The sequence below is a fragment of the Microvirga sp. CF3016 genome, assembly GCF_036314085.1.
GTDB lineage: Bacteria > Pseudomonadota > Alphaproteobacteria > Rhizobiales > Beijerinckiaceae > Microvirga.
This window is the reverse complement of record NZ_JAYGGM010000015.1, coordinates 1-57671: the sequence shown is the minus strand read 5'-3', so window position 1 is coordinate 57671 and position 57671 is coordinate 1. Positions and strand designations below refer to the sequence as shown.

45 protein-coding genes (1 of these 45 running past the window's edge) are annotated in these 57671 nt (G+C 61.8%); 16 read left to right on the top strand and 29 right to left on the bottom strand.

All coding sequences use genetic code 11. The features are described from left to right. The 7 genes from VB672_RS20110 to glgA (VB672_RS20080) form a co-directional block, all read right to left on the bottom strand. On the bottom strand, positions 1-33 hold the start of the coding sequence (locus VB672_RS20110) for an urease accessory protein UreD (protein WP_329785992.1). Its footprint begins 681 nt before the window's first position; only the first 33 of its 714 coding nucleotides appear in the window; the start codon lies at positions 31-33; its stop codon lies off the left edge, out of view. Between the two features lie 115 nt (positions 34-148). Further along, positions 149-844, bottom strand: coding sequence for an urea ABC transporter ATP-binding subunit UrtE (gene urtE, locus VB672_RS20105; RefSeq protein ID WP_329785991.1), 696 nt, complete (start codon positions 842-844; stop codon positions 149-151). A gap of 2 nt (positions 845-846) precedes the next feature. After that, complete coding sequence (gene urtD / locus VB672_RS20100; protein WP_329785990.1) at positions 847-1599, bottom strand: urea ABC transporter ATP-binding protein UrtD; 753 nt, start codon at positions 1597-1599, stop codon at positions 847-849. A gap of 3 nt (positions 1600-1602) precedes the next feature. Then, complete coding sequence (urtC, locus tag VB672_RS20095; RefSeq protein WP_329785989.1) at positions 1603-2739, bottom strand: urea ABC transporter permease subunit UrtC; 1137 nt, start codon at positions 2737-2739, stop codon at positions 1603-1605. Continuing rightward, positions 2736-4325 (bottom strand): urea ABC transporter permease subunit UrtB, encoded by a 1590-nt coding sequence (gene urtB / locus VB672_RS20090; protein ID WP_329785988.1) that lies wholly within the window; start codon positions 4323-4325, stop codon positions 2736-2738. The genes urtC and urtB overlap by 4 nt, the downstream gene beginning before the upstream one ends. Positions 4326-4391: 66 nt before the next feature. Beyond that, a complete protein-coding gene (gene urtA / locus VB672_RS20085; RefSeq protein WP_329786056.1) occupies positions 4392-5648 on the bottom strand; it encodes an urea ABC transporter substrate-binding protein in 1257 nt (418 codons plus the stop codon). Between the two features lie 311 nt (positions 5649-5959). Beyond that, positions 5960-7486 (bottom strand): glycogen synthase GlgA, encoded by a 1527-nt coding sequence (glgA, locus tag VB672_RS20080; protein WP_329785987.1) that lies wholly within the window; start codon positions 7484-7486, stop codon positions 5960-5962. Between the two features lie 254 nt (positions 7487-7740). On the opposite strand from glgA (VB672_RS20080), the gene treZ reads away from it, so the two are divergent. From treZ to glgX, 4 genes are all read left to right on the top strand, one after another. Continuing rightward, positions 7741-9561, top strand: coding sequence for a malto-oligosyltrehalose trehalohydrolase (treZ, locus tag VB672_RS20075; protein WP_329785986.1), 1821 nt, complete (start codon positions 7741-7743; stop codon positions 9559-9561). Then, on the top strand, positions 9558-14423 hold the full coding sequence (locus VB672_RS20070; RefSeq protein ID WP_329785985.1) for a malto-oligosyltrehalose synthase: 4866 nt from the start codon (positions 9558-9560) through the stop codon (positions 14421-14423). Before treZ ends, VB672_RS20070 begins: the two co-directional genes overlap by 4 nt. Before the next feature lie 146 nt (positions 14424-14569). After that, positions 14570-16816: a 1,4-alpha-glucan branching protein GlgB gene (gene glgB / locus VB672_RS20065; protein ID WP_329785984.1), complete on the top strand. Its 2247-nt coding sequence runs from the start codon at positions 14570-14572 to the stop codon at positions 16814-16816. Between the two features lie 106 nt (positions 16817-16922). Continuing rightward, positions 16923-19103, top strand: coding sequence for a glycogen debranching protein GlgX (gene glgX / locus VB672_RS20060; protein ID WP_329786055.1), 2181 nt, complete (start codon positions 16923-16925; stop codon positions 19101-19103). Positions 19104-19120: 17 nt separating this feature from the next. Here the strand turns inward: glgX and glgA (VB672_RS20055) are convergent, their stop codons facing one another. The 4 genes from glgA (VB672_RS20055) to VB672_RS20040 all read right to left on the bottom strand — a co-directional run bounded on the left by glgA (VB672_RS20055) (position 19121) and on the right by VB672_RS20040 (position 23157). Beyond that, the gene (gene glgA / locus VB672_RS20055) at positions 19121-20572 is read right to left on the bottom strand and encodes a glycogen synthase GlgA (protein ID WP_329785983.1); all 1452 of its coding nucleotides are present in this window, start codon (positions 20570-20572) and stop codon (positions 19121-19123) included. Continuing rightward, positions 20569-21852, bottom strand: coding sequence for a glucose-1-phosphate adenylyltransferase (gene glgC, locus VB672_RS20050; protein WP_329785982.1), 1284 nt, complete (start codon positions 21850-21852; stop codon positions 20569-20571). The genes glgA (VB672_RS20055) and glgC overlap by 4 nt, the downstream gene beginning before the upstream one ends. A gap of 152 nt (positions 21853-22004) precedes the next feature. Further along, the gene (locus VB672_RS20045) at positions 22005-22343 is read right to left on the bottom strand and encodes a DUF2934 domain-containing protein (protein WP_329785981.1); all 339 of its coding nucleotides are present in this window, start codon (positions 22341-22343) and stop codon (positions 22005-22007) included. A 208-nt stretch (positions 22344-22551) separates the two neighbouring features. Beyond that, positions 22552-23157, bottom strand: a complete 606-nt coding sequence (locus VB672_RS20040; RefSeq protein ID WP_329785980.1) for a DedA family protein — start codon at positions 23155-23157, stop codon at positions 22552-22554. 163 nt (positions 23158-23320) lie between these two features. Between VB672_RS20040 and VB672_RS20035 the strand changes: the two genes are divergently transcribed. Further along, a complete protein-coding gene (locus tag VB672_RS20035; protein WP_329785979.1) occupies positions 23321-24817 on the top strand; it encodes a phospholipase D-like domain-containing protein in 1497 nt (498 codons plus the stop codon). Positions 24818-24820: 3 nt separating this feature from the next. Here the strand turns inward: VB672_RS20035 and VB672_RS20030 are convergent, their stop codons facing one another. The 3 genes from VB672_RS20030 to VB672_RS20020 all read right to left on the bottom strand — a co-directional run bounded on the left by VB672_RS20030 (position 24821) and on the right by VB672_RS20020 (position 27816). Beyond that, positions 24821-25765: a UPF0104 family protein gene (locus VB672_RS20030; RefSeq protein ID WP_329785978.1), complete on the bottom strand. Its 945-nt coding sequence runs from the start codon at positions 25763-25765 to the stop codon at positions 24821-24823. Between the two features lie 107 nt (positions 25766-25872). After that, a complete protein-coding gene (locus VB672_RS20025; protein ID WP_329785977.1) occupies positions 25873-26640 on the bottom strand; it encodes an endonuclease/exonuclease/phosphatase family protein in 768 nt (255 codons plus the stop codon). A 201-nt stretch (positions 26641-26841) separates the two neighbouring features. Beyond that, positions 26842-27816, bottom strand: a complete 975-nt coding sequence (locus VB672_RS20020; protein ID WP_329785976.1) for an O-antigen ligase family protein — start codon at positions 27814-27816, stop codon at positions 26842-26844. Between the two features lie 865 nt (positions 27817-28681). Between VB672_RS20020 and serA the strand changes: the two genes are divergently transcribed. The 3 genes from serA to VB672_RS20005 all read left to right on the top strand — a co-directional run bounded on the left by serA (position 28682) and on the right by VB672_RS20005 (position 31429). Next, complete coding sequence (gene serA / locus VB672_RS20015) at positions 28682-29929, top strand: phosphoglycerate dehydrogenase (RefSeq protein ID WP_329785975.1); 1248 nt, start codon at positions 28682-28684, stop codon at positions 29927-29929. Between the two features lie 114 nt (positions 29930-30043). Then, positions 30044-30622, top strand: coding sequence for a hypothetical protein (locus VB672_RS20010; protein ID WP_329785974.1), 579 nt, complete (start codon positions 30044-30046; stop codon positions 30620-30622). Positions 30623-30823: 201 nt separating this feature from the next. Next, on the top strand, positions 30824-31429 hold the full coding sequence (locus VB672_RS20005) for a hypothetical protein (protein ID WP_329785973.1): 606 nt from the start codon (positions 30824-30826) through the stop codon (positions 31427-31429). Positions 31430-31444: 15 nt separating this feature from the next. Here VB672_RS20005 and VB672_RS20000 read toward each other — a convergent pair whose 3' ends face one another. The 3 genes from VB672_RS20000 to VB672_RS19990 are packed head-to-tail and all read right to left on the bottom strand — an operon-like array spanning position 31445 to position 34543. Next, positions 31445-32404, bottom strand: coding sequence for an ornithine cyclodeaminase family protein (locus VB672_RS20000; RefSeq protein WP_329785972.1), 960 nt, complete (start codon positions 32402-32404; stop codon positions 31445-31447). A gap of 13 nt (positions 32405-32417) precedes the next feature. Then, complete coding sequence (locus tag VB672_RS19995; protein WP_329785971.1) at positions 32418-33380, bottom strand: pyridoxal-phosphate dependent enzyme; 963 nt, start codon at positions 33378-33380, stop codon at positions 32418-32420. Further along, complete coding sequence (locus VB672_RS19990; RefSeq protein WP_329785970.1) at positions 33377-34543, bottom strand: M20/M25/M40 family metallo-hydrolase; 1167 nt, start codon at positions 34541-34543, stop codon at positions 33377-33379. The genes VB672_RS19995 and VB672_RS19990 overlap by 4 nt, the downstream gene beginning before the upstream one ends. Positions 34544-34549: 6 nt before the next feature. Here VB672_RS19990 and VB672_RS19985 point away from each other — a divergent pair, with 6 nt between their 5' ends. Further along, positions 34550-34816: a hypothetical protein gene (locus VB672_RS19985; RefSeq protein ID WP_329785969.1), complete on the top strand. Its 267-nt coding sequence runs from the start codon at positions 34550-34552 to the stop codon at positions 34814-34816. On the opposite strand, the gene VB672_RS19980 is transcribed toward VB672_RS19985, so the two are convergent. Further along, positions 34787-35899, bottom strand: a complete 1113-nt coding sequence (locus tag VB672_RS19980; RefSeq protein ID WP_329785968.1) for an aminotransferase class I/II-fold pyridoxal phosphate-dependent enzyme — start codon at positions 35897-35899, stop codon at positions 34787-34789. The genes VB672_RS19985 and VB672_RS19980 overlap by 30 nt on opposite strands. Positions 35900-36077: 178 nt before the next feature. Between VB672_RS19980 and VB672_RS19975 the strand changes: the two genes are divergently transcribed. Together VB672_RS19975 and VB672_RS19970 are read left to right on the top strand one after the other, a co-directional pair. Continuing rightward, positions 36078-37193, top strand: a complete 1116-nt coding sequence (locus VB672_RS19975) for an aminotransferase class I/II-fold pyridoxal phosphate-dependent enzyme (RefSeq protein ID WP_329785967.1) — start codon at positions 36078-36080, stop codon at positions 37191-37193. Further along, the gene (locus VB672_RS19970) at positions 37190-37831 is read left to right on the top strand and encodes a helix-turn-helix transcriptional regulator (RefSeq protein WP_329785966.1); all 642 of its coding nucleotides are present in this window, start codon (positions 37190-37192) and stop codon (positions 37829-37831) included. The genes VB672_RS19975 and VB672_RS19970 overlap by 4 nt, the downstream gene beginning before the upstream one ends. Here VB672_RS19970 and VB672_RS19965 read toward each other — a convergent pair. From VB672_RS19965 to VB672_RS19945, 5 genes are all read right to left on the bottom strand, one after another. Next, a complete protein-coding gene (locus VB672_RS19965; RefSeq protein ID WP_329785965.1) occupies positions 37822-38655 on the bottom strand; it encodes an inositol monophosphatase family protein in 834 nt (277 codons plus the stop codon). The genes VB672_RS19970 and VB672_RS19965 overlap by 10 nt on opposite strands. Before the next feature lie 33 nt (positions 38656-38688). Next, the gene (locus VB672_RS19960) at positions 38689-39525 is read right to left on the bottom strand and encodes an aldo/keto reductase (protein WP_329785964.1); all 837 of its coding nucleotides are present in this window, start codon (positions 39523-39525) and stop codon (positions 38689-38691) included. 98 nt (positions 39526-39623) lie between these two features. Continuing rightward, positions 39624-40604, bottom strand: a complete 981-nt coding sequence (locus VB672_RS19955) for a S1C family serine protease (protein WP_329785963.1) — start codon at positions 40602-40604, stop codon at positions 39624-39626. A 196-nt stretch (positions 40605-40800) separates the two neighbouring features. After that, the gene (locus VB672_RS19950) at positions 40801-41013 is read right to left on the bottom strand and encodes a hypothetical protein (RefSeq protein WP_329785962.1); all 213 of its coding nucleotides are present in this window, start codon (positions 41011-41013) and stop codon (positions 40801-40803) included. 202 nt (positions 41014-41215) lie between these two features. Then, complete coding sequence (locus VB672_RS19945; protein ID WP_329785961.1) at positions 41216-42727, bottom strand: globin-coupled sensor protein; 1512 nt, start codon at positions 42725-42727, stop codon at positions 41216-41218. Here VB672_RS19945 and VB672_RS19940 point away from each other — a divergent pair. Next, a complete protein-coding gene (locus VB672_RS19940) occupies positions 42714-42998 on the top strand; it encodes a hypothetical protein (RefSeq protein WP_329785960.1) in 285 nt (94 codons plus the stop codon). The two genes, VB672_RS19945 and VB672_RS19940, sit on opposite strands and share 14 nt — an antisense overlap. A 171-nt stretch (positions 42999-43169) precedes the next feature. Beyond that, the gene (locus VB672_RS19935; RefSeq protein ID WP_329785959.1) at positions 43170-43496 is read left to right on the top strand and encodes a hypothetical protein; all 327 of its coding nucleotides are present in this window, start codon (positions 43170-43172) and stop codon (positions 43494-43496) included. 45 nt (positions 43497-43541) lie between these two features. On the opposite strand, the gene denD is transcribed toward VB672_RS19935, so the two are convergent. The 4 genes from denD to VB672_RS19915 all read right to left on the bottom strand — a co-directional run bounded on the left by denD (position 43542) and on the right by VB672_RS19915 (position 47513). Further along, complete coding sequence (gene denD, locus VB672_RS19930; RefSeq protein WP_329785958.1) at positions 43542-44522, bottom strand: D-erythronate dehydrogenase; 981 nt, start codon at positions 44520-44522, stop codon at positions 43542-43544. Positions 44523-44647: 125 nt separating this feature from the next. Continuing rightward, positions 44648-45658 (bottom strand): TRAP transporter substrate-binding protein, encoded by a 1011-nt coding sequence (locus VB672_RS19925; protein WP_329785957.1) that lies wholly within the window; start codon positions 45656-45658, stop codon positions 44648-44650. 32 nt (positions 45659-45690) lie between these two features. Then, complete coding sequence (locus VB672_RS19920) at positions 45691-46974, bottom strand: TRAP transporter large permease subunit (protein WP_329785956.1); 1284 nt, start codon at positions 46972-46974, stop codon at positions 45691-45693. Beyond that, positions 46971-47513: a TRAP transporter small permease gene (locus VB672_RS19915; RefSeq protein ID WP_329785955.1), complete on the bottom strand. Its 543-nt coding sequence runs from the start codon at positions 47511-47513 to the stop codon at positions 46971-46973. The genes VB672_RS19920 and VB672_RS19915 overlap by 4 nt, the downstream gene beginning before the upstream one ends. 443 nt (positions 47514-47956) lie before the next feature. Here VB672_RS19915 and VB672_RS19910 point away from each other — a divergent pair, with 443 nt between their 5' ends. The 3 genes from VB672_RS19910 to VB672_RS19900 are packed head-to-tail and all read left to right on the top strand — an operon-like array spanning position 47957 to position 51352. After that, positions 47957-49156, top strand: a complete 1200-nt coding sequence (locus tag VB672_RS19910; RefSeq protein ID WP_329785954.1) for a mandelate racemase/muconate lactonizing enzyme family protein — start codon at positions 47957-47959, stop codon at positions 49154-49156. Between the two features lie 12 nt (positions 49157-49168). Next, entirely contained in the window at positions 49169-50557 is a 1389-nt protein-coding gene (locus tag VB672_RS19905) for an FAD-binding oxidoreductase (protein ID WP_329785953.1), read from the top strand. 18 nt (positions 50558-50575) lie between these two features. Further along, positions 50576-51352, top strand: coding sequence for an SDR family oxidoreductase (locus VB672_RS19900; RefSeq protein WP_329785952.1), 777 nt, complete (start codon positions 50576-50578; stop codon positions 51350-51352). Between the two features lie 483 nt (positions 51353-51835). Here VB672_RS19900 and VB672_RS19895 read toward each other — a convergent pair whose 3' ends face one another. Together VB672_RS19895 and VB672_RS19890 are read right to left on the bottom strand one after the other, a co-directional pair. Beyond that, entirely contained in the window at positions 51836-53944 is a 2109-nt protein-coding gene (locus VB672_RS19895; protein ID WP_329785951.1) for a response regulator, read from the bottom strand. Then, positions 53941-57671, bottom strand: a 3731-nt coding sequence (locus tag VB672_RS19890) for a hybrid sensor histidine kinase/response regulator (RefSeq protein ID WP_329785950.1), incomplete at its 5' end; no start/stop codon positions are given. The genes VB672_RS19890 and VB672_RS19895, both read right to left, overlap by 4 nt.

Here is a 57671-nt window from a genome sequence, read left to right as displayed (position 1 = left end):
GCTCCCCTCCCCCTTCGGGAGTCTGATCCGCATCGATCCGCTCTCCTCGATCTGCATAGGTCGCGTACGGCCGCTCAGGCTCGCTGCGCTGAACGCAACGCGCCCGACGGCACGCTGGCGCTGTTGAGGGGCTGGCTGGGAGACACCATCAAATGGCCAAGCGCTGACGTACATCGTCTCCCTCAAGCGCCGAGCGGTTGCCATGCTGCACGATCTCGCCACGCTCCATCACCACGAACCGGTCGGCCAGGTCGCGGGCGAAGTCGAAATATTGCTCGACCAGGAGGATGGCCATATCCTTCCGTTCGCGTAAGTAGGCAATTGCCCGGCCGATATCCTTGATGATGGACGGCTGGATGCCTTCCGTCGGCTCGTCGAGAACAAGCAAGCGCGGACGGGTCACCAGCGCCCGCCCGATGGCCAATTGCTGCTGCTGCCCGCCGGACAGATCGCCGCCGCGCCGGCCGAGCATGGATTTCAGGACCGGGAACAGCTCGAAGACCTCGTTGGGAATTGTCTTCTCGCCTCGCTTGAGAGGCGCAAAGCCGGTCTCCAGATTCTCCTTGACGGTGAGAAGCGGGAATATCTCCCGGCCTTGCGGCACGTAGGCGATCCCAAGAGCGGCCCGCTCGAAGGGCTTAAGGCGCGCGATGTCCCGGCCCTCGAAATGGATCGTCCCGCCAGCGATTGGCCGGTGTCCGGCAATTGCGCGCAGGAGCGATGTCTTGCCGACGCCATTGCGGCCGAGCACGCAGGTGACCTCGCCGGCGGAAGCGGCAACGGATACCCCGCGCAGCGCCTGAGCGGCACCGTAATAAAGGGAGAGATTGTCGACCGACAGCATCGTCATCGTCCCAGATAAACCTCGACCACGCGCTCGTTCGCGCTCACCGCATCGAGCGTGCCCTCGGCGAGCACCGAGCCCTCGTGCAGGCACGTAACCTTCACGCCGAGGTCGCGCACGAAAGTCATGTCATGCTCCACCACGATGACGGCCTGGGTCTTGGCGATGTCGCGCAGGAGATCGGCCGTGTCAGCGGTCTCCTGATCGGTCATGCCGGCGGCGGGCTCATCGATCAGCAGGAGCTTGGGCTGCTGCGCCAGCAGCATGCCGATCTCGAGCCATTGCTTCTGGCCATGCGACAATTCCCCTGCCTTGCGGTAACGCTGGGCCGTCAGGCGCACCCGCTCCAGAAGCGCATCGATCCGCTCGCGCTCCTGAACCGTGCGCCGCGACAGCAGGGTCGCGAAGGGAGAGCGGTTTTCCTTGAGCGCCAGCAGGATATTGTCTTCGACGCTGTGCATCTCGAACACGGTCGGCGTCTGGAACTTGCGGCCGATCCCGAGTTCCGCGATCGCAGCTTCGTCGAGTGCCGTCAGGTCGTGGGAGCCCTCGAAGAGCGCCGTGCCCTCGTTCGGGCGGGTTTTGCCGGTGATCACGTCCATCATCGTGGTCTTACCCGCGCCGTTGGGACCGATGATGGCGCGCATCTCCGCGTGATCGACGGCGAGCGACAGAGAATTCAAAGCTCGGAAACCGTCGAAGGATACGGAGACGTTGTCGAGATAGAGAAGCGTCGGGGTGACAGGTGCGCTCATGACTCACTCCGCCGCCTGCGAGACCGGCTCAGGCATGGGGCTCGGCTTCAGCCGCTGCCCGGTGCGTGTCCACAGATCCTTGGCCGCCCCGAGAATGCCGCGCGGCATCAGGAGCGTCACGAAGACAAACAGGCCGCCGAGCGCGAAGAGCCAGAACTCGGGCAGCACGCCCGTGAACCAGGTCTTGCCCGCATTGACCAGGAGAGCGCCGAGAATCGGGCCCGCCAGAGTTCCACGCCCGCCAACGGCCACCCAGATCACAACTTCAATGGAGTTGGCCGGCGCGAACTCGCTCGGGTTGATGATGCCGACCTGAGGCACGTAGAGCGCGCCGGCGAGGCCTGCCAGCATGGCCGAGAGCGTGAAGACGGCAAGCTTGTAGTGCTCGACACGATAGCCGAGGAAGCGCGTGCGGCTCTCCGCATCGCGCACCGCCACGATCACTTTGCCGAATTTCGAATTTACCACCCAGCGGCAGAGCAGATAGCCGCCGGCAAGTGCGGCGACGGACAGGACGAACAGGACGATCCGCGTCGAAGCGGCTTGGATCGGGAAGCCCAAGATGTCCTTGAAGTCGGTGAGGCCGTTATTGCCGCCAAAGCCCATGTCATTGCGGAAGAAGGCGAGCATCAGGGCGAAGGTCATGGCCTGCGTGATGATGGAGAGGTAGACGCCCGTCACCCGCGAGCGGAAGGCGAACCAGCCGAACACGAAGGCGAGGAGGCCCGGCACGAGCAGCACCGTGAGAGCCGCGAACGGGAACCAGTCGAAGCCGTGCCAGAACCAGGGCAATTCCTTCCAGTTCAGGAACACCATGAAATCGAGCAGGACCGGATCGGCATAGACGCCGCGTGGTCCGATCTGACGCATGAGATACATGCCCATGGCATAGCCGCCGAGGGCGAAGAAGGCACCGTGGCCCAGAGAGAGGATGCCGCAGAAGCCCCAGATCAGATCGACCGACAGCGCGAGCAGGGCGAAGCAGATGTACTTGCCGAGGAGCGGCACCAGATGATCCGACAGGTGGAACGGGGATCCCGGATCCACCGCCACGTTCAGGACCGGCACCAGGATGGCAGCGGCTGCCAGCAGAAGGAGGACAATGATGCTCTGGCGATCGAGCGTAGATTGCCTTGTCATGCTTCGACCGCCCTGCCTTTGAGCGCGAAGAGCCCGCGCGGACGCCTTTGGATGAACATAATGATCGCGACGAGCAGCACGATCTTACCGAGCACGGCGCCCGCATAAGGCTCGAGCAGCTTGTTGGCGACGCCGAGCGTCATAGCGCCCACCAGCGTGCCCCAGAGGTTTCCGACGCCGCCGAACACCACCACCATGAAGCTGTCGATGATGTAGCCCTGCCCGAGATTGGGGCTGACGTTGTCGATCTGCGAGAGCGCCACGCCGGCAACGCCGGCAACGCCCGACCCCAGGCCGAAGGCCAGCGCGTCGATGCGGTTCGTCCGGATGCCCATGGAGCCGGCCATGCGCCGGTTCTGCGTGACGGCGCGGACATACAGACCCAGCGACGTATGGCGCAGCACGAGAAGCAGGGTGGAGAAGACCGCGAAGGCGAAGACCACGATGGCGACGCGGTTGTAGGTGAGGCTCAAGCCGCCGATCTCCAGGGCGCCGCTCATCCAGGCGGGTGTGCCGACCTCCCGGTTGGTGGGACCGAAGATCGTGCGCACGCCCTGCTGCAGGATGAGGGAGATGCCCCAGGTGGCGAGCAGCGTCTCGAGCGGCCGTCCGTAGAGAAAGCGGATCACGGTGCGTTCGATGAGAATGCCGATGAGGCCCGCCACGAGGAAGGCAAGCGGCAGCGCCATGAACAGGGAGGCACCAAAGAGGCCAGGCGCGTGGGTGCGGATCACCTCCTGCACCAGGAAGGTCGTGTAGGCGCCGATCATGACCATCTCGCCATGGGCCATGTTGATGATGCCCATGGTGCCGAAGGTGATGGACAGGCCGATGGCGGCGAGCAGCAGGACGGACCCGAGGGAGATTCCGTACCAGACGTTCTGAACGGCATTCCAGAGCGCCAGCCGGGAACGGATACCATCTGCGGCTTTGGTTGCAGCCTCAGACACCTCCCGGGGCGTTCCAGGCGACAATGACGAGAGAAGCGCCAGCGCATCCTGATCGCCGCGGCCATGCAGGATTTCGACGGCGGACAGTTTCTCGGATGAAGACGCATCGGATTTGTTCAGGAGAACCGCAGCACGGGCGCTTTCGAGAGCACCTTTCACCTTGCTGTCGCTCTCCTGCGCGATGGCCATGTCGAGAGCCGGCAGCGCGGCGGCGTCCCGCGAGCGAAAGACTGCGCGCGCCGCGTCGAGGCGTGTGCCGGCATCCGGGCTGAGCAGCGTCATCCCGCCGAGCGCGGCTTCGACGGCGCGGCGCACGCGGTTGTTGACCCGCACGGGCTTGGCGCCGGCCGGAGCCTCGACAACCTGCCCGGTGGCCGCATCCACGAATTGGCCCGCAGCGCCACGGAGGTAGACCTGACCATTGGCGACCATCAATCGCCCTTCGCGCAGGGCTTCGACGAGGCTCAACGCTTGCTGATGCCCGCTCGCCGCCACCGCGCCGATGGCAGCCTCGGTATCGGAATAGCTGTCGGCTGCAAACTTCGGCAGCGCGTCTTCATACGGCCCGGCCATGGCGGCGGACGCCATGCCGATCAGGAGAAGGAAAGCCTGCAGGATGCTGCGCAAGCGGATCATGCCATCAACTTTGAACAGAGGGTCGAGCGAGGACGGCCGTGACGGCCGCCCTCCAGTGTCAGACGATCAGGCGCCGCACTTCTTCGTGACGGTGTTGTAGTTGCCGCACTTGAGATCCTTCCAGTCGGCAATCAGATCCTTCGAGCCCTCAAGGTACTTGGACCAGGCATCGCCCGGCACGAGCGCATCGGTCTGCGACACGGTCTCGAACTGCCCGTCCTCCTTGATCTCGCCGATGAGCACCGGCTTGGTGATGTGGTGGTTCGGGAGCATCTTCGAGGTGCCGCCCGTCAGGTTCGGCACCTCGACGCCGACGATGGCGTCGATCACCTTGTCCGGATCGGTGCTGCCGGCCTTTTCCACCGCCTTCACCCACATGTTGAAGCCGATCACATGCGCTTCCATCGGGTCGTTGGTGACGCGCTTGTCGTTCTTGGTGAAGGCCTTCCACTTGTCGATGAAGGCCTTGTTCTCGGGCGTCTCGACGGACTGGAAGTAGTTCCAGGCGGCTAGGTGACCGACGAGCGGCTTCGTGTCGATGCCGGCCAGTTCCTCCTCACCGACGGAGAAGGCGACGACCGGAATGTCCGTTGCCTTCACGCCCTGGTTGGCGAGCTCCTTGTAGAAGGGCACGTTGGCATCGCCGTTGATGGTGGAGACCACGGCCGTCTTCTTGCCTGCCGAGCCGAACTTCTTGATGTCGGCCACGATAGTCTGCCAGTCGGAATGACCGAACGGCGTGTAGTTGATCATGATGTCCTCGGCCTTCACGCCCTTGGACTTCAGATAGGCTTCGAGAATCTTGTTGGTGGTGCGCGGATAGACGTAATCGGTACCGGCGAGAACCCAGCGCTCGACCTTCTCTTCCTTGGCGAGATAATCGACGGCCGGAATGGCCTGCTGGTTCGGCGCAGCGCCCGTGTAGAACACGTTGCGCTCGCTCTCCTCGCCTTCGTACTGCACCGGGTAGAAGAGAATGCTGTTGAGTTCCTTGAACACCGGCAGCACGGATTTGCGGGACACCGACGTCCAGCATCCGAACACCGCCGAAACCTTGTTCTGGCTGATCAGTTCGCGCGCCTTTTCGGCGAAGAGCGGCCAGTTGGACGCCGGATCGACAACGACCGCCTCGAGCTTCTTGCCGAGCAGACCGCCCTTCTTGTTCTGCTCCTCGATGAGCATCAGCATGACGTCCTTCAGCGTCGTCTCGCTGATAGCCATCGTGCCGGACAGAGAGTGCAGAACGCCGACCTTGATGGTCTCCTGCGCATGCGCCGTTCCCATCACAGCGCCGGAAACCAGCGCGGCGGAGGCCAGCGCCATCAGGTGTCTACGGGTCACATTCAACATCGACATAGGTCCTCTCCCTTGGCTGCCCTGTTTCAGGTGCAACGTCGGGGCATTACGCAAGAACCATGCCAGCAGCGATGATTTCTCCTATTTCAGAGTGCCGGTAATTCGACACGGGAGGCGGCGGGAAGACAGTCGCGTGCAATCTGCCCGAAAAAGCGGCACAGGCTTAAGAATAAGGCTGCAACGAAATTGCAGTTGAGACTATGGAACGGCCTCGCTGAACGAAAAATGGGCTGACGCGTGTTCAGCCCATTCTGTCAGTGATCAAAATGCAGGCGCGGTTACGCGAGCGCTGTTTGGCGCGCCCTCTCGTAGACCTCCTGATAGCGGGACGCCGATCGATCCCATCCGTGTGGCCGCTGCATCGCCGCCTTGCGCATGGCCGTGAGGCGCGGTCGTGAGCGGAAAGCCTCAAGGCCGCGCTTGATGGCATCCTTGAAGCGGTTGAGCGAAGGCTCGCCGAACAGGAAGCCGTTGACGCCGTCCTCAATGGTATCGGCAAGACCGCCGGTCTTGTGCGCGATCGGCAGAGAGCCGAAGCGCTGCGCATACATCTGGCTCAGACCGCAGGGCTCGAAGCGCGAGGGCATGAGCAGGAAGTCGCTGCCCGCATACATGCGTCGCGCATCTCCTTCGTCATAGCCGATCTTCACGCCCACAGATCCAGGATGGCGGCCTGCAAGCGCCTGCAGCTCCGCCTCGAAGCGCGGCTCGCCCTGACCGATGACAGCGATCTGCCCGCCCTGCGACACGATGGTCTCGGCCGCCGAGATGGCAAGGTCGACACCCTTCTGATGGACGAGACGGGAGACGACAGCAAAGAGCGGCCCGCTCGAGAGGGCAAGCCCGAAATTCTCGCGCACGTTGTTGGCGTTAGCGCGCTTGCCTCGGCAATTCTCGGCCGAGAAGGGGCTCACTAGATACGGATCCTTGCTCGGATCCCAGCTTTCGTCGATGCCGTTGATGATGCCGTCCAGCCGCCCCTGCTCAGCGCAGGTCCGCAGCAACCCGTCGAGACCACAGCCGAATTCCGGCCGCGTGATCTCCTGGGCATAGGTGGAGCTGACTGTCGTGATATGCGACGAGTAGTAAATGCCCGCCTTCAGGAAGGACAGCTTGCCGTAGAACTCGACGCCGTTGATCTGAAAGGCGGCATCGGGAATGCCGAGATGGGACAAGCGGCTGCGATCGAAATTGCCCTGATAGGCGAGGTTGTGAATGGTCAAGATCGTCGGAATGTGCTGGCCGCGCCAAGCGAGGTAAGCCGAGGCAAGGCCCGACGGCCAATCGTTCAGGTGAAGGAGATCGGCGCGCCACAGATGATCGCCATTGCCGCAGGCAATGTCGGCGGCGGCAAGGCCCAGACGGGCGAAGCGGATGTCGTTGTCGCTCCAGTCCACACCGAAGCTGTCGACATAGGGCGAGCCGTCGCGATCGTAGAGTTCCGGGCAGAGCAGAACGTAGACCGTCAGGCCGTCCTGCGTCGTGCCACGTCCCAAGCCGCAGGCCGGAATCCCGTAGGATGCCGGAAGGCGCGCGATTTCCTCCACCGGCCCAATCTGCGAAAGAACCTGGCGATATCCTGGAATCAGAATGCGCACGTCATAATGATGGCGCAGCGCGCGCGGCAGGGCAGCGGACACTTCACCGAGGCCACCGGCCTTGATGTAATCGGCGATCTCGGATGTCACGAATAGGATGGACTGTCGACGTTTGACCGAGATGGACGGCTGAACACCGCCCTGCAATTCGGCATGCGCCACCGTCGGGAAAGCCCCACGAGCTTCCAGTTTAATTGATTCCAGCATGTTCGCTCAGCGGCGCGATCCCCAGCGACCCCCCGCGCCAGAGGCAGTCGCGCTTTAAACTCTCTTCCCCCCAATGTGGTTCCGATCGAATTTGAAAGTATTTTCGACTAACCCGATCGGACGGGAAGAACGTTTCCGAACCTACAGAGCTTATGTTGCAGGAATATGAGCTTGGCTGTTTTTTTGTCGTCGCCTGGAACATTGCCTTAACAACCTCGTTCGCAAGTGCTTTCCTCGCTATTTCCGGAGATCCGATGCGGCGCGTGCACTCCATGCCCTTTGGGGCTGAGATAACCTCCGAGGGCGTTCGCTTTGCCCTGTGGGCGCCCACAGCGCGCGAGGTGCGCCTTGTTCTTGATGATGCCGAGCTGCCCCTGAACGCGGATAGCGACGGCTGGTATCGTGTCGTGTCAGCGGATGCTCGCCCGGGGAGCCGCTACGGCTACAGGATCGACGACACTCTCACTGTCCCGGATCCGGCATCCCGCTTCCAGCCGGACGACGTCCATGGGCTCAGCCTTGTCGTCGATCCGCGCTCCTATGATTGGTCGGACACCTCTTGGAGAGGCCGGCCTTGGGAGGAAACCGTCCTCTATGAAGTCCATGTAGGCACGGCGACGCCCGAGGGCACCTATGCGGGTCTGATGAACAAGCTCGACCGTTTGCGCGACCTTGGCGTGACGGCGATCGAACTCATGCCCATCGGCGAGTTCCCTGGCCGACGCAACTGGGGTTACGACGGCGTCCTGCCCTATGCGCCGGACGCCGCCTATGGGAGCCCGGAGGACCTCAAACGCCTCGTCGATCGCGCACACGAGCTTGGCCTGATGGTTTTCCTCGACGTGGTCTACAATCACTTCGGCCCGTCTGGAAACTATCTCCACGCCTATGCCAAGACGTTCTTCACCGAACGCCACCCGACACCCTGGGGCGCCGGGATCAACGTGGACGGCGAAGGCAGTCCCGTGGTGCGCGACTTCTTCTTCCATAACGCGCTCTACTGGCTGGAGGAATTCCACATCGACGGCCTGCGCTTCGATGCCGTTCATGCCATCATGGATGACGGGAGCCCGCACTTCATCGAGGAACTGGCGAACCGCATCCGGCAGGCGATCTCCGACCGCCATGTTCACCTCGTGCTCGAGAACGAAGCCAACCAGGCGCGCTGGCTCAATCGCGACGACAACCGGAAGCCGAAGCTCCACACGGCGCAATGGGCGGACGACATCCACAACTCCTGGCACGCTCTCCTGACCGGCGAGAACGAGGGCTATTACGAAGATTATGCGAACAGGCCGCTCGAGCATCTCGGGCGTGCGCTGGCGGAAGGCTTCGCCTATCAGGGCGATCCGTCGCCGCACAAGGACGGCGTCATCCGCGGCGAACCCTCGGGCCATCTGCCACCGAGTGCATTCGTGGCCTTTCTCCAGAACCACGACCAGGTCGGAAACCGCGCCTTCGGCGAGCGCCTCGCGCATCTGATCCCGCCGGAGCGGCTCGCGCTCGCGCAGGCGATCTTTCTGCTCTCGCCCCAGATCCCGCTACTGTTCATGGGCGAGGAATGGGCGGCATCGAGTCCCTTCCAGTTCTTCGTCGACTTCGAAAGCGAGCCGGATCTTGCCAAGGCGGTTCGTGACGGACGTCGGGGCGAGTTCAAGCGCTTCAAGGCCTTCACGGATCCGGAGATGTCGCAGAAGATTCCCGATCCTACGGATCGAACAACCTTCGAGCGATCCAGGATCGACTGGTCGGAAACCGATCGGTCGCCGCACCGGGAGGTTCTGTCGCAGACCCGTCACCTGCTCGATCTGAGGCGAACGGAAATCGTTCCGCTGCTCAAGAGCGAGTACCGCGGCTCGCATTACAAGGTGTCGCCGGACAACGCCCTTGACGTGACCTGGACCTTCGCTGAAGGCTCACTGCGTCTTCTCGCCAATTTCGGCAACGCTTCCATGAACGAAATCGTCGAGGTCGATGCCCGTGTGCTCTGGTCCAGTCCCGGGCTCGACGTGGGCCAGGAGAATCTGCAACTTCCGCCCTGGTCTGGGATCATCTTGAAAGGACAATCGACATGAGCAAGCTGGACGCTCTCTTGGAGCGCATGGCCGCCCTTGTCGGTATATCCCCTGACTACACCGATGCTTTCGGCCAGAGCGTCGAGACGAGCCCGGCCACCCGGCAGGCGCTGCTCGCCGGGCTCGGGCTCGATATCTCGTCCGAGGCGGGCGCGCAGGAGAGCCTGGCCCGGCTGGAGCGCCTGAAGCACGGACCTCTCCCGGCGGTCATCACGGTCGACGCGGAAGCACCCTCGACGATCGAATTCCGCGCCTCTCCCGGGCAGCAGGCATGGATCCTGATCGAGGAGGATGGTGCGGTCCACGAAGGACGGCTCGGCAAGGGCGACCTCAGCCTGGGCCTTCCCGCCCTGCCGGCGGGCTACCATCGTTTCCGCGTGGAAGACAGGGAGACGACGGTCATCGCCGCGCCTCCCAGGTGCTGGGAGCCGGAGGCCTTGCAAGGCGAGGCAAGGCTCTGGGGCGCGACGGCTCAGATTTACTCCCTGCGCTCGGAACGGGATCTCGGCATCGGCGACTATTCCGATGTGGCTCTCTTTGCCGAGGATGTCGGTCGCCTCGGAGGCGCCTTCCTCGGCCTCAGCCCGGTCCATGCGCTCTTCGCGTCCGATCGCTCCAAGATATCGCCCTATTCCCCGTCCTCGCGTCTGTTTCTCGAACCCCTCTATATCGATCCGACCCGCGTCGAAGGTTTCGCGGAAAGCGGCGCTCGGAGGTGGCTCGAAGATCCGGACATGCAGGAGCGCCTCGCACGGCTCCGGAGCGCCCCGCTCATCGATTATGCCGCGGTCTGGACGATCAAGCGCCCGCTTCTCGATGCTCTCTGGAGGCATTTCCTGGGCTCGGGTGCCCACCCCGCCTTCGAGGCGTTCCGGCGTGCAGGCGGCGAAGCCCTGGAGGCGCACGCCACCTTCGAGGCGCTCTCCGAGCATCTCCGGCAGCAGGGCCGGTTCTGGGTCGGCGAATGGCCGGAGGAGTATCGCTCCGTCCATTCCGTGGCGGTCAGGCGCTTCCGCTTGGACCATGCCGAACGCGTGGCCTTCCATGTCTGGCTGCAATGGCTGGCCGACACTCAGCTCGGTCAGGCGGCGGAGCGGGCCCGTGCCGCAGGACTGCCCATCGGTCTGTACCGGGATCTCGCCGTCGGCGCCGACGGCGGCGGGTCCGAAATCTGGGCGGCGCCGGAGCGCTATGCCCCGAGGCTTTCCATCGGAGCGCCGCCGGATCCGCTTGGCCCGCAGGGACAGGATTGGGGCCTCCCGCCCTTCAACCCGCTCACCCTGGAGGAGCAGGGCCTTGCCGCGTTCCGCGATCTGGTCTCGGCCAATATGCGCCATGCCGGAGCCATCCGGATCGATCACGCTTTCCAGCTTCAGCGCCTGTTTCTCATTCCGTCCGGCGCTCCCGCGTCCCAGGGCGCCTATGTGGATTATCCGTTCGACGCGATGCTCGCTGTGCTGCGTGTCGAGAGCCACCGCGCCAACTGCCTCGTGATCGCCGAGGACCTCGGCACGGCGCCGGAGGGCTTCTCCGATGCCATCATGGAATCGGGCATCCTCAGCTACCGGGTGCTGCCTTTCGAAAGGGAGGGATCGGCCTTCAGGACGCCGGAGCAATATCCCCGCTCGGCTCTTGCCGTCCTCACCACCCATGACCTGCCGACCTTCATCGGCTGGTGGCGCGGCCTCGACATCGACCTGCGCCAGACCCTCGGCATCTTCGCCCCGGCCCGGGCTGCCGACGAGCGCATCGCACGGGACGCGGACAAACGGCATCTGAAGGAGGCTCTGGCCCAGGAAGGTCTCCTCCCCTCGCCGCAAGTTCCGGAAAAGCCGCCGCTGGAAGAAACGGTTCGCTACCTCGCCCGCACGTCGTCGGTGCTCACGGCCCTGCAGATCGAGGATGCCTCGGGCGAGTTGAACCAGCCCAACATGCCGGGCATGGATATGGGGCACCCCAACTGGCGCCGGCGCCTGTCGAACACGATCGAGACCATAGCCGCACCCGGAAGCCTGATGCGCAAGCTCGCCGTCGCTCTGGCCGAGGAAGGGCGGGATGTCCGCTCCCGTCGCAACGTCCTCGCCTCGCCCCCGCCGCGGGCCACCTACCGTCTGCAGTTTCACAAGGACTTCACCTTCGACGATGCGGTGAAGATCGTGCCCTATCTGGCGAAGCTCGGCATCAGCCACGTCTATTCTTCGCCGATCCAGACGGCCGCGCCCGGATCGACCCATGGTTATGACATCGTCGACCATTCATCGATCAATCCGGAACTCGGCGGAGAGGACGGCTTCCGCCGCCTCTCGGACGCCTTGAGAGAACACGGGCTCAAGCTCGTTCTCGACATCGTTCCCAACCACATGGGCGTGGGCGGGAAGGACAACGGCTGGTGGCTCTCGGTGCTCGAATGGGGCCGGCTCTCGCCCGTGGCCAGAGCCTTCGACATCGATTGGGAGCGGCCCGGCGCCGACGGCAAGCTGATCGTCCCGTCCCTGGGCGGGCTCTACGGGGATGTTCTGGAGAAGGGCGAATTGCAGCTGAAGTTCGACCCGGTCGAAGGCTCCTTCAGCGTCTGGCACTGGGAGCATCGCTTCCCGATCTGCCCGACGACCTATCCGGTCGTGCTCGATCAGGCGCTGGCGGCCCTTGGCGATCCGGCAAAATCCGGGGAGTTGTGCAGCCTTACGGAGCAGCTGCGGGCACTAAACGATCGCATAGCAGGGGATGATCAGGTCTCTCTTCCGGAGAAGGCGGACTTGTTCAAATGCAATCTCGCACGAGTGGCGAAGGCCTCGCCGTCGCTGAGGAAGGCCATCGACAGCGCCGTCGCGACCGTCAACGGCGTTTCCGGCCAGCCTGAGAGCTTCAACACCCTGCATCGCCTCCTGGAGGCGCAGGCCTACCGGCTCTCCTACTGGCGGGTGGCGTCGAGCGACATCAACTACCGCCGCTTCTTCGACATCAACACCCTGGCCGGCATCCGGGTCGAGATCCCGGAGATCTTCGAGAAGACGCATGAACTCATCGTCCGTCTGGTGGACGAGGGCCTCGTCCACGGTCTGCGGATCGACCATATCGACGGCCTCGCCGATCCGGAGGGCTATACCCGTGCCCTGCAGCAGAAGGTGGGACCGGGCTTCTATGTGGCGGTCGAGAAGATCCTGGAGCCGGGCGAGATCCTGCGTCCCTGGCCGGTGGCCGGAACATCGGGTTACGACGCCCTCAACGTAATCGACGGTGTGCTGGTGAATGCCGAGGCAGGCGACACGTTCGAGCGCATCTATCGGGAGGCCTCGGGTCTTCAGGGCTCCTATGACGAGTTGCTGAAACAGGCCAAGATCGAGATCACCGAGAAGAATTTCGCCAGCGAACTGGAGGTTCTGGTCTCCGATATCAAACGGATCGCCGATGCCGACAGGCGCACGCGGGACTATACGGCTTTTTCCTTACAGCGAGCCCTGATCGAGATCATCGCCGCCGTTCCGGTCTATCGCAGCTATCTCCGCGATGCGGAACCGGTGACCGAGGACGTGACATTGATCGATGAGACGGTCAGGATGGCCCAGCAATCCAGCGCCCTGGCCGATCGCAGCGTGCACGATTTCATCGCCTCAGCTCTGCTCGGCAAGGTGGCTGCCGATGCGGCTGATATCCGCCGCTTCCGGAGACGGTTCCAGCAGCTGACGGGTCCCGTCATGGCAAAGAGCCTGGAGGATACCCTGTTCTATCGCTATGGCCGCCTGATCGCGCTCAATGAGGTCGGAGGCGACCCGGGCCATTTCGGCCTCTCGCCGGATGCCTTCCATCCGGCGAACGTAGATCGCGCGCGCGATTGGCCGCATGCGATGATCGCGACCGCGACCCATGACACCAAACGAGGCGAGGATACACGGGCCCGCCTGCTCGCCCTCTCCGAGATGCCGGATGAATGGGAAAAGGCTCTCGCTCTCTGGCACGAGACGGCCGCCCCTCATCTGACCGAGGTGAATGGCGCACCCGCACCTGACGCCAACGATCAGGTGATCCTGTTTCAGGCGCTTTTGGGGGCTTGGCCTCTTGAGCTTCTGGAAGGATCCGACAGCAAGCAGCTTGCCGCGTTCCAGGAGCGCATGAAGGAGTATCTCACCAAGGCTCTGCGGGAAGCCAAGCGGCATACAAGCTGGGTCGCGCCGGATGAGGCCTATGAGGGTGCTGCCCTCAAGCTTCTTCAGGCCGCGCTCGATCCGAAGAGCCTCTTCATTGATCGTTTCAGGCCCCTTGCCCAGCGCCTGTCCCTTCTCGGCATGCTGAACGGTCTCTCACGGACCGTTCTGAAGCTGACGCTGCCTGGCGTGCCGGACATCTATCAAGGCACCGAGTTCTGGGACTTTTCCCTTGTCGATCCGGACAACCGGAGACCGGTCGATTACGAAGCCCGTGTCGAAGGGCTCGATAGGGACGGGTCTCTCACGGGACTGATGAGGAGCTGGCCTGACGGGCGGATCAAGCAGCGCATCCTCTCGTTGCTTCTTCACGATCGTGCCGCATCCCCCTGGCTCTATGCTGATGGCGACTACCAGCCTTTGGCCCTCAAAGGCCGACAGGCCTCTCACCTGCTCGCCTTCGTCAGACAACACGGCGAATCGGCTTTGGTTGTCATCGTGCCGCGTCTCTGGAACGACTTGATGAGCAAGGAGAGCCTGTTGCCCGATCCGTCGGTCTGGAGCGATAGCGCTGCGGCTCTGCCCCATGGGAGCTGGCGCAATGTGCTCACGGGAGATGATATTCTCATCAGGGAAGACCTGACGAGGATTTCGGAACTCATGGATCTCCTTCCCTTCGTTGTCCTCAAACGCGACGGAGACTGGAGCGCTTCGCATTAACAAAGATTGCCGCAACACCCTTGAGCAGGTCTCCCTCCTTCTGGTCCCGGCCAAGGCCTGCTCCATAATGAGATCTCTCACAGCATCGTGTCGGACATGCCGCTCCGCCGGCGCCGATGGGTCACCAGATGAAGGGGAATAACCGAATGGATCAGCACCGTCGTGGATCGCAGAGCGCGCCGACGCGCCCGGCTGAGCCGCCATCGGTTGCCGAGATCGTCAATTCAGGCGACCCTTTTGCTGTCCTGGGGCCCCATGAGATTTCGCCCGGCCTGTGGGAGATCCGGGCCATCGTGCCGGACGTCGATGCCGTGACGGTGCTCGACCAAGACGGGCAGACCGTTCTCGGCGCCATGGAGCGGATGCCTCCCGATGGCCTGCTCGTTGCCTCCTTCAGTTCCTCCGGACGGCCAGACTACCGGCTGCGGATCGAAAGACAGGGCGCGATCGAGATCCGGCACGATCCCTACAGCTTCGGCACCTTCCTTTCCCATGAGGAGCTCGTTCAGATCGGCGATCCGACAAGCGATGCCGTCTACACCAAGCTCGGCGCCCATTTCCTCGATCTAGGAGGAATACAGGGTTTTCTCTTCACGGTCTGGGCACCCAATGCCCGCCGGGTGAGCGTGGTCGGCGATTTCAATTCCTGGGATGGACGGTGCCATCCGATGCGCCGCCGCCATGAAGGCGGGATCTGGGAGCTGTTCATTCCGGACATCACGCCGGATCAGCGCTACAAGTTCGAGATCATCGGCCTTCACGGCAATCTTCTCGCCCTCAAGGCCGATCCCGTCGCCTTTGCTGCGGAGCACCCGCCGGCCACCGCCTCCATCCTCAAAGGCGCACCGAGTTTCGAGTGGCAGGACGCGGAGTGGATGACCTCGCGCTCCGCGCAGAATCATCGCAAGGCGCCGATGTCGATCTACGAGTGCCATCTCGGATCCTGGGCCCGCATCCCCGAGGAAGGCAACCGCTATCTGACCTATCGCGAATTGGCCGTGCGGCTCATTCCCTATGTGAAGAATCTCGGCTTCACGCATATCGAGCTTCTGCCGATCACCGAATTCCCGTTCGACGGCTCGTGGGGCTATCAGCCCATTTCGCTGTACGCGCCGACGAGCCGCTTCGGCACGCCGGAGGATTTTGCAGCATTCGTCGAGGCGGCGCACGCAGCCGGGATCGGCATCATCCTCGACTGGGTGCCGGCGCATTTCCCGAACGACCCGCATGGATTGTCCTATTTCGACGGAACGCATCTCTACGAGCATGCCGATCCGCGCTTAGGTTTTCACCAGGATTGGGGCACCTACATCTATAATTTCGAACGCCAGGAGGTGATGAGCTTCCTCGTGGCGAATGCCCGCTTCTGGCTGGAACGCTATCATCTCGACGGATTGCGGGTCGATGCCGTCGCGTCCATGCTCTACCTCGATTACTCGCGCAAGCCGGGTGAGTGGATCCCGAACCGCTACGGCGGAAATGAGAATCTCGGCGCAATCGACTTCATCCGCAAGATGAACGAGGTCGCCTATGCCACCTCGCCGGGTGCCGTCACCATTGCGGAGGAATCCACCGCTTGGCCGGGCGTTTCGCAGCCCACCTATACGGGAGGCCTCGGCTTCGGCTTCAAATGGAACATGGGCTGGATGCACGACACCTTGCGCTACATCAGCAAGGATCCCGTCTTCCGCCAGTACCACCATCACGACCTGACCTTCGGCCTGCTCTACGCCTTTTCTGAGAACTTCATCCTGCCGCTGAGCCACGACGAGGTCGTGCACGGCAAAGGATCGCTCCTCGGCAAGATGCCGGGCGACCGGTGGCAACGGTTCGCCAATCTCCGTGCCTATTTCGGCTTCATGTGGGGACATCCCGGCAAGAAGCTCCTGTTCATGGGCGGGGAAATCGCCCAGGAGCGGGAATGGAACCACGACGAGAGCCTCGATTGGCATCTTCTTGACGACTCCTACCACAAGGGCGTCCAGCGTCTGATCGGAGACCTCAACCACGCCTACTGCTCCATTCCGGCCCTGCATGAGCGCGACTGCGAAGCGAAGGGATTCGAGTGGCTCGTCTCGGATGACCGCGATAACAGCGTCATCGCCTGGGCACGGCGCGGAGACGACGAGAAATCCCTGGCTATCGTCGTGTCGAACTTCACGCCCGTTCCACGTGAAACATATCGCATCGGCGTTCCGCTGCCGGGTTTCTATCGCGAGGCGGTCAACACGGACGCCGCCCAGTATGGCGGCAGCAACATTGGCAATCTCGGCGGGATCAAGGCCGAGGACAGGCCGAGCCATGGTCAGCCCTGCTCCCTGACCCTCACGATCCCGCCGCTGGCGACACTGATCCTCGTTCTCGACCAGGACGGCTCGAGAGCGAACATATAGTTCCGCTTGCCGGGGACTTACCCAGAGGTCGCGCGTTGATCACCAGAACGTTTTCTCCGCTTGGTTTTGAGATTCCAGAATGAACGACAAAGTCGACACCCGTGATATGCCGGCAGCTCAGGTCGTTGCTCCGAACGTGAGGCGCACATCGCGCGTGCGGGAGGGATTGCCCTACCCGCTGGGAGCGACCTGGGACGGACTTGGCGTCAACTTCGCCATCTTCTCCGCCAACGCTACGAAGGTCGAGCTCTGCCTGTTCGATCTGGAGGGTCGCAACGAACTGGAGCGGATCGAGCTTCCCGAATATACCGACGAGGTCTGGCACGGCTATCTGCCGGATGCGCGGCCCGGCACGACCTATGGCTACCGCGTCTACGGTCCGTACGATCCGAAAGAGGGACACCGCTTCAATCCGAACAAGCTCCTGCTCGACCCCTATGCCCGCCAGCTCATCGGCGATCTGGTCTGGAACCCGGCCCTCTTCGGCTACACCATCGGCTCGCCGGATGCGGACTTGTCCTTCGACAAGCGGGACAGCGCGCGCTTCATGCCCAAGTGCCGGGTCGTGGAATCGGCCTTTACCTGGGGGCGCGTCCGCAGGCCGCAGATCCCGTGGGAGCGCACGATCGTCTACGAGACGCATCTACGCGGCTTCACCATGCAGCACCCGGCCGTGCCCCGGGAGCTGCGCGGCACCTTCTCGGGACTCATGCAGCATGAGGTGATCGAATATATCAGGACGCTCGGCGTCACCGCCGTCGAGCTGCTCCCCATCCATGCCTTCGTGGACGACAGCTACCTGATCGACAAGGGATTGCGGAACTACTGGGGCTACAACTCCATAGGATTTTTCGCGCCGCAACCGCGGTATCTCGCGACACCTTTCGTGAACGAAGTGAAGGAGATGGTAAGCCATCTTCACGATGCCGGGATCGAGGTGATCCTCGACGTGGTCTACAACCACACGGCGGAGGGCAACGAGCTCGGGCCCACCCTGTCCTTCAAGGGGATCGACAACGCATCCTATTACAGGCTTGCCCCCGATAAGCGCTACTACATCAACGACACCGGCACCGGAAACACGGTCAATCTCAGCCATTCCCGCGTGCTGCAGATGGTGACGGATTCCTTGCGCTACTGGGCGCAGGAGGTGCAGATCGACGGCTTCCGCTTCGACCTCGCAACCATCCTCGGTCGTGAGCCACACGGGTTCGAGGAGGACGGACGCTTCCTCGACACCTGCCGCCAGGATCCGGCGCTCAGCCAAGTCAAATTGATTGCGGAGCCATGGGATTGCGGCCCCGGCGGCTATCAGGTCGGACGCTTCTCTCCCGGATGGGCCGAATGGAACGATCGTTATCGCGACACGGTGCGAGGTTATTGGAAAGGCGAAGAGGGAAAGCTGCCGGAGCTTGCCTCCCGCCTCACCGCATCGGCCGACATATTCAACAAGCGCGGGCGGAGACCCTGGGCATCCGTCAACTTCATCACCGCCCATGACGGATTCACCCTCAACGATCTCGTATCCTACAACGAGAAGCACAACGAGGCGAACGGCGAGGACAACAAGGACGGCCACGATCACAACCTGTCCTTCAACTACGGCGCCGAAGGCCCGACGGACGATCCGAAGATCCGTACCCTGCGGCTGCGCCAGATGCGCAACATGCTCGCCACCCTGCTCTTCTCGCAGGGAACGCCCATGCTGCTCGCCGGCGACGAGTTTGCACGCACCCAGCAGGGCAACAACAATGCCTATTGCCAGGACAACGAGATCTCCTGGATCGACTGGGAGGGGATCGACGAAGACGGCATCGAGCTTCTCGAATTCACCCGCAAGCTCATCCAGTTGCGCCAGGATCTTCCGATCCTGCGCAGGGGACGGTTCCTGTCCGGCGTCTACAACGAGGAACTCGACGTCAAGGACGTGACCTGGCTCACGCCCGCCGGAGACGAGATGACGCCCGAGCATTGGCAGGATCCGAATGCCCGCTGCATCAGCATCCTGCTCGACGGTCGCGCCCAACCGACCGGCATCCGCCGACGCGGCACCGACGTGACCCTACTGCTGATCCTGAATGCGCATCATGACGTGGTGAAGTGCACGTTGCCGGAAGTGATCGGCGGCGAAGCCTGGATGTGTCACATCGATACCAACCAGCCTGATCTCGAAGTGCCGACCGAGTTCGGCTTCGGCAAGGTATACACCGTGACCGCCCACTCTCTGCTTCTCTTCCAGCTGAAGCCCGAGAAGCAGCGGAAGGCGGAGAAGAAGAAAAGCGCTTAGCCGGCGCTTTTCCCCACTCAGGATGCCCGAAGGCAGGAGCGATAGAGATCGGCGTACTGCCTCGCCGGGCGGCGCCAGCTCACATCGGCCCTCATGCCGTTCACCTGCAGGCGCCGCCAGGCATCCTTATCGCGCCACAGATGCTTCGCCCGATCGAAGGCATCGAGCGCTGCGCCGAGGTTGACGGGCCCGAACTGGAAACCCGTCGCCGCACCGGTGGCGATGGCCATCTCATTGGCGTCGATGATCGTATCGGCGAGCCCGCCCACACGGGAAACGATGGGGATGCTCCCATAGCGCATGGCGCAGAGCTGCGTCAGGCCGCAGGGTTCGAACCGCGACGGGACGAGAAGCGCGTCGCTTCCGCCTTGAATTTGGTGAGCGAGCGCTTCGTCGTAGCCGACAAAGCAGCCGACCTGTCCGGGATAGACGATCCGCGCTGTCTGAAAGCTGTCCTCCAGCGCCTTGTCTCCTGCTCCCAACAGAGCCAATTGCGCACCCTCCGCGAGGAGACGCGAGAGGCCTGCGAGCACGAGGTCGAGCCCCTTCTGCTCCGACAGGCGGCTGACGACGCCGAAGAGGAGCGCGTCGGGATCGGGTTTCAGCCCCAAGCGCTCCTGCAACGACCGCTTGTTGACTGCCCGTGCTTCGAGGCCGTCGGCGTCGTAAGGCTGCGCGAGGTGCACATCCGTCGAGGGATCCCACACCTTGTCGTCGATGCCGTTGAGAATGCCGGAGACGACGCTTGAACGGGCACGCAGCAACCCGTCGAGGGCCATTCCACCCTCAGGCGTCTGGATCTCCTTGGCATAGGTCGGGGACACGGTGGTGATGCGGTCCGCAAGCTGCAGGCCGGCCTTCAGAAAGCCGATCTGCCCGTAATACTCGACACCGTCCACCGTGAAGACGCTGGCAGGCAGGCCGAGCTCGAAAAGGAGATCGGCCGGGAAGATGCCCTGGAAGGCGATGTTGTGAATGGTGATGACCGTCCCGGGACGTGTGCCGCCGGTGAGGCTCAGATAGACCGGCGCGAGGCCCGCCTGCCAATCATGGGAGTGAATGACATCGGGCATGAACCCCGGAGTCAGACCCTGCCCGATATCGGCTGCAGCCCGCCCGAGCGCCGCGAACCGGCGGGCGTTGTCCGGCCAGTCGCGGCCGTTCGGCGCGAGATAGGGCGAGCCCGGGCGTTCGAAGAGATGGGGAGCGTCGATGACGAAGAGATCGATGCCTCCTGCCCTGCCCGAGAGAAGCCGCGCGGTTGCGCCGAAGAAGCTCGCATACTGGTGCAGGACTTCGGAGCGTTCCAGAGCCTTCAGCACGGCGGGATAGCCCGGCACGAGCGTGACGACCGTTACGCCCTCTTGAGCAAGCGCAGACGGCAGGGCACCGGCCACATCGGCCAATCCACCGGTCTTGATGATGGGAAAGACCTCAGACGTGACCGACAGAACGCTCAGAGGCTTCATTCCGCCAATCTCTCGATCATCGGCTTCGTGATGAGGCAGATCCCCTTCTCGGTGCGGCGGAACCTACGGGCATCCAGTTCGGGATCCTCCCCGACAACAAGCCCGTCGGGAATGCGTACGCCACGATCGACGACCACGTTCGTCAAGCGAGCTCCGCGGCCGATCTCCACGTAGGGAAGAAGCACAGCTCCCTCGACCTCGGCATGGGAATGCAGATGCACAGCCGTGAAAACGAGGGACCGGCGTAGGGCCGCACCGGAAACGATGCAGCCGCTCGAAACCAGCGAATTGATCGCATGCCCGCGCCGATCTTCCTCATCGTGAACGAATTTGGCTGGCGGCCATGTCTCGGAGAAGGTCGAAATCGGCCAGTCGCGATCATAGAGATCGAGAGAGGGCACGATCGCGGTCAGGTCGATGTTGGCTTCCCAATACGCATCGACAGTGCCCACGTCTCGCCAATAAGCCTCCGCGGCGTTGCCGCCAGCCTCCGCTCCCGAGCGGACGCACGAGTTGGTGAAACGATGCGCCACCGCCTTTCCGTGCTGAACCAGATAGGGGATGATGTCCTTGCCGAAGTCTCGGTTCGAGCCGGGAGTTTCCGCGTCGCGCCGCAACTGCTCAAAGAGGAACCTGGTGTTGAAGACGTAGATGCCCATGCTGGCGAGCGCCATATCGGGCTTGTCCGGCATGCCCGGCGGATCGGCAGGCTTTTCCAGGAACGAGATGATGCGGTCCGTCTCGTCGATGGCCATGACGCCGAATCCGGTCGCCTCCATGCGCGGCACCTCGAGGCACCCGACGGTGACATCGGCTGCCGAATCGACATGCTGACGAAGCATGATCTCGTAATCCATCTTGTAGACGTGATCGCCTGCAAGGATGATGATGTATTCGGGATCGATGCTCGAGATGATGTCGATGTTCTGATACACCGCATCGGCCGTGCCCTCGTACCACATCGTCTCGGACACGCGCTGGCTCGCCGGCAGGATGTCGAAGCTCTCGTTCCGCTCCGCACGAAAGAAGTTCCAGCCTCGCTGGAGATGGCGGATGAGGCTGTGCGCCTTGTACTGCGTCGCCACCCCGATGCGCCTGATTCCGGAGTTCAGCGCGTTCGACAGGGCGAAGTCGATGATCCGCGTGTTGCCGCCGAAATAAACGGCCGGCTTCGCGCGGATATCGGTCAGCTCCATCAATCGACTGCCGCGTCCGCCGGCCAGAACATATGCCATCGCATGGCGGGAGAGAGGTGCGTGGGAAACGCTGGAATTCGGCAAGACCGGGTCCTCACATCAAAGGCAGCCATCTGCCCCGCTCTGTAGACGCTGAAACCGCCCGCAAGTTCTCGCTGATGTGATCCGGCTTCAGTTTTTCTCCTGCCCCTCAAGCCTCCGCCGCATGGGCTGAAGGCTCCAGTCGACGGCTGCGTTCAGGTCACGCGGGTCGTGCGCCGCCGCTTCGTCGGCGCCGCTACGGGCGTCTCACCGCCTTCAGAAACTCCTTCCGCAGCGGGCGCGGCGGGGCTGCGCTTCCGGCGGGTTTTCGGGGCGGCCGGGCTGGGAAGCTCTTCATCGGCCGTCATGCTGGTCATGCCCAGCGGCGCCGGATCGATAATGGGCGCCTTTGTGCCGTCACCCTCATCGCCTTCGCCGAGAATTTCCCGCTCTGCCTGGTACCAGTAGTCATCGGCGCGGCCATGGATGCCGCCATGCCGCATCCAAAGCTCATACGCCCGTTCACGGATTCTTTCTTCGAGTTGCTTGTCCATGATCGCCCTTCGTTCTGATGCCCTGCCTCGACAGACGACGCGACACGCGAACTGGTCTCGCCGTCCAGCCACGAGGTTTCGCGTCCATCGGATATGAACTATGTGGATTATTAGGCAGTTCCCGCGAATGGCAACGGTCGAGCGCTGAATCTATGGCAAATGTTTGCCCAGCGCAGAACTGCTCCAGATGAAGTTTTCATCAACCCGATCAGGACTCCTCCGGCGCCTTGAAGCGGATGACCCTGTACACGTACCAGAACGCGAGACCCGCGAAGACCGCGTTCGAGACGGGATTGAGCCATTCCGAGACGCGCTCGTATTGGCTCTCCAGCAGATATCCGGCGCCGGCCAGCAGAAGCGTCCAGAGAGCCGTTCCGAGGGAGCTCCACAGGAGAAAGGTCGGGATCGGCATGCAGTTCACGCCGGCGGGAACGGAGATGAGCGATCGGATGGCTGGGATCAGGCGGCCAAGGAAAAGCGCCACGGCCTGATGCCGGGCAAAGAAGGCCCTGGCCTGTTCGACCTCGTCCGGATGCAGCGTGAGCCAGCGCCCGTGCCGGCCGGCGAACCGCTTCAGACGCTTCGGGCCGATCCAGCGGCCGATCAGGAACCAGAAATAGGCGCCCGCGAGCGAGCCGACCGTGCCGGAGGCAACCACTCCGGCGAAGCTAAGCGTTCCCTTGGCCGCGGAGAAGCCCGCCAGAGGCATGATCACCTCCGACGGGATCGGCGGAAACACGTTCTCCAGCAGCATGAGGAGGGCAATGCCGACATACCCGGTCTTATCGATGAGGCTGACAATCCAATCGAACACGTGGCGACACCATATTCTTTAGGGCTGGGTTGCAGTCCGCCATATGGGCTTGAGCCAAGGCCGGATCCACAAGGGGGCAACGCCCGACCCCTGGTCTGTTTCCGCCGGAACCTTGGCTTCAGTCTCCAGTTGGTAAGATATTCCGTTCAAGAACGTGGCTGACGTGCAACTGTTGGAAGAAACGACGAGCCTGCAAGCTCCCGACATCGCCTGCAAGGCGGTGCGATCCCCCGTTGGGCCCATCCTGCGGCCGGGGCAGAACTGCTGGCGCGTGGCTCAGGCTGACCGGGCAAGCGTCCTGGTCGACGGCGCGCCCTACTTCTCTCATCTCGAAGCGGCCTTGCGCAGAGCCCAGCGCTCGATCCTGATCATCGGCTGGGATTTCGACGGCAGCATCCGGCTGCGCCCTGACGTGAGCACCGAGGAATCGCCGCCGCTCGGCCGCCTGCTCCGCTCGCTCGTCGAGGAGAAACCCGATCTCGAGGTCAGGATCCTCGTGTGGAGCATCGCCGTCGTCCACGCGCCCGGCGCACCGGGACCGCTGATCTTCGGTGCCGACTGGCAGGACCACCCGCGCCTGCACCTCAAGCTCGACACGCATCATCCGCTCTATGCGGCCCATCACCAGAAGATCGTCTGCATCGACGACGCGCTCGCGTTCGTGGGCGGCATGGATCTGACGGTCGAGCGCTGGGATACCCAGCGCCATGCCTGCGACGATTCCATCCGGCTGAAGGACGACGGGAGCATCTATGAGCCCGTCCACGATCTCCAGATGGCCGTGGACGGCGAGGCCGCGCACGCCATCGCCGAGGTCGGCTATGGGCGCTGGAAATTCGCGACAGGCGAAGAGCTCGCTCCGGTTTCGACAGGGTCCGACCCCTGGCCGGCCGACCTCTTGCCTGATTTCCACCATGTGCCGATTGCCATCGCCCGGACCTATCCGGCCTGGGGGGAGCAGCCTGCCGCCAATGAGGCGGCCGCCTTGACCCTGGACGCGCTTTCGGCCGCCCGGAAGACCATCTACATCGAGGCGCAATACATGACCGCGCCCTGCGTGGGCGACGTTTTGGAGCGGCATCTCGCCGATCCCGACGGCCCTGAGATCGTCGTCATCCAGACCCATGAGTCCCACGGCTGGGCCGAAGAGTTGGTCATGGGGACCAACCGGGACCGGCTCATCCGCCGCCTGCGCAAATGCGACCGCCATGACCGGCTGCGGGTCTATTACCCGGTCATCCCCAACGGCGAAGGCGGGGAATGCCAGGTCCTGATCCACTCGAAGCTCATCATCGTCGATGACGTGTTCCTGCGCATCGGCTCCTCGAACCTGAACAACCGGTCGATCGGCCTCGACAGCGAATGCGACGCCGCCATCGAGGCCACGACGGAGGAGGTGCGCCGGACCATCACCGGGCTTCGGGACCGCCTGCTGGCGGAGCATCTGGACATCAGTCCGGAGACCTTCGCGAGGACCGTGGCTGGCAATGGCGGATCGATCATCGCGGCCATCGAGCAGCTCAACACCGGCGTGCGAGGCCTCCGCCCCTTCGGAGCCATGTCGGATGACGGCCCGGATGTGCCGGCAGCCGGGACGGGCCTTCTTGATCCGCTCGAACCGTTCGAGCCGCTCTCGCTGTTCCGCCGCCGCAAGGAGTGACGTTCAAGCCTTCGCCCCGACGCCCGCGTCGGGATCGTATGCGCGGCTCGTGCGGCGATAGAACAGTTCCGTAACGGCGAACAGAATGCTTCCCAGGCCCAGCGGCGTGAGGAAATAGACGAATCGGAACACCAGGAGCGGCCCGATCAGGTCGTTCTGCGGCAGCAGATACATGACCACGCTCTCGATCACCCCCAGGCCGCCGGGAACATGGCTGACCAGAGCCGTCGCGTTGGCGATCACGTAGACGGACGCCACCCCCAGATAGGCCACGTCGGCCACGGCCGCGAGCGCCTGATGGAGACAGGCCGCGACGAAGGCGAAATTGATCGAGCCCACCAGGACCTGCCCGACGGCAAGCCGGAGCGGCGGCACCTCGAGCGTCCAGCGTCTTATTTTCAAAGGCTTGCGCATGAAGGCGGAGAGGATGAGGTATAGGGCGGGGAGCGCGAGGCAGCCGAGGCCCAATACCACAACGACCGGTCGCGAGAGACCCGTGATTTCCACCGCCAGCCCGGAGCGCAGCAGGAGCGCTGCTCCCCCCAGGATCAGGAGGCCCAGCCCGACGGTGACGCCGCAGAACACGATCACCTTCGCGACCTCGCCCGCCGTCAAGCCCCAGCGGCTGTAGAACCGGTAGCGGACCGCGCCGCTGCTCAGGGCGGCCAACCCGATATTGTGGCCCAGCGACAGGGCCGTGAAGGACACCAAGGCCGCTTTCGGGTAAGGCAGCGGCCGTTTGACGTAATGCAGGGCCAGGTAATCGAAGAACGTCAGGGACAGGTAACTCGCGGCCGCGAACCCGAAGGCACCCAGGAGCCTGGACGCGGGCACGGCCGTCACGGCAGCGACGAGCTGATCCAGGCTGTAGCGGCTGAGCGTGCGGTAGAGCAGGAAGGCTGCAAGGCCGACGGCAGCCGCAGCAATGACATATTTCCAGTTCCGCATCCGCTCTCCTCGATCCGGTCAAATCCGCGGGCCGAGAACAGCCCCGCTCCATGGAGCTAAACGCCGTTGAATGCCCTGCGATCCGTCACATCCGCCTCACGGGTCGCTTATTCCCGTGCATGGGCAAGGCTGTGCCTGCTCGCCTGCCCTTGGGCGATCTGAAACTCGACCAGGAGCGGCAGGTGATCGGACGCCACCCTGGCAAGCGGCGTCCTGACGGTTTCGACCCGCAGGACGCGGATCGAGCGGCTGACGAAAACATGGTCGATGCGCAGGAGCGGCAGGCGCGACGGAAAGGTAGCCTTGGGCCTTGCGAGCCGGGCCTGCGCATCCCAAAGGTGCGAGGCCAGGTGCAGATAGGCCCGGGACCGAGGCGTCGCGTTGAGGTCTCCCACAAGGATCGTCGGCTCCCGACAGGCCTTATGCCCAAGCCAGTGTGGTCCGAGCAACGCATCGACCTGGGCCAGCCGCTCATGACGGCGCAAACCCAGATGGGTATTGATCACCTGAACCTCTCTGCCGCCGATCTGGACCGAGGCCCAGAGGGCGCCTCTCGGCTCCAAGGCAGGCTTGCGGGCCCATCCCGGCAGCGTTTGCGCCTTCACGAGCTGCGACGGCCTGTGGGTCAGGATCGCGTTGCCGTATTCCTCTTCGAGAACCTTCAGGCTGGCATGGAAATGCACGTGCATGCCGAGCGCCTGGGCGATCGCATGGGCCTGGTCGATGCCGCCCGTCCGGGAGCGCCCCACGTCGAGCTCCTGAAGGGCGACCACATCCGGCTCGTAGGCTGCAATCACATCCGCGATCCGCGTGGGGGCGAGGCGACCGTCCGTCCCAAGACAGCGGTGCACGTTATAGGTCAGGATTCGCGGCACTGGGCCCCCTTCTCGTCATGCCTCCGGGTGCAAGCGTCCGCTTCGAAGGCCCATCCAATACGGTTTGAAGCCAAACACACACCGGAGCGGCTTGGATCCCGCCAAGCCTGACAATTCGGTGGAGGCAACCGCCGACCTATTCGCGCAGTCAAGCCGGGTGGACCTCCCGGTCGGTGATGGTTTGCCCTCCCTTGCTCTGTGTCAGGACGCATCCTTTGAGGAACTTGGACGGACGGTCAGGAGCGCAGCCGCGAGAGCGACCGCGGAGATCCACCAACCCTGCCAGGCCCCATGGCTCACCAGCGCAATGGCACTTGCCGACATGAGGGTTATCAACCCCACCCGACGGATCTTGTCCGGTGCGCCCGCAAGGCACCTCAGCACCCAGAGGACCAGGAGGCTCAACAGGAGGGCGCCCACCGCCCCCAGCTCGACCCACACCTGGAGGAAGGCATTGTGAGGATGGCCGATCTTCAGCATCTGACGGTAGGCGGAGTCGATCTTGGCCGCGACAGGATGATTGCCCATATGCGGCGACGACGCGAAACCTGTCCCGAACACGGGATAGCGACGAGCAACGTCGCTGAAGGCCTGCCAGAGTTCGATTCGCTCCCGCGAGTGTCCTCCCTTAGTCGCTTCGATCACGGTATCAGGCATGAGCTTGGCGACAGTGCTCCCGAAAAAGGGCTGCATCCAGATGAGCCCCAGAAGGATGACCGTGAGCAATAACCTTACCCGGGCAAAGGGAGCATAGCTGAGCGCGAACGTCCCAGCTGCGGCCAGCAGGCCGAGCTTGGCGGCCTCACTGTCGGAGATGAGGATTGTGGTCACGCCCGCGAGCAACAGCACCGAGCAGAGCGTTCGCCGCCTGCGGAAGCCGACCAAGGCAATGACCGGCGCGAGCAGAAGAAACAGCGTCACGACCGGCCTGTTGTGAATGAAGGTCCCGACCCGTTCGCGGAAGAAGTTGCGTAGGGGAAAGTCGAGCAGGAGTTCCGCGGCGATCAAAGCGGCAGCGATCACCATGGCCACAGCAAGGCCTCGTACCATCCAAGGAGGCGGGGGCGCAGCGCGCCAGCTCACGATCAGGATCGCGCTCGACACCACAGGGAGGACGGCCTCCCCCCAGGAGAACAGGCCCAGAGCCGGTCTCAAGGCCCACCCGAGAGTGACCAAAGGGTAGGTGATCCCGAAGAGGATTAGGATAAGAACTCCTGTTCGAAGCTGTTCCCGAGCCCAGTGATGGGAGGCCATAGTGCCGGATACGACACGTGCAGCAAGCACAAAAAAGGCCGCGCATGTCAGAAGCAAGGGAGAAGACCGATTAGCAATGACCATCGCTACCGGCAGGGATACGATCAACCCATGGCCGATATGGTCTAGATGAGCGGTATAATGCCTATGGTTGTTGAAGAATGCCGCACTCTTCTTTCCTATGCTTTTCAAACGGCCCGCTGCTCCCGCGGCATGTTTTCGATCATGATCGTGCCTGTATTCCGCAAACATGCGCATTCTCTTGAGCTTAATACTTCTACTTGGCAATCCGGTCATCGCAGGGAATCGGCACATTGCGCCTAACCGGTTGGGCAAGCAGCGGCATCAGTAAGCGAGGCGCAACGATATTCATAGTGCGGATCGGATCCAATGCCCTTGATCGAGCGCAATGTCGTTCGGTTTGGGATCGGCGGCAAGGGAACGATGAACCCGGAAGGATCGGTTCAGGAAGTGCCCGGCTTACCCTGACGGGCAGAACGGCGACGATGAGCCACCGCAGGCGTCCGGGAGCGGAGCAGCCCAATATGGAACGGGAGCCGTGCGTACATCCGGCAACGGCTCCCGCCTCCTCAGACCGGCTGCCGCAGCAACCGGATTGGCTCATCATAGCTCAGACCGGCTGCGCCGGGTCGGTGCATAGGGGGTACGGCCCTCCCCGGTCGAGAGCACCCCACCCTCCGAGGCATGGGCTGGATGCGCCGAAAGGGGCTTGCACCATCCCTCCGAGACGCTATGGCATCCCGGCGCACGGTGAATTGGAGCTGATATGTCCGAGATGTTCTCTCTTCAGAAAGACAAGATCCGCGTTCTTCTGCTTGAGGGGGTGAACGACAGCGCTGTCGAACTGATCAGAGGCGCCGGCTATACGAACCTGACCTACCTCAAGACGGCTCTCGACGAGGATCGGCTGATCGAAGCCCTGCAGGGCGTCCATCTCCTGGGCATCCGCTCCCGGACGCAGATGACGAGCAGGGTCCTGGAGGCCGCAAACAGACTGATCGCGGTCGGCTGCTTCAGCGTCGGTACGAATCAGGTCGACCTAGAAGCCGCACGGCATGCGGGCATACCCGTTTTCAACGCTCCCTTCTCCAACACCCGAAGCGTGGCCGAACTGGTGATCGGCGAGATCGTCATGCTGCTGCGGCGCACCTTTCCCAAATCCACTGCTGCCCATGCCGGGCAATGGGACAAGTCGGCCGTCGACAGCCATGAGGTCCGCGGCAAGACGCTCGGCATCGTCGGCTACGGCAATATCGGCTCGCAGCTCTCCTATCTGGCCGAAGCCATGGGGATGCGGGTCATCTTCTTCGACCAGACCGACAAGCTTCGCCACGGCAACACGGAGCCTGCCGACAGCCTGCATGCCCTCTTGAACCAGAGCGACGTGGTCAGCCTGCACGTTCCCGAGACGCCCGCCACCCACGGCATGATCGGCAAAGCAGAGATCGCCGCGATGAAGCACGGCGCCTATCTCATCAACAACAGCCGGGGCACCGTGGTCGATCTCGACGCACTGGCTGAGGCTCTCAACAACGGACATCTGCGCGGTGCGGCCGTGGACGTTTTTCCGAGCGAACCGACCTCCAACAAGGAGCCCTTCGTCACGCCGCTGCAAGGCCTCTCGAACGTTATTCTGACACCTCATATCGGTGGCTCGACAGAGGAGGCGCAGGAGCGCATCGGCGCCGAGGTTGCGAAGAAGCTCGTCGAGTATTCCGATGTGGGCACGACGGTCGGAGCCGTGAACTTTCCGCAGGTTCAGCTCACGTCCCGCGCCACCGGTACACGCTACATCCACGTGCATCGAAATGTGCCCGGCATTCTCGGACGTCTCAACAACGCCTTCTCACAACGCGGCCTGAACATCACGGGCCAGCACCTGCAGACGGATGGCGAGATCGGCTATGTCGTGATCGAGGCGGAAGGATTGCCCGAGCAGAGCCGGGAAACCCTTGATGAGATCCGCGCCCTCGAAGGAACCATTCGCGCACGGCTGCTCTACGCAAGAGGATAACCTGTCACGTTCGCCCACAGAGCTTCCTGAAGCATTTGCCCTAAAGTCATGATACCGTCGGGGCCTTCCTCTCCAAGGGGATTGAGTGCAGGTTGATGGAGCAGGCGTGGGAACGTGATTGCCGATGTCCAGGTGAAGTTGCGTCGTTTCTTGCGGCAGGCCGTGTCCGGTTTCACCCGCGCGACAGGCCTGCCCAAGGTGAGGGCGGATGAGTCCGAGGCTGTGCTCGGTCACCGGTCTCCCGCCGAGCCTGATGCTCACCTGGAAGCAGCGGATCGCGTATCATCCGCACTGCACGCGGTCAGCGCGTCGCTCCGGTACCACGTCGGCGACACCTTTCATTCCCCTACCCGCTCGAACATCGAAGACCTGGGACGCCCATCCGACATGAACGCTTCCGTAGATACCCTGGCCGAACAGATGCTGACCCTGGTGGAAATCGTTTCGGCTCAGGAAAGGGATATCAAGGCCCTGAAGGAGCAATGCCGCAGGCTCGAGGAACACGACCAAGCCATCGTGGTCGCCTTCTCGACCTTTTTTCACGTTCTCTCAGCAGGGCGCGTCGCCAAGCTGAGCGAGATTGCCAATATTCTGAACAACATCATCAAGATCGCGGAACAAGAAGGCCGTCCACCCGGCTCCATCAAGTTCCTGCAGGATCTCGCCGGCATGCTCCCGGACGATCAACGGTGAGAAAATCCCGATCCCTCAGGAAGCCATGGACCGTCCCCCGAACGGGTTGCGATATCGCGCCATGCTTCACCATTCGTTAACCATACTCCTTCACCGTGGGGCAACTGCCGTATCGAGGCTACAGGACGTTTCGGGTTGAGCGATCGGTTCGTCAGCTTGGCCCTTTTGTGATCCAGGCACCAGAGGCGAAGGAAGCTGTTGATGTCCACGGACAGGGCCGAAGCTGCAGTGGAGACGGCAATTGCCGAACACGTTGCGAACGCCTTTCGGCAGACCGCCGGCAACGGGCAGGCTGATGCCATCGCGTCCCGCATCCGCAACCGCATCACGGACCGCTTTGCACCCAGTGAACATCAGACCGAACAGGACAACCAGCCGCCTGCGCTCGTGGCGTTCTATCGGCGCATCGCATCAGCCTTCGCTCCCATCGCGCGGGAACCCGAAACAGCTGAAAGAACATCACGTCTGACTGCGATCAAGAGCTCTCTTGAATTCTTGCGCGGCACTCTGCCCGCCATGGGGCAAAGGTCCAGGCTCGATCATGCCAGGGCGGAACTTCTGATCGAGCGGCAGCAATTGGTCGTGAAGAACGAATTGACGGAAGGCTTCGGGCGGATGGAGGCTTGGATCCTTTCCATCTCGTTCTTGATCTTGGTGATCTTCAATGGGGCCAGCATTGTCTGGGCCGTGCCGCTTCTCGGTCTCAGCATCGGCAGAGCTTGGTATCTCGACAGACAATGCAAACGACGCCGCGAGACGATTTCTGAGATCGACGCCCTGATCGGCCGCATCGAACGGGCTGGCTGATCGACAATGTCCGCCTCAGGGCTGTCGCAAAACGGCCGATGCCATCGCGATGTCCTGAATGGCCAGTCCTGAGAATGCCGAAACCGTAACCTGATCCGGCGTTGCGCGTCCCTTCGCTGTTCCCATGACGATCTCGCCGATCTCGACCGCTCTCTTCATGACAGAGACATCTAAATTGCAGGCGCGCCCCAGTTCGCCGCGCGATTGAGCCTGATGTCGGCTGTCGGTCACGACAATGTCAGCATTGCGGATGATCGCCGGCTCCAGCTCCTGCTTGTCCGCACTGTCGGCTCCGATGGCCGTGATATGGGTTCCAGGACGGAGATCGCTCCAGTGCAGAAGCGGTGTTGGACTGGCAGTCGCTGTGACGATCAACCTGCAGCGCGATGCGACCTCCGATGGCGAAGGCACGAGCTCAACAGAAAAATCTTTCTCCTCCATCCGCCTTGCGTAAGCCTGCACTCGTTCCGGATTGCGTCCCCAGACCACGATATGACGACATGGCCGGACTGATTGCAGCGCTTGCACCTGCATTTCCGCTTGAATGCCGCAGCCCAAGACGCCGATGCGATCCATTCGCTCAGGCGCGAGATGCTTCGCGGCAACAGCTCCCGCGGCTGCCGTGCGCAGGTCTGTGAGACGCCCTCGATCGTTGAGAACAGCCATCAGCTCCCCCGTCTCCTTCCTGAAGACGAGAAGGAGGCCGTCGCTGCTGCTGAGGCCTCTTGCCGGATTGTTCCAGAAGCCGGAGGCGACCTTGATCACGTACGTATCCCCATCCGTCAGATACCCGTACTTGATGTGCACCTCGCCCGGCGGATCCCTGAGAAGCAGTTCACCGGGCGCAGGCACTACTGCCTCGCCACGGGAAAAAGCCGCGAATGCACCCTCCATCAGGCTTACCAGATCGAGGCCCTTGAGGCGCTCTTCGATCTGAGGAAGATCGAGAAATGCTATCTGAGATGGTGCCGCCATGGCGAATCAAGCCCTAGCCTTTGAGAATGGAGACAATCTTGTCGCGATCGAAATTGGCTCCGCATAAGACCACGATGTTGGTCTGTCCTTTGCAACGCTCGGCGACTTTGAGGAATCCCGCAAGAGCAAGAGCCGCGGCGCCTTCGACGATCTGGTTCTCCTTGAAGGCCAGCTCCTTGAGCGCAACAACGATCTCGTCTTCGGTGCAGGCGACGACCTCGTCGATGACGGAGAGCGCGAGCGGGAGCGTGATGCTGTCCTCGTCCATCCCTCCGGCGACGCCGTCGGCGAGCGTATCGAGATGCTCGACCTCGACAACGCGCCCTGCCGTCATGGCTGCAGCAAGAGCGGCCGAATTTTGCGCGGCGACACCATAGATCCGCGTGTGCGGGCTGAAGCTCTTGAACACGGAACCGATGCCGCCGATCAAGCCTCCGCCGCCCATGGCAACGAAGACATTGTCGATGCTTCCGGCCTGTTCGAGCAGCTCCAGTCCGATGGAGCCCTGCCCTGCCACGACCTCAGGATCGTTGTAGGGTGAGACATAGACGAGGCCGCGGGAGGCTGCTTCCCGCTGGGCATGAAGCTCCGCCAATCCGCTCTCCGCGCCATGCAGGATCACGTCCACGTTGAAGGAGCGGATCCGATCGAGCTTTGCCCGAGAGACATTCTCAGGCAGAACGACGGTCAGAGCCTGGCCGATGGAACTCGCAGCCTGCGCCGATGCGATGCCATGGTTGCCGGAGGATGCCGTGATGACGGCGCTCTCGAGCCCAAGCGATGTTATCTTGCTCGCAGCACCCCGGATCTTGAAGGATCCGGTGAGTTGGAAGTTCTCGGCTTTGAAGAAGACCGAAGAGCCTGTCTCGCGGCCGATCTGGCGGGACGGCAACAGGGGCGTCTCGAAAATATGCGGTCGGATGCGCCGGCGCGCCTGGACCGACCGCGCTGCCGTTTCGAGTACAAGGCTGTTCATGGCGTCGCCCTATCCAAAGGATCAGCGGAATTCATTTCATCTTGTGGCCTAGACCCACTGGCACGCTCGGCAAGCCTTTGGAAAAGCCCCGCAGAACATTCGATCATCGCCTCGAACTGCTCGATGATGATGTTTTCGTTCGGCGAGTGGAGCATCGCCCCATGATGCGTGATGCCCATTCCGACAATGCTCGCGCCGAGTTGCTCGACGAAGGGATGGGCCGTTCCGGAGGCAGGCGAACTCGGCTGCACGATGACGGGCTGGCCGAAATGCTTCTCCAGCAGCTCGCTGGCATCCTGAATGAACCAGTGATCCGTTGACGATCGGACTGGTTTGACGTTGGCATCGTGGACGACGAGCTCGATATCTTCGAAGCCATGTCGGTCGAGATGAGCACGAAAAAGACTCACGACGTGCTGCGGGTCCTGATCGGGCACGAGGCGGAAGTCGATCTTGACCGAGCCTTCGGCCGGCAGCACGGTCTTCGCACCCTCCCCGGCATACCCGCCGGAGAAGCCATTGACGTTCATGCAGGGTTCGAAGTTCATCGCGGCGTAGAAGTTGGCCTCGTTGATGCTCCGCAGAACCTGTTTCCCTCCCGTCGCCTGAACCAGGCTGCTGAACGAGAATGGAGGATTGGCAGAAAGATCGCGCTCCTCCCGCGCAGGCTGTCGGATCCCATCGTAGAATCCATCGATCAGAACGCGGCCCGACTGGTCGCGCAGGGACGCCGTTGCAGCAGCGAGCCGCCACAGCGGGTTATCAAAGACTGCACCCAGGCTCGAATGCAGATCGGCAGTTGCTGTCCTGCAGCGCAACTCGACCGCCATCACGCCCTTGAAGCCGCAGAGGATAATCGGGCAGCCATTTGAGTCGATCTCGCCGTATTCCCACCAGCAGACATCGATCCTTTCACCGTGAAAGCGTGTCTTCAGGAACGCCTCGAGCGAAGGGCTTCCGATCTCCTCCTCGCCGTCGACGAGCCAGATGAGCCTGAAGGGCAGAGGTTCGGGATGCCGCTCCCGGAACAGGCGCCAGCCTTCTAGACGGCTGATGAACTCCCCCTTATCGTCGGCGACGCCACGTCCATACCAGCGTCCGTCGCGCTCGCTCAACTCGAACGGTGGGCTGTTCCACAACGGCACCGGATCCTCGGGCTGCACGTCGTAATGATTGTACACCATGACGACCAGTGGTCCGCCGCCGATCTCACCGACGACGAAGGGGCCGATCGCGCCGGGATGGATCTCGGTCCGGAAACCAGCCCCGCCGAGGAGATCGCGCACGGCTTCGGCGCATTCGGGCAGATTTCCTGCCCGCGCGCTCACCGATGGAATGGCAATGAGGCGCCGGAGGTCCGCCTGTGCCCGCATCAAGCGTTCGTTCGTGAGCATCGCGAGCGCTTTCTACGCCAAGCCATGACGGGAGAGGAATGAATCCAGACGCGCCAGCCCCTCGACCAGATGCTCGGTCTTCACCCCGATGCCGATGCGGATGTGATTTTCGATCCCGAACCAACTTCCGGCCACCACGAAGACGCTTTCCTCTTCTCTCAGCCTGTTCGACAGGTCCTCGGAGGCCATGTCGAAGTCGTAGTGCATAAACGCCATGCCGCCGGCAGCAGGACGCTGCCACGACCAGCGGTTCCGCTTCTCGACCCAGCGCTCCACGATATCGGCATTCTCGCGCAGCAGGGCTCGTCCTCTTGCAAGAATGCGCTCGCGGTTCTTCGGCTCCATGACGGCGGCACCGAGAATTTGGCTCAAGATGCCGCTGCCGATCGTCGTATAGTCCTGCCGCTTGGCGGCCTCTTCGATGACACGATTTGGTCCGACGATCCATCCGAGACGCAGGCCCGGACACGCGAAGGATTTCGACAGGCTGCTGGTGACGATGACGCGAGGATAAGCCCCATAGAATGTCTCCGTCTCCGGCCCGTCGATCTCACCGCCGCGATAAATCTCGTCGACCAGAAGCCAGGCGCCTGCCTTTTGCGCCGCCTCCAGCAGAGCGTCGCTGCTCCGGCGCGACAGGACCGCACCTGTCGGATTGCCGGGATTGGTGACAGCGATCAGCTTCACGCCATCCATGGCCTTCATGAGAGCTTGCGGATCGATCTGCCAGCCCTCATGGGCCAACAGAGGAAAGCGCTCGATGCTCATGCCCAGGGCACGTCCGAGCCCGTCCACCTGCATGAAGTTGGGAACGGCGAAAAGCACCCTGTCGCCAGGATCGATCATCGCCATCAGGGTGATCATCGTCGCCTCGGACGATCCATTGGTCACGAGCACGTTGGACGCAGAGGCACCCGGATACCAGCTTGCGATGGCAGCCCTGAGGTCGGGCCGCCCGTCCGTCCAGCCATAGCCGAGCGGCTGGCGGAGCAGCGCCTGAGCTTCCTCCGTCGGGAGGATCTCCTCGATGGTGCAGGGATGCACCCCACTCTCCGTGAGATTGACCTCGACGTCGTTCTCGAACAGCGTCTGGTTCCGCTCCATCAGGAAGGTATCGAACTGCACCTGAATGCTCCAATGCGGGATGGGGTCGAGGCAAAGGATCGGCCCTGTGCCACTTTCACGACCGCGCAGGAACATGACAGCGCGGCATCTGAACCGTCAAGTCCAAATTGGACTATGAAGTCTAAATATCTGGTGCTAAAGAACCTGAAAAATTCTGATTTGCAGCGCAGGGATCGCCATGAAAATCGAAGAGTTCACGCTTGAGCGCATTCAGTCGCTCTATGAGAACACGGTCGAATACAACCTCTCCGACAGCGGCGTGCATCCGTACTCTCTGCGTGAGCTTCTGACGCCCGAGCAGCAGGCTCAAGTGCTCGATGTGGAACTCGGCTATGGCTGGACGAACGGCCGCGTGGAGCTGCGGCAGGCCATCGCCAATCTCCACCCGAACCGCAATCCGGACCATGTGATCGTCACCAACGGCTCGGCCGAGGCGAACTTTCTTTTGGTGATGTCCCTGCTGGAACCCGGCGACGAACTCGTGGTCTTCGTTCCGAACTACCTGCAGATCTGGGGATGGGCGCGAGCCATCGGCGTCGCGGTCAAGGAGGTCCTGCTCCGTGAGGAACTCGGCTGGACACCGGATCTGGACGACGTGCGCAAGGCTGTCTCGAACCGCACGAAGATGATGACGATCTGCAATCCCAACAACCCGACCGGTGCCGTTCTGTCGCGCGAGACGATGAATGGCCTCGTGGCGATTGCCCGCCGGCACGGCATCTATCTCCATGCGGACGAGGTCTACAAAGGCGCCGAATTGAATCAGGACGAACCTCCGAGCTTCGCGGACCTGTATGAGAAGGCCATCATCACAAGCGGGCTGTCCAAGGCGATGGCGCTTCCGGGATTGCGCATCGGATGGCTCGTCGGTCCGGCTCAGGAAATCTATGCCTCCTGGCAGTGCAAGGACTACACCTCGATCACGACAGGCGCAGTCAGCGAATTCGTGGCGGAGATCGCCGTGCAGCCTGCCAAGCGGCAGGAGATCCTCTCCCGCAGCAGGCGTATCCTGCGCGAGAATCTTGCCCTGCTGCAGCGCTGGGTCGATGCCAATAGCGACTTATTCTCTTTCGTGCCGCCTCAAGCCGGCGGCATGGCATTCATCCGCTATGCCATGCCCATGAACTCGACCGAGTTGGTGCACCGCCTGCGCGAGGAGCGCGGCATCATGCTTCTGCCGGGTGATGTCTATGGCATGGACCGTTACATCAGAATCGGCATCGGAGCGCCCGCGCATCATCTGGAGGCGGGATTGGAGCGGCTTGCCGCCTTCGTGCGCGCAGAGATCCAATGAGCCGGGTGCGTAAAATCAACGCCAAAGCCACGCTCTCGCCGGAACTCGCGAGCTATGCGCCCGTCTGCGATGCCATCGCCTTGCTCTTCCAGCCTTATGCCGAGGTGGTGCTCCACGATCTCTCCACCGAGACCGTTGTGTACCTGTCCAATCCATTCTCCAAACGGGAACTCGGCGAGCCGTCTCTTTTGCATGAGATCGACTTCAAGCCGTCCGACATCATCATTGGGCCCTATGAAAAGGTGAATTGGGACGGACGGCGCATCAAGTCGGTCAGCGCCGTCCTGCGTTCGAACGGAAAGTCCATTGGTATTCTCTGCATCAACGTGGACGTTTCGCATTTTCATGCGGTCATGCAGACCCTGACGGCGCTCGTCGCCGTGCCGCAATCGCCGGAGAAACCCGCCTCATTGTTCAAGGAGGACTGGCACGAGCGCATCAACGAGTACATCCAATCATGGACCCGCGAGCGATGCCTCACCATCGCTGAGATGAGCCGCAGGCAGAAACAGCAGCTCGTCACGGATCTCGCGGGAGACGGAGCTTTCGGCGGGCGCAATGCGGCGGCCTATATCTCGCGCGTGCTTGGTCTCGGCCGCGCGACGGTCTACAACTATCTTAAAAAGGATCAGGCCTGAGGCGGCAAGAGCGCATCGCGCACGGCCAACCAGCTTTCCTTGTCCGGCGCGCTGATGAGACCGCCGCCGCGATTGACGGGACGATAGGGAGAGCCGTCGAAATGCGCCGTGTAGCCCCCGGCCTCGCGATGGATCAGCCAACCTGCCGCATGATCCCACGGCATCACGCTCGACGAGAATGAAAAATGAAGGTGACCTGCCGCTGTCTGGCGATAGGTATGTGCCGCACAGCGCAGATCGGCCGCCATCGCAACCTTCGGCAGATTTCCCGTTACGACTGGGCGAAGGTCTTCGGGCAGGTAACGCCATGAGACATTGCCGGCCATCTGCGACAATGGCATTGGTGAAGAAACCTGAAGCGGGCTGGTGCTGCCGTCCGGGCGTTGAGTCCAAGCACCTTCGCCGCGAACGGCCATGGACCAGTCGTCTGAGATCGGATCGAGGATCACACCGCAGACGATCTCGCCCTTGATCACTGCGGCAGCCATCACGCCGAAGAGCGGTAGACCGGAGGCGAAGTTCAAGGTGCCGTCGACAGGGTCGAGGATGAATGCCAGATCGGCATCACCGAGGCCGTCGAGGCGACTTGCATCCCGACTCACCCCTTCCTCGCCGACGACCAGCGCTCCCGGGAACCGGCGCAGGAGCTCGGCCTCGATGACGCGCTCGGCGGCCTCATCCGCATCCGTCACGAGGTCGAGCTGCGAAGATTTCGTCCGGATCGCATCAGAAGACAGGTTTCGGAACCGCGGCAGGATCTCGGCCTGAGCCGCGGTTCTGAGAATGTCTGCAACAGCATGGGCATCGGCACGGGTGAAGATCATGGACTCCTCATGTCCTATTTTCTCAGCAAGATATCAAATCATCTCAAGCGGACGCTTGCGGCTGGGCGGAGGAAACTCTGCATCGATGGTCTCAAGATCCTCCGGGTTAAGCCGTATCTCAAGCGCTCGACGGTTGTCCCGCACGTGATCGGGACTTGAGGCTTTCGGGATTGCGACCACATCAGGCTTCTGGAGAAGCCAAGCCAGGGCAATTTGGAATGGGCTGGCTCCATGCATCTGGCCGATCCTCTGCAGGGCTCCACCCATTGGGAGCCTGCCTTGCTCGATCGGACTATAGGCCATGAGCGGCATGCGACGCTCGGCCATCCAGGGAATGAGATCGAATTCCGGCCCCCGCCGAGTCACGTTGTAGAGCACCTGATTGGTGACGCAGTTCTGTCCTCCAGGCAAATCGAGCAACTCGTCCATATCATCGACATCGAAATTGCTGACGCCCCAATGGCGTATCTTGCCGGTGCGACGCAGTTCCTCGAAACCGGCAACCGTCTCTTCCAGCGGCACGCCGCCACGCCAGTGAAGGAGGTAGAGATCCAACCGATCGGTCTGCAGACGCTGGAGACTCCGCTCGCAGGCTTGAACGACACCCTGGCGGCTTGCATTGTGCGGATAGACCTTGCTCACGAGGAAAAGCCGGTCGCGCTCTCCGGCGAGAGCCTCGGCGACCAGTTCCTCTGCGGCGCCCTCTCCATACATTTCAGCCGTGTCGATCAGCGTCATGCCAAGTTCAACGCCCAGGCGCAGCGCCTCGATCTCCTGAGCCCGGCGCATTACCCTCTCGGCCATCTGCCAGGTTCCCTGCCCGAGAGCGGGAACGGCCTCGCCATTCGGCAACGTCACCTTCGGATTCATGTCTCACCCTCCTGAGAGGCGATGCCTCTTCGGATCTGCACAATTGGCAACTGAAACTAATGAGCCATCAGGCAAGGCCGGGCCACGGCTCTCGGTGGTCACTGCAGGCGGGGTCCCTTCATGAAGCGGCCTCGATCGGCGGATCGAACCGTCACATCGAACCTATCTCCCTCCCGCTCAAGCGTCAGAGGGACATCGACACCGGCAGCGCCCAAGGCCCAGACGGCGCGATAAAATTCTGCCAACGACGTCACCGGCTGACCGGCGACCGCATGGATCTGATCTCCTGCCCGCAGACCTGCCCGCTGTGCCGGCGCATCGCCGGCCAAGCCGATGATCGCGATCTGGTCGTCCTCCGCCTCCGCAACATAGAACCCAAGCCAGGGCCTTGGCTGGCTCTTGGTCCGCCCATGAGTCAGGAGATCGTCCAGGATCGGCTTCAGGAGGTCGATCGGCACGCTCATGTTGAGGGGCACGACAGTCCCCCCGGAGGCCTGATGCTGGAGTTGGAGCGAACCGATGCCGATCAGATCCCCACGCGGTCCGATCAAGGCCGTTCCACCCCAATTCGGATGAGCCGGCGCGGTGAAGATGGCCGGATCGATCAGGTACTCCCAGTAGCCCGCGAATTCCTGGCAGGCGACGACCTGTGCGGCGAGGGAATGTCTCTGCCCGCCACTGCCGCCGACCACTACCTGATCACCAGGCCCCAGATGCCGGGAATCCCCTAAAGCCAGCACCGGCACGCCCAGCGGTTCGAGCGCCTGTACCAGTCCAAAGCCGCTCTCATAATCGTAGGCGAGCACATGCCCCTGAATGACTCGGCCCTTGTTGGTGGTCAGCCAGACCTCCTCAGCCTCGGCAATCAGGTACCCGATGGTGACGACAAGGCCGTCATCTCGAATGACCACGCCTTGTCCTGCCCGTTCCGTCCCAAGCGTCTCAGCCGTGAAGGCATCCTCGGGGACTCGCGCCCTAAGGGAAACGATGGCGGCCAGCGCATCCTTGAGGTCATAACTGAGAATTCTCGGATCGGGCTGGTACTCAGGAGGGATTTCCCACTCGTCGGGTGATTGCATGAAAAGCTCCTCAGACTCCCGGCGGAGAGTCTGCACCTTTTCAAGATGGCAGGAAACACAGCGCCTTCAACAGGCCTCCCCCTTTTGACGCACAAAAAGCCGTGATGGGGAACCAGATTCGGCAACGGGTTTCCAATGCCCGGCTCGTGGCGGGGCGCAGCACCCGGATGCACAAAGCCCAAAGGCAGCATACTCGTTATGCAGCCTTGAGGATTTCTGCCGCGGCCACGCTCCGGCCCTCGCTCCAGGCCTGTTCCTGCTTTTTTTCAAGCATGCGCAGGGCATGCCGGGCATAAAGACGAAACTCGTGCTTCAAGACCCGCGACGCAGTTTCCCAAACCCCGGTCTCATGCCGAGCGACAAAGAATGCCCGAGCGATATGCTCGATTTCCTGGTCTGTCTGATCCACCTTCGCCCCCACCGAAGCCCTCATGGCTCCATCAACTGCACCGGAAGCAATTCCGGCAGCAACTGTTGGCAAGGTGTCTGATTTGCGGACTCGTGTCTGTACCCGAAAAGACACGATTCCGCCACAAATGGAGCTCGTCGGGTCTTTGGCCGAGCAGATGACTCATCCACGCTCCGTCGGGCCGGTTCGCAGTAGCTGTAGCTTAGGCAGCCTTTGCCTTAGCGAGAAATTGACCGATGTCCTGTTTCAGGCGCTGGAGCTGCTGATCCAGAGTCTGCTTGGCGCTCGAGACGTGTTGGGCCGCAGTTGCTGCCGAAGCCGCCGATCCGGTCAGGGCCTCGATGCTCCGGACGACGGCACGCGTATGATCGGTGGTCTGGTTGACGTTTACGGCGATTTCCGATGTCACCGCCGCCTGCTCCTCGACGGCGGCGGCGATGGCCGTTGCAATCCCGCTCAGCTCCTCCATGATGCGGCCGATATTGTCGATGTCGGCCACGCTTCGCTGCGTGGCTTCCTGGATGGCGCCGATCCGTGTGCCGATCTCGGTTGTCGCCTTGGCGGTCTGATTGGCAAGGGTCTTGACCTCCTGCGCGACGACGGCGAAGCCCTTGCCCATCTCTCCGGCGCGGGCTGCCTCGATCGTAGCGTTCAAGGCGAGCAGATTGGTCTGAGCCGCAATGCGCTCGATCAGGTCGACAACATCGCCGATTTCCCGAGCCTGCTCGGCCAATCCATTGACGGTTTCTTTCGTACGCTGAGAGTTCTCCAAAGCGTGCCGCGCGACATCCGCCGAGCGGCTGGCCTGTTGTCCGATTTCCCGGACGGACGATGCCAACTGCTCCGTTGCGGCGGCTCCGGATTGCATGTTGAGGGCTGTCTGTTCGGCGGCCGTCGTGACCTGAACGGCAAGGCTGCTGGCGCTCTCGGTTGCCTCATCGAGAACTGTTGCACTTTGGGAGAGAGCCCCGCTCGCCTGCCCAGAGATCTCCAGGCTTTCCTGCACCGCATCGGAGAAAGAGGCAACCGCCCGCGACAGGACCTCCCCTTTCTTCTGGCGATCCTGGACAAACGCATCCTGGTACACGGATATCGCTAAATCCATGTCGAGCATCACCGCCTGGTTCACTACGGCGACTTTGCGGGCGAGCGCTGTTCCGCTGAAGCGGTGTCGCTTCGAAAGAACATCCACCAGTTCATTCATGATGAAGGCATAGCCTCCGATGTACCACCGGGGCTCGAGACCGATCTTATTATGAATGAGGCCAATGCGATGGATGCCTTCCACGTAAGCCTCATCGAACCTGCCGCTGAAAAGCCTGCCCCAGTGCTGCATCTGGGCCGAAACGAGCCGAGACTGCTGCGTTCCGATCATCTTGGACAGGTGCGGCTGCCGGTGCATATGCGCGTAGAACCGTTCCAGGATTGTTGGAAGTGCAGGAGATATCTCCTTCCAGATCGACGGAAGATCTTGGCGAACCTGGCCGTCGATGCCTATGAACTTGAGTCGTTCAGTCAGCAATGTATCGTTTTGCAAAGGTCTTCCCCGAACAAGGCAATGGGTCATTCCTTTACGCCGTCTGGCTTTGCCGAGGCTTGCCACCTCTGCCCACCAGACGATGCGTCGGATTGTACCGGCCTTAGCCGCAACCATTTCCATATGACGTGCGTTAACCTGTGCAGTTTTTCGGGGCTTGTCGATGCTGAATAACATTGCAAATCAATCGGGCTCTCTGGCCCTGCCGGCGCGCCATAACGTGCCGCCACTCCCCTATTCGGTGCAGGAACATCTCGGACAGATGTTGAGAGCCGATTATTTCGAACGGTCGGAGAAGCCGCGGTATCTCGGCGATCCTGTTCTTCCCCTTGAATTCGATCCTTATCTCTACCGTCTTGAACAGAAAGAACGGGCTCTCAGGATTACGCGGGTTCGGGAACAGGGTACGAAGGCTGTTGCCGAAGCACTCTCAGGTCTCGATTTCTGAAGCAGGTCCCTGGGGAGCGAAGCCGATTTTCCGCGGACTGGCGCCCGAGTCAGGAAGCCGATTCACCTCGCGTTCAATGTCCATCGTCCAGAAGGGCCGAGCCTGAGGAAAGCCCCGGCCTTTTGTCCGGTGTTTTTGGAACTCCTCCCGGTGATGGATATTTCGAAGAGCATGGGACACGAAAGCGGAAGAGCCGTTCTGAGGCGGGCATTCAGACGTCTGGAGCACGAGGTTCCGGGCAAGGTCGCTCGCGTTCTGCGCAGCCTTCGCCATCCGGATTCCCGGTGGGTCAGGATCCCGGCGGGTATCCTGCTTATCCTGGGTGGGATCTTTGCAGTCCTGCCGTTTCTGGGAATTTGGATGCTCCCCCTGGGCCTTCTGCTGATCGCCTACGACATCCCGATCTTGCAGAAGCCCGTGGGCCGCTTCACGCTCTGGGCCCTCCAGAAATGGGCCTCCTTCAGGCAGCGGTACTTCCCAGAGCGTCCGCGGGGCTAAGGCCCCTCCCTGAATGTGATGGCCTGCACTGCCCTGGGAACGGGATCACGCCGGAACGACGCCGCCGAGTTCGTCTTCGATGTAGATGGATATGATCTCGTCGAAGCTGCTTTCGGCATGAAAGCCCAGACTTTCGGCGCGGCTGGCATCAAAGCGGCGGGGCCACCCCTCGACGAAGCGAGTGATGGTAGGATCGGGCTCGTGGTGGATCTTGGCGACAGCCTGCTCGCCCGCGATACGCCGGAGCGCATCGATCTGCTCCCCTACGGTCACCGACACGCTCGGCATCGTCAGGTTGCGGCGTGAGCCGATCTTAGACGTGTCCATGGAGGCCGCATGGACAAGGAAATTGACGGCAGAGCGCGGCGAGGCGTGGGCGTGCCGCACGTCCGTCGAGACCGGCAGAACCGTCTCCTGACCGTGCAGCGGTTCGCGGATGATGCTGGAGAAAAAGCCAGAAGCAGCCTTGTTCGGCTTGCCAGGACGGACGCAGATCGTGGGGAGCCGGATCCCGACGCCGTCGAAGAAGCCGCGCCGCGTGTAATCGGCCAGCAGCAGCTCACCCATGGCCTTCTGCGTGCCGTAGCTCGTGAGCGGTGTCAGGAAGAACTCGTCGCCGATCGCCTCCGGGAACGGAGCGCCGAAAACGGCAATCGAGGACGTGAAGACAAGCCGCGGCTTATATCCATCCCCGATAAGACGGATGGCATCGAACAGAAACCGTGTGCCGTCCAGATTGATCCTGTAGCCCTTGTCGAAATCCGCCTCGGCCTCGCCGGACACAATCGCGGCGAGATGGAAGATGACGTCAGGACGACTTGCAACGAGCTTTTCCGCTTCTCCTGGCATGGAGAAGTCGGACGTCAGCGTCTCGACGGCGATGGATGTCTGAGGACGCTCGGGCTCGACGACGTCATGCAGCATGAGACGCGTGATCGCCTCTCCTCCTAAGCGGCCGTCCTTCACCAAGCGTTCCGTAAGCTTGCGGCCGACCATTCCGGCCGCCCCGAGAATGAGGATCTGCATCGATCAACGATCTTCTTCAGTTGCACCCGACGACGAGACGGGCGCCTGGGCTGGAAGGATTGGGTGTCTACGCCGCTCGATAGTGAAATCCTTTGAGCGGCGTAGGTCAGATCGTGGCAACAGGCTTACTTCTGCCGAACTTTGTCCAGTTCCGCTTGCATCAGTTTGACCGTCTCGGGGCCGATGGTCGACGCGTGCTTCTCCCAGACCGGCTTCGCCTGCTCGCGCATGCGATTGGCCTCCTGGACATTCAGCTCGTTGACCACGACACCTTCACCTTTGATCTTGTTCAACGAGGCCTGAGACAGCTCGCGGGAGACCTTGCGCTGCTCGTCACGAGCCACGACGGCACAATCCCGCAATGCGGCCTGCTCATCCTTCGACAACCCGTCCCACAGCTTCTTGGAATAGAGAACGAGGAAAGGCGTGTAGGCGTGGCGCGTCACCGAAAGATACTTCTGCACCTCGTAGAACTTGGAGGTGTCGATGGTGACGAACGGATTCTCCTGACCGTCGATGGCCTTGGTTTCCAGAGCCGTGAACACCTCGCCGAAAGCCATCGGCACGGCGTTGGCCCCCATGTTCTTGAACGTGTCGAGGAACACGTTGTTCTGCATGACGCGAACCTTCAAGCCCTTGAAGTCCTCCCACTTCTCGACCGGCCGACGCGAGTTGGTGAGGTTGCGGAAGCCGTTCTCCCAATAGGCCAGGTTCACGAGCCCGACCGTTTCGAGCTTGCCGTCGATGTACTTGCCGAACTGACCGTCCAGGACGGAATCGGCTTCCTTCTCGTTGGCGAACAGGAACGGCAGATCGAAAACACCGAGATCAGGCAGAATGCCGATGAGCGGCGAGCTCGAGGTGACGACCATCTCTTGCGTACCGGAGCGAAGCGCCTGTGTGGCCTGGAGATCGCCGCCCAGAGCATTGCCCCAGAAGCCCTGAACTTTCAGCTTGCCCCCGGATTTGTCGGCAAGGCACGCCTTGAACTTTTCGACACCTTTGCCATTGGGGTGATCCTCGTTCACGCCGTTGGACAGGCGGATGTTGCGCTCGGTGAACTGGGCATAGGCCGGGACGGCCGCCATGATGGTTGCCGCGACACCGGCTGCAAGAGCGAATTTGAAGGCTTTCATGGTTGTTTCCTCTCTCTGTGTTTTCATTTCGTTCATCGTCCCCGCAGCCAGGAAAACGGGACCATGACCAAATCGGGGAAGATGATGAGCAGGACGAGCACGATGAGTTGGGCGATCAGGAACGGGTTCACGCCCCGGATGACGGCGCCCATGGGCACACGGGCGACACCGCTCACGACATTGAGCACGATGCCGACCGGGGGTGTGATCAGACCGATGGCGTTATTGATGATGAACAATACGCCGAAATAGACCGGATCGATGCCTGCCTGTTTCACGATCGGCATGAGGACCGGCGTCAGGATCAGAACCGTCGGCGAGAAATCCAATGCGGTCCCGACGATGACGACCAAGAACATCAGGGCGAACATGAGCAAGGTCTTGTTCCCCAACAGCGGCTCGATGAGCCCGCTGATCTCGCCCGGTATGTTCGCCTGCGTGATGAGCCAGGCGGACACGAGCGCCGCTGCGACGAGGAACATCACGACCGCCGTCGTCTTTGCGGCCGTGAGGAAGACGCCGTAGAGCATAGATGGCTTCAGCTCGCGATAGACGAACATGCCGATGATGAGCGCATAGACGGCGGCCAGAACGGCCGCCTCCGTGGGTGTCACTATGCCCCACTTGATGCCGCCCAGGATCATCACGGGCATGAGAAGCGCGTAAAAGCCATCGATGAAAGCCTTGCCGCGCTCGCGCATGGTGGCTCTCGGCGCCGTTTTCATCTTGTCCTTTCGGCTGACGATTGCCCAGGCCACGACAAGGGAAAGACCCATCATCAGCCCGGGTGCAACGCCGGCCAGGAACAGCTGGGAGATCGAAACATTGGCCGCAACGCCAAAGACGATGAAGCCGATCGACGGTGGAATCACCGGAGCGATGATGCCGCCAGCCGCGATGAGGCCTGCTGACCGGGGAATGTCGTATCCCGCATTTCGCATCATCGGAATCAGGATTGCCGCAAGAGCCGCCGTATCCGCAGCCGCAGAGCCGGACAATGCAGCCAGTATGAGGGCCGCCACGATCGCGACATAGCCGAGGCCGCCATGAATGTGCCCGAGACAAGCCAAGGCGAAGTTGACGATGCGCTTCGACAGGCCGCCGACATTCATCAGCTCACCGGCTAGCAGGAAGAATGGCACGGCGAGGAGCTGGAAGTTGTCGGCGCCGATGATCATGTTCTGAGCCACGATCTGGCTGTCGAAATTGCCAAGCCAGAGCATGAGCGCGAGAGCACAGACGATCAGCGCGAACGCAATCGGCATTCCGAGTGCCATGGCTCCGAGAAGCGACGTGAGAAAGACGACGATGGTCACTCGAGACGCTCCCTCAGAGCATGGGCTTCATCATCACTGTAGTCACCCGCGAAAGCCTTGAGCTCATGCTCGCTCACGCGCCCGGTGACAACACGCAGAATCCGAAGGACAGCCATCAGCCCCAGGCCGACGCTCGTGAAATAGCCAACTCCATACACCCAGAGCATCGAGATCTCGGTAATGGGGGCATAATTCGTAGCGTTGATCTCGGCCTGCTGCCACGTGCCCCAAAAGAAGACCGCGCAGCAACCGATGATGAAAAGGTCGGACAGGACCATACAGACCTTGCGGCCGTTGTCTCCAAGACGTGCCACCAGGGTCTCAACGCCTAGATGGGCATTCTCGCGGCCCACTACGACGGCACCGATGAAGGTCAGCCATACGAAGAAATATCGTGAGAGCTCCTCCGAAACGTCGATGCCCGTATCGAAGAGATAGCGCAGCACGACGTTGCCGAAGACCATCACGACCATGGCCGCCAGCAGAAGAACCAGCAAACCTTCCAAACCTTTGAAGAAGAAGGAAATTATCCTGCTCACAAGTTCTCCCTGCCTTGGACGGCCTTCTTGACGCCCATTATTCTGTTCGCCCCTGATGAGTCTTCAAGCCCTAGGGGACCAAACATGTTACGCGATCTAAGGCCCAGCTATATGGAGTGTCAATTCAGCCGAGAGAAAGCGCTTCCGAAGGTGAACAGCCAAGCGTGATGTCGGGTATCACCTGCCTGCAGCCTTGGGTTCTTGTTTTTTCGCTTGAAGCAGGATCAATGCTGGCTTCAGGACCGCCGTCATGAGATTTACTGCTGCGAACCGGCATGCGATTGGGCTTGCATCATTGTTTCATATTAGACTTATGAATACGTGCTCGTGCAAACCATTTCCGTGGATATCATCGAAATGGCAGCTTCGGCCCTGTCGGCGTGACGATTGGCTCCTTCCGCCCGTGCCGATCAGGGCAAGAGCGTAGCCGCAAGGAGGATCCCGTGAAGATCACCGGCGTCGAGACGATCCGTCTCCAGGAATTTGCGAATATCGTCTGGGTCCGCCTGCATACGGACGAAGGGCTGATCGGACTTGGCGAAACCTTCATGGGCGCGGCAGCGGTCGAAGCCTATATCCATGAAACGGCCGCGGCCAAGCTGATCGGACGCGATCCTCTTCAAATCGAAGGCATCAGCCGCGACCTCCAGAACTATCTCGGCTGGCGGTCTGCGGGCGTCGAGACGCGCGGCAATTCGGCCATCGACATTGCCCTGTGGGATCTGTTCGGCAAAGCTCATGGCAAGCCCATTTGCGACATGCTGGGGGGCCGCTCGCGGGACCGGATCCGAGTCTACAACACCTGCGCGGGCTATCGCTACATTCGCGATAGTCGCGCTCAGAAGGTCGCCAATTGGGGCATCGGAGATGTCGAAGGCGCATACGAGGACCTGGAGGCGTTTCTGCACCGCGCCGACGATCTCGCCCACTCCCTTCTGGAGCAGGGCATCACGGGCATGAAGATCTGGCCCTTCGATCTCGCGGCCGAGCGCAGCCATGGGTATGACATCTCGCCCGACGAACTGAGAACGGCGCTTGAGCCCTTTGCCAAGATCCGCCGGGCCGTAGGCGACAAGATGGACATCATGGTCGAGTTCCACTCCCTGTGGAGCCTGCCGATGGCCAAGAAGCTTGCCTCAGCACTCACCGAGTATGAAACGTATTGGCACGAGGACCCCTTCCGCCTCGACAATATCGGCGACCTCAAGGAATACGCGCAGCACTCGAAGGCCTGGGTCTGCGCCTCGGAGACCCTCTCCTACACACACGCCTTCCGCGAGTATCTCGAGACCGGCGTCGCGGGCGTGGCCATGCTCGACCTGTCCTGGTGCGGCGGCCTGACGGAAGCGCGCAAGATCGCAGCGCTGGCGGAGGCCTGGCACGTCCCCGTCGCGCCCCATGACTGCACCGGACCTGTCGTCTATGCTGCGTCCTGCCATTTCTCCCTGCATGCGCGCAACGCCTTGATCCAAGAGAGCGTCCGGGCCTTCTATACCGGCTGGTACACCGAACTCGTGACCGAATTGCCGATCGTCACCCATGGCGAGGTCACGGTGAACATGAAGCCGGGCCTTGGGCTCGAATTGCTGCCGGAACTCTGGAAGCGCCCGGATGCGATCATCCGGCTGACCGATATGTCTTAGAGTTAGAACATCATGACCCATGTAATTGAAGCGCTTGTTGCAGCGCTGGGACCGCAGGTCCGCACCGGCCCCGACATTCCCTCCCGCAACCATGCCGATGCCGGCGGCCTTCAGCCCACCGCTCCGCAGGCCCTGATCCTGCCGCAGACCACACAGGATGTCTCAACCGCCTTGAGGATCTGCCACGAGCATCGCCAGCCGGTCGTGACACAAGGCGGGCTGACCGGACTTGCAGGTGGTGCGCATCCGCAAGCGGGAGAAATCGCGTTGTCCCTGGAACGGATGAACGGGATCGAGGAGATCGACCCGGCGAGCGCGACGCTGACGGCGCTCGCCGGAACGCCGCTCGCGGTCGTACAGCAGGCTGCCGACGAGGCTGGCTTCCTGTGCGGGATCGATCTCGGGGCGCGCGGAACCTGCACGATCGGCGGCAACATCGCGACCAATGCCGGCGGCAATCAGGTCCTTCGTTATGGAATGGCCCGGCGCAACACCCTTGGACTCGAAGTGGTCCTCGCGGATGGCACGGTGGTTCGGTCCCTCAACAAGATGCTGAAGAACAACGCCGGATACGATTGGACACAGCTCTTCATCGGCAGCGAGGGAACGCTCGGGATTATCACCCGGGCCGTGATCGGCCTGCACCCCAAACCCCAGGGTCTCCAGACGGCTCTCTGCGCGGTCGACAGTTTCGAGGACGCTCTCATTGTCCTGCGGCGATTCCAGCAGGCTCATCCGGGGCGCCTGCTGGTCTTCGAGGCCATGTGGCGGGAATTCATGACGGTCGCGACCAAGATCTGCGGACTTCCTCCGGCTTTCGAAGCGGAGCACGACGTGACGCTCTTGATCGAGGCCGATATGGGAACCGATCCGGAAGGAACGGAAGCCTTCTCTCTCATTCTCAGCGAGTTCTACGAGCAGGATCTCATCAAGGACGCCGTGGTCGCTCAGTCCCGGGCCGATCGAAACCGCTTCTGGGCTTATCGGGAAACACCTTATGAGTATGGACGCTTCCTGCCGGAGGAAATCCGCTTCGACGTCAGCGTGCCCCTGGATCGCATGACGGAGGCTGTCGCGCATCTGCGCCAAGAGATGCCGAAGCAATGGCCAGACGCCGTTTACGTGGTCTTCGGGCACGTGGCCGACAGCAACATCCACATCAATGTCGCGATTCGCGACATGAACGACGTCATCAAGAAAGGCGTTCAGGGTCTCGTCTACGATCTCGTCTCGAGGCTCGGCGGATCCATCTCCGCAGAGCACGGCATCGGGCGCATCAAGCGCCCCTATTTGCCCTTGAGCCGAACGGAGCCCGAGCTCGCCCTGATGGGCAAGATGAAGCGGATGCTCGACCCTGCCGGGATCCTCAATCCAGGTCGCATTCTTCAAGGACCGGTCTAGCTCAGTCAGGATGTCAGGATGAACGTGAACATCGGCAGTCTCTTCGATCTGTCAGGACGCATCGCGCTTGTGACGGGATCGAGCGCCGGCATCGGCCTTGCCCTTGCACTTGGTCTCGGACGAGCCGGAGCGCGCGTGGTTCTGAATGGGCGCCGACAGGACAAGATCGCAAATTCAGCACAGAAGCTTCAGGATGAGGGAGTGTCGGTTTTCGAGATGCCGTTCGATGTGACGGACAGCGTCGCCGTCAGAGCTGCCGTCGAAGAGATCGAAACCTGCATCGGGCCCATCGACATCCTGATCAACAACGCGGGCATGCAACGCCGAGGGCCTCTCGAGGATTATCCGGAGGAAACCTGGCACGAACTGATGACGACGAATGTCGACAGCGTGTTCTATGTGAGCCAAGCGGTCGCCCGAAAAATGATCCCGCGCGGACGGGGAAAGATCATCAACATCTGCTCGGTTCAAAGCGAACTCGGTCGTCCTTCGATCGCTCCCTATACGGCAACGAAGGGAGCCGTGAAGATGCTGACGAAGGGCATGGCAATCGATTGGGGAAAGCACGGTCTTCAGGTCAACGGCATTGGACCGGGATACTTCAAGACGGAACTCAATCAGGCCTTGGTCGATGACAAATCCTTTTCCGACTGGCTCATCGCCCGCACGCCGTCCCGTCGCTGGGGAGAGTTGGAGGACCTCGTCGGAGCAGCCGTGTTCCTCGCCTCGGACGCTTCCAACTTCGTCAACGGACAGATCATCTATGTTGATGGAGGCGTGACGGCCTCCCTCTGACGGCCCCTGGAAACTCGCCCTTAACGTTTGGCCCCTAAATCGGCATTCGTGGTTGCCATATCCGCTTGGGATGGTTAGCAACGTCACCTGTTGATTTGCCTGAAAGCTACTTGGGAGGTGCTTCATGCCCCACGGAGCGTACTGCGTTGCATTCAAGCACAATCGTTGGACGGTTTCACAATCTGGCCGGGATCTCGGATCATTCCATTTTCGTGCAAAAGCCCTGAAATTCGCGGTCGAGTCGGCCTGCTGGTCGGCCATGTCGAACAGCCCGATCGTGTTCGTTCTGGACCGCACCGGCGACTTCTATACTGCGTGGCGCGGTGAGAGGGACAGTCTCAGCGCCGAATTGTAGGCGCTTGTCGGATACGACGCCTGAAGTGAGCGAAGATCGCAAGCCCTGGTTGAGAGCCTGATGCGAGCGGCTATCGGCCGCTCGATCATCTCACTCCAAATGCTCCTCACCGACATTTGGCCGCCCAGCTATGCAACGGCAGCAGTCTCCTGAATCGTCGTGTCCTCCAGTTCCACCACCTTCTCCGATTGCATCAGTGACTGGATCTTTTCTGCAAGATCCATTGCTCGGTACGGCTTGTAAAGAAGGTTGAGATCTTCGAGCTTGTCCTCGCTATCGAAATACCCGGTTGTCAGGAGCACCTGGATATCCGGCTGCTCGCGTTGAATGAGACGAGCCAAGTCTATGCCGCTGAGTTCTCCCGGCATTCTGACATCGGAGAGAACGAGCTTGATATCGTTCTTCGCCTTCAGAAGCCGAGCGGCTTCATCGCCGGTTTCGGCCTCGAGCACTTTAAAGCCGAGGGAATGCAGGGTCGAGTGCGTCACCTGACGAACGGCCGGGTTGTCCTCGACAACAAGCACCGTACGACCTTCTCCGAAGGGATGCGCCACGCCTGTATGATGATCCGGGATGCGCTCCGCGGCATCATGAGAGCGGGGGAGGAAGAGGCGGATCGTCGTGCCCACGTTCGGCGAGCTCTCGATCTCCACATGGCCATGGCATTGCTGCACGAAGCCGTAGACCATGCTGAGGCCCAGGCCTGTGCCTTTTCCGCTTTCCTTGGTGGTGAAGAAGGGCTCGAAGACCTTTTCCAGCACCTCCGGCGGCATGCCGATCCCTGTATCGCTCACAGAAATCACAACGAACTCGCCGATGGGGGCTGATCTGCCCTCCTCCACCGTTCGATTCTCGACGCTGATCGTCAGATCGCCGCCATCAGGCATCGCATCACGTGCATTGACCGCGAGATTCAGGAGGGCCGCCTCGAACTGAGCACGGTCGACCTGGATCGGCCATATACCCTCGCCAGAACGCAAGCCCGCATTGATATGCTCGCCAAGTGTTCTGCGCATCAATTCCAGAAGGCTCGGCATCAAGCTCGTGACGTCGATCGTCGAAACCTGCAGAGCCTGACGTCGCGAGAAGGTCAGGAGCCGATAGGTCAAATCGGCGCAATGCTGGGCACTCTCCAGGGCCATTCGCACCCGGCGCTCCGCCTTCTCATTGCCCTGGATGGATTTCTTCAACAGGTCGAGGTTGCCGATGACGACGCTCAGCATATTGTTGAAGTCATGCGCGATCCCGCCTGTGAGACGGCCGACCGCCTCAAGCTTGCTGGCATGAAGCAGGTTCTGCTCCATCTGCTTGCTCTCGGTGATATCGAACCACATCCCGAAGAACTCGCGCGGCCGTCCGTTCTCATCCCGCATGAGGACCGTCTGATCGAGGAAGTGTCTTTCGACATCGTCGGCACAGCGCCAGCGGTACTCGAGATTGACGGATCCCTCCTCCTCCAGCCGCTTGAGTTGAAGCATGACCCGGTCGTAGTCTTCTGAATTGATCCGGGATGACCAGAAATCAGGCCGCTCTAGAAAAGCCGCCGGACGGAACCCAGTGATGCGCTCGATACTCTCATTCGTGAAATGAAGGCGCCGATGATCCTCCTCGACGGAGGCCGTATAGAGCGCGATAGGCAGCGACTGCAGGACGATCGATTGATGTTCTTCGCGCCGGCGCAGAGCCTGCTCCGCCTTCAGCTTTTCGCTGCGGACATGAAGATTGTCCATCAGCAGGCGACGCTCCTGCTCGGCCTGTCGGCGAATCTCCTCCGTCTTCCGATAGAGATCGACGAAGATGTCGACCTTGGATTTGAGGATCAGGGGTTCGATGGGTTTAAAGACATAATCGACGGCACCCGCCGAATATCCTTTGAAGACGTGCATGTCGTCCTTGTTGAAAGCCGTCAGGAACAGGATCGGCACCCGCGACGAACGCGGCCGGTTCCTGATCAGGCTTGCAACCTCATACCCATCGAGCCGTGGCATCTGCACGTCGAGAAGAATGACGGCGAAATCATCCTTCAGAATGTGTCGCAGGGCTCCTTCGCCGGAATCGGCCCTTACGACTTCCACCCCCGGGGACCGGAGCACCTCTTCGACGGCGATCAGATTTCTCGGGTCGTCATCGACCACCAGAATTTTGGCCGGGATCGGATCCGACAGGGGGCGGGCCGAGACCAGATGAAAATCGTCCGGCTGCAGGCCCAACTCCCCTCGCCTTACGTCGTCCGTCATGAGTTCAACCCGGTCTCTGCCGCACCATTGGGAGCAACTTTCCCATCAGGGATATATGTGCTCCGACTGAGTTGAACGCGCAAGACAGCCAGAAGTTGATCCAGGTCCACAGGTTTCGACACATAGTCGGTCGCACCTGCCTCGAGACATTTCTCACGATCGCCCTTCATGGCCTTTGCAGTCACCGCGACCAGAGGAAGATCGCGATAACGTGGGATGTTTCGGATGGCCCGCATGGTCTCATAACCGTCCATCTCCGGCATCATGATGTCCACCAGGGCTACGTCCACATCGGGATTGGCCTGGAGCTTCTCGATGCCTTCCAGACCGTTCTCGGCGAAAACGACCGAGATTCCATGCTGCTCAAGCGCACTCGTCAGAGAAAAGATGTTTCGCATGTCGTCGTCGACGATCAGAACCTTCCGGCCTTCAAGCGAGCCTTCGTTCCTTCGTTCGACGATGATGTGCTTCTCTTCGGGAATGGCGCTGATCGCCCGGTGCAGGAACAGAGCCGTGTCATTGAGAAGGCGCTCGGATGAGCCCTCGCCTTTGACGATCAGCGTTGCGGCGATGCCCTGCAGCCGGCGCTCCTCGGACTTGGTCAGGTCCTGGCCGGTATAGATGACGATCGGCAGTTCCTCGCCGCCCTTCGTCTTGCGGATGCGCTCGATGAGTTCTGTGCCGGGAAGGTCCGGTAGGCCGAGATCAACAACGGCGCAGTCGAACTGACGTGCCTGGATGACCTCCAGCGCGGACTCGGCCGTTCCCACCGCAATCACGTCGACCTGTTCGCTTTTCATGAGCTCGGACAGGCTCATGCGCTGATTGTCGTCATCCTCGACGAGCAGCAGCTTCTTCACGGGCCGGTCGATGAACTCCTTCGTGCGGTTGAGTGCTCCCATGAGGGCCTCGCGGTCGACCGGCTTCTCCAGGAACCCGAAGGCGCCCGCCTTGAGACCGCGCTTCTTCTGATCATCGACCGAGATTACATGGATCGGCACATGACGGGTGCGCGGATCGTGCTTCAACAGGTCCAGCAGCGCCCAGCCGTCCATATCGGGAAGTCCGATATCGAGGGTGATCGCATGTGGCTTGTAGCGATGGGCAAGAGCAAGCGCCGAAGCGCCGTCCATGGCGATCAGCCCCCTGAAACCCTCCTCGCGGGCGAGTTCCAAGAGGACGGAGGCAAACATGGCATCGTCCTCAATGATGAGCACGACGCGGTCTCCGGTCGTGATCGCGTGGCGATCATCGAGAGAAGCCGAGAGAGCCATTGCAGCGGACGGCTGGCGGATCATCGCTCCGGAGGTCTCGTCAGGGGCGCTGTACTGCCCGGCGCCGTTGCCATTGGACCTTGTGAAGTATTCTGCTCCGGTCGTCCCATGGCTTGCAGGCGGCTCGACCGGAACGAAGAGCGTGAAGGTCGAGCCGCTTCCTGGCGTGCTCGACACCACGATCTCGCCGCCGAGCAGACGGGCGATTTCGCGACTGATCGACAGGCCCAGGCCCGTGCCGCCGTATTTCCGGCTCGTCGTGCCATCCGCCTGTTGGAAAGCCTCGAAGATGATGCGCTGCTTCTCCTCTGGAATGCCGATGCCCGTATCGGTCACAGACATGGCGATCCACTGGCTGCCGGCCCGCAGGGGCGATCCCTCTGCCGAGCCGATCTGAAGCGTCACGCCACCACGCTCCGTGAACTTGAAGGCGTTCGACAGCAGGTTGCGCAGCACCTGCTGCAGACGTTTCGAATCCGTCCTGATCGCCGGCGGCAGCTTCGGATCGACCTCCACGTGGAAGTCGAGCTTTCTTTCCTCCGCAATCTGGCGGAAGGTCCGCTCCATGTTGTCGACGAGATCCTTGAAGGCGACGCTCGAGACCTCCAGGCTGACGGTGCCGGACTCGATCTTCGAGAGGTCCAGGATATCGTTGATGAGCGAGAGAAGGTCGGAACCTGCCGCGTGGATCGTCTTGGCGAATTCCCGCTGCTTTTCGGTGAGATTGCCGTCCGAATTCTCGGTCAGCAGTTTCGAAAGGATGAGGAGCGAGTTCAGCGGCGTCCTCAGCTCGTGGCTCATATTGGCCAGGAACTGCGACTTGTAGCGCGACGTGAGCGAGAGCTGCTCGGCCTTCTCCTCGAGGGCCGTCTTGGCAACGGACACCTCCTGGTTCTTCGCCTCGACCTCCTGCTTCTGGAGCTCGAGCAGCCGTGCCTTGTCCTCGAGCTCCTCGTTCGTCTTCTGAAGCGCTTCTTGCTGCTGCCGCAGGAGCTCCTCCGACTGACGGAGGGTTGCGGCCTGCTGCTCCAGGCGGTCGTTGGTGTTTCTCAACTCCTCCTGCTGGCTCTGCAGCTCGGTGGTCAGGAGCTGCGACTGCTTCAGCAGGCCTTCCGTCCGCATATTGGCCGCGATGGTGTTCAGAACGATGCCGATCGATTCCGTGAGCTGCTCAAGGAAGGATTGGTGCGTTTCCGAGAAGCGGCTGAACGAGGCAAGCTCGATCACCGCCTTTACTTCCTGCTCGAACAGGACCGGCAGCACGATGATGTTGAGCGGCGGCGCCTCTCCGAGAGCCGAGCTGATGGTGATGTAATCTCCCGGCACATTGGTGAGGAGAATTCGCTTTCTCTCATAGGCGACCTGCCCGACCAGACCTTCGCGGAGACGGAAGCGGTTGTTGAGGTGCTTCCTTTCCGTGAAGGCGTAGGACGCCACCATTTCGAGGATCGGCTCGCTGCCGTCGCTCTCGACCGTATAGAACACGCCCTGCTGCGCATTTACGAGCGGAGCGATCTCCGACAGGATCATGTTGGACACGGTGGTGAGATCGCGCTCGCCCTGCAGCATGCGGGTGAACTTGGCGAGATTGGTCTTCAGCCAATCCTGCTCCGCATTCTTGAGCGTCGTGTCACGCAAGTTGCGGATCATCTCGTTGACGTTGTCCTTGAGCGAGGCCAGCTCGCCCGAGGCTTCCACCGAAATCGACCGGGTCAGATCGCCCTTGGTCACGGCGGTGGCCACGTCCGCGATGGCTCGTACCTGGGTGGTCAGGTTGGCGGCGAGCTGGTTCACGTTGTCCGTGAGATCGCGCCACAGGCCTGCCGCACCGGGTACTCTCGCCTGTCCGCCGAGCTTGCCTTCCACGCCCACTTCGCGGGCGACGTTCGTCACCTGGTCGGCGAAGGTCGCGAGCGTATCGATCATCTCGTTGATGGTCTCGGCCAGCGCGGCGATCTCGCCCTTCGCATCCACAATCAGCTTGCGCTTGAGGTCGCCCTCGGCGACCGCGGTCACCACGCTGGCAATGCCTCGCACCTGGCCGGTGAGATTGTTCGCCATCATGTTGACGTTGTCGGTCAGGTCCTTCCAGGTGCCGGCCACGCCCCGCACCTGCGCCTGACCGCCGAGTTTTCCTTCGATACCCACCTCGCGCGCCACGCGCGTCACTTCCGATGCGAAGGAATTGAGCTGGTCCACCATGGTGTTGATGGTGGACTTCAGCTCCAGGATCTCCCCGCGAACATCCACGGTGATCTTCTTCGACAGGTCGCCGTTGGCCACCGCCGTGGTGACCTCGGCAATGTTACGCACCTGTCCCGTCAGGTTCGCCGCCATCATGTTCACGTTGTCGGTCAAGTCTTTCCAGACGCCGCCGACGCCTCTAACCTGAGCTTGACCACCGAGCTTTCCTTCCGTGCCCACCTCGCGCGCCACACGGGTCACCTCGCCGG

Bases quoted from the DNA above. Each gene is read 5' to 3' on its own strand.
- urtE (WP_329785991.1), bottom strand. From the start codon at position 844: ATGCTGTCGGTCGACAATCTCTCCCTTTATTACGGTGCCGCTCAGGCG.
- urtD (WP_329785990.1), bottom strand. From the start codon at position 1,599: ATGAGCGCACCTGTCACCCCGACGCTTCTCTATCTCGACAACGTCTCC.
- urtC (WP_329785989.1), bottom strand. From the start codon at position 2,739: ATGACAAGGCAATCTACGCTCGATCGCCAGAGCATCATTGTCCTCCTT.
- urtB (WP_329785988.1), bottom strand. From the start codon at position 4,325: ATGATCCGCTTGCGCAGCATCCTGCAGGCTTTCCTTCTCCTGATCGGC.
- urtA (WP_329786056.1), bottom strand. From the start codon at position 5,648: ATGGCGCTGGCCTCCGCCGCGCTGGTTTCCGGCGCTGTGATGGGAACG.
- glgA (WP_329785987.1), bottom strand. From the start codon at position 7,486: ATGCTGGAATCAATTAAACTGGAAGCTCGTGGGGCTTTCCCGACGGTG.
- treZ (WP_329785986.1), top strand. From the start codon at position 7,741: ATGCGGCGCGTGCACTCCATGCCCTTTGGGGCTGAGATAACCTCCGAG.
- VB672_RS20070 (WP_329785985.1), top strand. From the start codon at position 9,558: ATGAGCAAGCTGGACGCTCTCTTGGAGCGCATGGCCGCCCTTGTCGGT.
- glgB (WP_329785984.1), top strand. From the start codon at position 14,570: ATGGATCAGCACCGTCGTGGATCGCAGAGCGCGCCGACGCGCCCGGCT.
- glgX (WP_329786055.1), top strand. From the start codon at position 16,923: ATGCCGGCAGCTCAGGTCGTTGCTCCGAACGTGAGGCGCACATCGCGC.
- glgA (WP_329785983.1), bottom strand. From the start codon at position 20,572: ATGAAGCCTCTGAGCGTTCTGTCGGTCACGTCTGAGGTCTTTCCCATC.
- VB672_RS20045 (WP_329785981.1), bottom strand. From the start codon at position 22,343: ATGGACAAGCAACTCGAAGAAAGAATCCGTGAACGGGCGTATGAGCTT.
- VB672_RS20030 (WP_329785978.1), bottom strand. From the start codon at position 25,765: ATGCGGAACTGGAAATATGTCATTGCTGCGGCTGCCGTCGGCCTTGCA.
- serA (WP_329785975.1), top strand. From the start codon at position 28,682: ATGTCCGAGATGTTCTCTCTTCAGAAAGACAAGATCCGCGTTCTTCTG.
- VB672_RS20005 (WP_329785973.1), top strand. From the start codon at position 30,824: ATGTCCACGGACAGGGCCGAAGCTGCAGTGGAGACGGCAATTGCCGAA.
- VB672_RS20000 (WP_329785972.1), bottom strand. From the start codon at position 32,404: ATGGCGGCACCATCTCAGATAGCATTTCTCGATCTTCCTCAGATCGAA.
- VB672_RS19995 (WP_329785971.1), bottom strand. From the start codon at position 33,380: ATGAACAGCCTTGTACTCGAAACGGCAGCGCGGTCGGTCCAGGCGCGC.
- VB672_RS19985 (WP_329785969.1), top strand. From the start codon at position 34,550: ATGATTGTACACCATGACGACCAGTGGTCCGCCGCCGATCTCACCGAC.
- VB672_RS19975 (WP_329785967.1), top strand. From the start codon at position 36,078: ATGAAAATCGAAGAGTTCACGCTTGAGCGCATTCAGTCGCTCTATGAG.
- VB672_RS19970 (WP_329785966.1), top strand. From the start codon at position 37,190: ATGAGCCGGGTGCGTAAAATCAACGCCAAAGCCACGCTCTCGCCGGAA.
- VB672_RS19965 (WP_329785965.1), bottom strand. From the start codon at position 38,655: ATGATCTTCACCCGTGCCGATGCCCATGCTGTTGCAGACATTCTCAGA.
- VB672_RS19960 (WP_329785964.1), bottom strand. From the start codon at position 39,525: ATGAATCCGAAGGTGACGTTGCCGAATGGCGAGGCCGTTCCCGCTCTC.
- VB672_RS19955 (WP_329785963.1), bottom strand. From the start codon at position 40,604: ATGCAATCACCCGACGAGTGGGAAATCCCTCCTGAGTACCAGCCCGAT.
- VB672_RS19940 (WP_329785960.1), top strand. From the start codon at position 42,714: ATGCTGAATAACATTGCAAATCAATCGGGCTCTCTGGCCCTGCCGGCG.
- VB672_RS19945 (WP_329785961.1), bottom strand. From the start codon at position 42,727: ATGTTATTCAGCATCGACAAGCCCCGAAAAACTGCACAGGTTAACGCA.
- VB672_RS19935 (WP_329785959.1), top strand. From the start codon at position 43,170: ATGGGACACGAAAGCGGAAGAGCCGTTCTGAGGCGGGCATTCAGACGT.
- denD (WP_329785958.1), bottom strand. From the start codon at position 44,522: ATGCAGATCCTCATTCTCGGGGCGGCCGGAATGGTCGGCCGCAAGCTT.
- VB672_RS19925 (WP_329785957.1), bottom strand. From the start codon at position 45,658: ATGAAAGCCTTCAAATTCGCTCTTGCAGCCGGTGTCGCGGCAACCATC.
- VB672_RS19905 (WP_329785953.1), top strand. From the start codon at position 49,169: ATGACCCATGTAATTGAAGCGCTTGTTGCAGCGCTGGGACCGCAGGTC.
- VB672_RS19900 (WP_329785952.1), top strand. From the start codon at position 50,576: ATGAACGTGAACATCGGCAGTCTCTTCGATCTGTCAGGACGCATCGCG.
- VB672_RS19895 (WP_329785951.1), bottom strand. From the start codon at position 53,944: ATGACGGACGACGTAAGGCGAGGGGAGTTGGGCCTGCAGCCGGACGAT.